Source organism: Streptomyces glaucus (assembly GCF_039533365.1).
Lineage (GTDB): Bacteria > Actinomycetota > Actinomycetes > Streptomycetales > Streptomycetaceae > Streptomyces > Streptomyces glaucus.
Genome location: NZ_BAAATK010000008.1, coordinates 1 through 56,540 on the forward strand (window position 1 = coordinate 1; position 56,540 = coordinate 56,540).

At 74.9% G+C, this 56,540-nt stretch carries 48 protein-coding genes and 1 pseudogene (1 of these 49 running past the window's edge); 24 read left to right on the forward strand and 25 right to left on the reverse strand.

Features of this window, described 5'->3' with window-relative positions; genetic code table 11:
* Positions 1 to 51 precede the first annotated feature (51 nt).
* A complete protein-coding gene (locus tag ABD363_RS08195) occupies positions 52 to 750 on the reverse strand; it encodes a glycoside hydrolase family 75 protein (RefSeq protein ID WP_344601166.1) in 699 nt (232 codons plus the stop codon).
* Positions 751 to 1,103: 353 nt separating this feature from the next.
* Here ABD363_RS08195 and ABD363_RS08200 point away from each other — a divergent pair, with 353 nt between their 5' ends.
* Together ABD363_RS08200 and ABD363_RS08205 are read left to right on the forward strand one after the other, a co-directional pair.
* A complete protein-coding gene (locus ABD363_RS08200; RefSeq protein ID WP_344601168.1) occupies positions 1,104 to 2,105 on the forward strand; it encodes a fibronectin type III domain-containing protein in 1,002 nt (333 codons plus the stop codon).
* Between the two features lie 227 nt (positions 2,106 to 2,332).
* On the forward strand, positions 2,333 to 2,878 hold the full coding sequence (locus ABD363_RS08205; RefSeq protein ID WP_344601170.1) for a hypothetical protein: 546 nt from the start codon (positions 2,333 to 2,335) through the stop codon (positions 2,876 to 2,878).
* Between the two features lie 148 nt (positions 2,879 to 3,026).
* On the opposite strand, the gene ABD363_RS08210 is transcribed toward ABD363_RS08205, so the two are convergent.
* The 4 genes from ABD363_RS08210 to ABD363_RS08225 form a co-directional block, all read right to left on the reverse strand.
* Entirely contained in the window at positions 3,027 to 3,578 is a 552-nt protein-coding gene (locus ABD363_RS08210; RefSeq protein WP_344601172.1) for a PadR family transcriptional regulator, read from the reverse strand.
* Positions 3,579 to 3,609: 31 nt separating this feature from the next.
* Positions 3,610 to 5,625, reverse strand: a complete 2,016-nt coding sequence (locus ABD363_RS08215; RefSeq protein ID WP_344601174.1) for an oxidoreductase — start codon at positions 5,623 to 5,625, stop codon at positions 3,610 to 3,612.
* A 231-nt stretch (positions 5,626 to 5,856) separates the two neighbouring features.
* Entirely contained in the window at positions 5,857 to 6,228 is a 372-nt protein-coding gene (locus ABD363_RS08220) for a hypothetical protein (RefSeq protein ID WP_344601176.1), read from the reverse strand.
* A 143-nt stretch (positions 6,229 to 6,371) separates the two neighbouring features.
* Positions 6,372 to 7,244 carry a hypothetical protein gene (locus ABD363_RS08225; protein WP_344601178.1) on the reverse strand — a complete coding sequence of 291 codons (873 nt, stop codon included), beginning with the start codon at positions 7,242 to 7,244 and terminating at the stop codon, positions 6,372 to 6,374.
* Between the two features lie 265 nt (positions 7,245 to 7,509).
* On the opposite strand from ABD363_RS08225, the gene ABD363_RS08230 reads away from it, so the two are divergent.
* On the forward strand, positions 7,510 to 9,588 hold the full coding sequence (locus ABD363_RS08230; RefSeq protein ID WP_344601179.1) for a SpoIIE family protein phosphatase: 2,079 nt from the start codon (positions 7,510 to 7,512) through the stop codon (positions 9,586 to 9,588).
* Between the two features lie 67 nt (positions 9,589 to 9,655).
* Here ABD363_RS08230 and ABD363_RS08235 read toward each other — a convergent pair whose 3' ends face one another.
* The gene (locus ABD363_RS08235) at positions 9,656 to 10,498 is read right to left on the reverse strand and encodes a putative protein N(5)-glutamine methyltransferase (protein ID WP_344601181.1); all 843 of its coding nucleotides are present in this window, start codon (positions 10,496 to 10,498) and stop codon (positions 9,656 to 9,658) included.
* Positions 10,499 to 10,837: 339 nt separating this feature from the next.
* Positions 10,838 to 11,611 carry a GNAT family N-acetyltransferase gene (locus tag ABD363_RS08240; RefSeq protein WP_344601183.1) on the reverse strand — a complete coding sequence of 258 codons (774 nt, stop codon included), beginning with the start codon at positions 11,609 to 11,611 and terminating at the stop codon, positions 10,838 to 10,840.
* A gap of 312 nt (positions 11,612 to 11,923) precedes the next feature.
* Here ABD363_RS08240 and ABD363_RS08245 point away from each other — a divergent pair, with 312 nt between their 5' ends.
* The 3 genes from ABD363_RS08245 (at position 11,924) to ABD363_RS08255 (ending at position 14,634) form a co-directional block, all read left to right on the forward strand.
* Positions 11,924 to 12,526 (forward strand): sulfite oxidase-like oxidoreductase, encoded by a 603-nt coding sequence (locus ABD363_RS08245; RefSeq protein ID WP_344601185.1) that lies wholly within the window; start codon positions 11,924 to 11,926, stop codon positions 12,524 to 12,526.
* 28 nt (positions 12,527 to 12,554) lie between these two features.
* Positions 12,555 to 13,274, forward strand: a complete 720-nt coding sequence (locus ABD363_RS08250) for a ferredoxin reductase (protein WP_425577956.1) — start codon at positions 12,555 to 12,557, stop codon at positions 13,272 to 13,274.
* Positions 13,275 to 13,665: 391 nt separating this feature from the next.
* On the forward strand, positions 13,666 to 14,634 hold the full coding sequence (locus ABD363_RS08255) for an acetylxylan esterase (RefSeq protein WP_344601188.1): 969 nt from the start codon (positions 13,666 to 13,668) through the stop codon (positions 14,632 to 14,634).
* 196 nt (positions 14,635 to 14,830) lie between these two features.
* Here the strand turns inward: ABD363_RS08255 and ABD363_RS08260 are convergent, their stop codons facing one another.
* Complete coding sequence (locus ABD363_RS08260) at positions 14,831 to 15,556, reverse strand: class I SAM-dependent methyltransferase (RefSeq protein WP_344601190.1); 726 nt, start codon at positions 15,554 to 15,556, stop codon at positions 14,831 to 14,833.
* Between the two features lie 189 nt (positions 15,557 to 15,745).
* Here ABD363_RS08260 and ABD363_RS08265 point away from each other — a divergent pair.
* Positions 15,746 to 16,585 (forward strand): annotated as a pseudogene (locus ABD363_RS08265) (D-alanyl-D-alanine carboxypeptidase family protein); the annotation flags it as partial.
* Positions 16,586 to 16,671: 86 nt separating this feature from the next.
* Here the strand turns inward: ABD363_RS08265 and ABD363_RS08270 are convergent.
* From ABD363_RS08270 to ABD363_RS08305, 8 genes are all read right to left on the reverse strand, one after another.
* Positions 16,672 to 18,042 carry a glycosyltransferase 87 family protein gene (locus ABD363_RS08270; protein ID WP_344601192.1) on the reverse strand — a complete coding sequence of 457 codons (1,371 nt, stop codon included), beginning with the start codon at positions 18,040 to 18,042 and terminating at the stop codon, positions 16,672 to 16,674.
* Positions 18,039 to 19,442, reverse strand: coding sequence for a polyprenol phosphomannose-dependent alpha 1,6 mannosyltransferase MptB (gene mptB / locus ABD363_RS08275; protein ID WP_344601194.1), 1,404 nt, complete (start codon positions 19,440 to 19,442; stop codon positions 18,039 to 18,041). Before mptB ends, ABD363_RS08270 begins: the two co-directional genes overlap by 4 nt.
* Positions 19,443 to 19,691: 249 nt before the next feature.
* Positions 19,692 to 20,714 carry an asparaginase gene (locus ABD363_RS08280; protein ID WP_344601463.1) on the reverse strand — a complete coding sequence of 341 codons (1,023 nt, stop codon included), beginning with the start codon at positions 20,712 to 20,714 and terminating at the stop codon, positions 19,692 to 19,694.
* Complete coding sequence (locus ABD363_RS08285) at positions 20,714 to 21,469, reverse strand: FadR/GntR family transcriptional regulator (RefSeq protein WP_344601196.1); 756 nt, start codon at positions 21,467 to 21,469, stop codon at positions 20,714 to 20,716. The genes ABD363_RS08280 and ABD363_RS08285 overlap by 1 nt, the downstream gene beginning before the upstream one ends.
* A 207-nt stretch (positions 21,470 to 21,676) precedes the next feature.
* The gene (crcB, locus tag ABD363_RS08290; protein WP_344601198.1) at positions 21,677 to 22,051 is read right to left on the reverse strand and encodes a fluoride efflux transporter CrcB; all 375 of its coding nucleotides are present in this window, start codon (positions 22,049 to 22,051) and stop codon (positions 21,677 to 21,679) included.
* Entirely contained in the window at positions 22,048 to 22,569 is a 522-nt protein-coding gene (locus ABD363_RS08295) for a fluoride efflux transporter FluC (RefSeq protein WP_344601200.1), read from the reverse strand. The genes crcB and ABD363_RS08295 overlap by 4 nt, the downstream gene beginning before the upstream one ends.
* Positions 22,570 to 22,799: 230 nt before the next feature.
* Positions 22,800 to 24,359: a glycoside hydrolase family 53 protein gene (locus ABD363_RS08300; RefSeq protein ID WP_344601202.1), complete on the reverse strand. Its 1,560-nt coding sequence runs from the start codon at positions 24,357 to 24,359 to the stop codon at positions 22,800 to 22,802.
* Between the two features lie 111 nt (positions 24,360 to 24,470).
* Positions 24,471 to 26,492 carry a beta-galactosidase gene (locus ABD363_RS08305; protein ID WP_344601204.1) on the reverse strand — a complete coding sequence of 674 codons (2,022 nt, stop codon included), beginning with the start codon at positions 26,490 to 26,492 and terminating at the stop codon, positions 24,471 to 24,473.
* 231 nt (positions 26,493 to 26,723) lie between these two features.
* On the opposite strand from ABD363_RS08305, the gene ABD363_RS08310 reads away from it, so the two are divergent.
* From ABD363_RS08310 to ABD363_RS08330, 5 genes are all read left to right on the forward strand, one after another.
* Positions 26,724 to 28,043, forward strand: coding sequence for an ABC transporter substrate-binding protein (locus tag ABD363_RS08310; RefSeq protein WP_344601206.1), 1,320 nt, complete (start codon positions 26,724 to 26,726; stop codon positions 28,041 to 28,043).
* On the forward strand, positions 28,040 to 29,029 hold the full coding sequence (locus tag ABD363_RS08315; protein WP_425577953.1) for a carbohydrate ABC transporter permease: 990 nt from the start codon (positions 28,040 to 28,042) through the stop codon (positions 29,027 to 29,029). Before ABD363_RS08310 ends, ABD363_RS08315 begins: the two co-directional genes overlap by 4 nt.
* The gene (locus ABD363_RS08320; protein ID WP_344601208.1) at positions 29,026 to 29,931 is read left to right on the forward strand and encodes a carbohydrate ABC transporter permease; all 906 of its coding nucleotides are present in this window, start codon (positions 29,026 to 29,028) and stop codon (positions 29,929 to 29,931) included. Before ABD363_RS08315 ends, ABD363_RS08320 begins: the two co-directional genes overlap by 4 nt.
* Entirely contained in the window at positions 29,928 to 30,959 is a 1,032-nt protein-coding gene (locus tag ABD363_RS08325; RefSeq protein WP_344601210.1) for a LacI family DNA-binding transcriptional regulator, read from the forward strand. The genes ABD363_RS08320 and ABD363_RS08325 overlap by 4 nt, the downstream gene beginning before the upstream one ends.
* 316 nt (positions 30,960 to 31,275) lie before the next feature.
* On the forward strand, positions 31,276 to 31,665 hold the full coding sequence (locus ABD363_RS08330; RefSeq protein WP_344601212.1) for a MarR family winged helix-turn-helix transcriptional regulator: 390 nt from the start codon (positions 31,276 to 31,278) through the stop codon (positions 31,663 to 31,665).
* A gap of 64 nt (positions 31,666 to 31,729) precedes the next feature.
* Here ABD363_RS08330 and ABD363_RS08335 read toward each other — a convergent pair whose 3' ends face one another.
* The 5 genes from ABD363_RS08335 to ABD363_RS08355 form a co-directional block, all read right to left on the reverse strand.
* Positions 31,730 to 32,137, reverse strand: coding sequence for an SseB family protein (locus ABD363_RS08335; protein ID WP_344601214.1), 408 nt, complete (start codon positions 32,135 to 32,137; stop codon positions 31,730 to 31,732).
* Positions 32,138 to 32,323: 186 nt separating this feature from the next.
* A complete protein-coding gene (locus tag ABD363_RS08340; protein WP_344601467.1) occupies positions 32,324 to 32,842 on the reverse strand; it encodes a cysteine hydrolase family protein in 519 nt (172 codons plus the stop codon).
* A gap of 32 nt (positions 32,843 to 32,874) precedes the next feature.
* Complete coding sequence (locus ABD363_RS08345; RefSeq protein ID WP_344601216.1) at positions 32,875 to 34,323, reverse strand: purine-cytosine permease family protein; 1,449 nt, start codon at positions 34,321 to 34,323, stop codon at positions 32,875 to 32,877.
* 335 nt (positions 34,324 to 34,658) lie between these two features.
* The gene (locus ABD363_RS08350; RefSeq protein ID WP_344601218.1) at positions 34,659 to 35,540 is read right to left on the reverse strand and encodes a universal stress protein; all 882 of its coding nucleotides are present in this window, start codon (positions 35,538 to 35,540) and stop codon (positions 34,659 to 34,661) included.
* Positions 35,541 to 35,617: 77 nt separating this feature from the next.
* Entirely contained in the window at positions 35,618 to 37,990 is a 2,373-nt protein-coding gene (locus tag ABD363_RS08355) for a glycoside hydrolase family 65 protein (RefSeq protein ID WP_344601220.1), read from the reverse strand.
* 320 nt (positions 37,991 to 38,310) lie between these two features.
* Between ABD363_RS08355 and ABD363_RS08360 the strand changes: the two genes are divergently transcribed.
* Both ABD363_RS08360 and ABD363_RS08365 read left to right on the forward strand, forming a co-directional pair.
* Positions 38,311 to 39,102: a ribonuclease BN gene (locus ABD363_RS08360; protein WP_344601222.1), complete on the forward strand. Its 792-nt coding sequence runs from the start codon at positions 38,311 to 38,313 to the stop codon at positions 39,100 to 39,102.
* A gap of 74 nt (positions 39,103 to 39,176) precedes the next feature.
* Complete coding sequence (locus ABD363_RS08365) at positions 39,177 to 39,590, forward strand: VOC family protein (RefSeq protein WP_344601224.1); 414 nt, start codon at positions 39,177 to 39,179, stop codon at positions 39,588 to 39,590.
* A 413-nt stretch (positions 39,591 to 40,003) separates the two neighbouring features.
* Here ABD363_RS08365 and ABD363_RS08370 read toward each other — a convergent pair whose 3' ends face one another.
* Entirely contained in the window at positions 40,004 to 41,239 is a 1,236-nt protein-coding gene (locus ABD363_RS08370) for a TolB family protein (protein ID WP_344601226.1), read from the reverse strand.
* Positions 41,240 to 41,586: 347 nt separating this feature from the next.
* Between ABD363_RS08370 and ABD363_RS08375 the strand changes: the two genes are divergently transcribed.
* The 9 genes from ABD363_RS08375 (at position 41,587) to ABD363_RS08415 (ending at position 48,948) form a co-directional block, all read left to right on the forward strand.
* Positions 41,587 to 42,255, forward strand: coding sequence for a HEAT repeat domain-containing protein (locus ABD363_RS08375; protein WP_344601228.1), 669 nt, complete (start codon positions 41,587 to 41,589; stop codon positions 42,253 to 42,255).
* Positions 42,256 to 42,261: 6 nt separating this feature from the next.
* Positions 42,262 to 43,266 carry a HEAT repeat domain-containing protein gene (locus ABD363_RS08380; RefSeq protein ID WP_344601230.1) on the forward strand — a complete coding sequence of 335 codons (1,005 nt, stop codon included), beginning with the start codon at positions 42,262 to 42,264 and terminating at the stop codon, positions 43,264 to 43,266.
* A 190-nt stretch (positions 43,267 to 43,456) separates the two neighbouring features.
* Positions 43,457 to 43,858: a DUF2089 domain-containing protein gene (locus ABD363_RS08385; protein WP_344601232.1), complete on the forward strand. Its 402-nt coding sequence runs from the start codon at positions 43,457 to 43,459 to the stop codon at positions 43,856 to 43,858.
* Entirely contained in the window at positions 43,855 to 44,115 is a 261-nt protein-coding gene (locus tag ABD363_RS08390; RefSeq protein WP_344601234.1) for a hypothetical protein, read from the forward strand. Before ABD363_RS08385 ends, ABD363_RS08390 begins: the two co-directional genes overlap by 4 nt.
* 23 nt (positions 44,116 to 44,138) lie before the next feature.
* Positions 44,139 to 44,567: an SHOCT-like domain-containing protein gene (locus ABD363_RS08395; protein ID WP_344601236.1), complete on the forward strand. Its 429-nt coding sequence runs from the start codon at positions 44,139 to 44,141 to the stop codon at positions 44,565 to 44,567.
* Positions 44,568 to 45,145: 578 nt separating this feature from the next.
* Positions 45,146 to 45,937, forward strand: coding sequence for a hypothetical protein (locus ABD363_RS08400; RefSeq protein ID WP_344601238.1), 792 nt, complete (start codon positions 45,146 to 45,148; stop codon positions 45,935 to 45,937).
* 186 nt (positions 45,938 to 46,123) lie between these two features.
* Entirely contained in the window at positions 46,124 to 46,702 is a 579-nt protein-coding gene (locus tag ABD363_RS08405) for a TetR/AcrR family transcriptional regulator (protein WP_344601239.1), read from the forward strand.
* A 61-nt stretch (positions 46,703 to 46,763) separates the two neighbouring features.
* Complete coding sequence (locus ABD363_RS08410) at positions 46,764 to 48,002, forward strand: Cmx/CmrA family chloramphenicol efflux MFS transporter (RefSeq protein WP_344601241.1); 1,239 nt, start codon at positions 46,764 to 46,766, stop codon at positions 48,000 to 48,002.
* 61 nt (positions 48,003 to 48,063) lie between these two features.
* Positions 48,064 to 48,948, forward strand: a complete 885-nt coding sequence (locus ABD363_RS08415) for an NAD(P)-dependent oxidoreductase (RefSeq protein ID WP_344601243.1) — start codon at positions 48,064 to 48,066, stop codon at positions 48,946 to 48,948.
* A gap of 848 nt (positions 48,949 to 49,796) precedes the next feature.
* On the opposite strand, the gene ABD363_RS08420 is transcribed toward ABD363_RS08415, so the two are convergent.
* Positions 49,797 to 50,462, reverse strand: coding sequence for a maleylpyruvate isomerase family mycothiol-dependent enzyme (locus tag ABD363_RS08420; protein ID WP_344601245.1), 666 nt, complete (start codon positions 50,460 to 50,462; stop codon positions 49,797 to 49,799).
* A gap of 298 nt (positions 50,463 to 50,760) precedes the next feature.
* On the opposite strand from ABD363_RS08420, the gene ABD363_RS08425 reads away from it, so the two are divergent.
* Positions 50,761 to 53,601, forward strand: a complete 2,841-nt coding sequence (locus ABD363_RS08425) for a M4 family metallopeptidase (protein WP_425577954.1) — start codon at positions 50,761 to 50,763, stop codon at positions 53,599 to 53,601.
* A gap of 128 nt (positions 53,602 to 53,729) precedes the next feature.
* On the opposite strand, the gene ABD363_RS08430 is transcribed toward ABD363_RS08425, so the two are convergent.
* Together ABD363_RS08430 and ABD363_RS08435 are read right to left on the reverse strand one after the other, a co-directional pair.
* Positions 53,730 to 55,862: a cellulose binding domain-containing protein gene (locus ABD363_RS08430; protein ID WP_344601247.1), complete on the reverse strand. Its 2,133-nt coding sequence runs from the start codon at positions 55,860 to 55,862 to the stop codon at positions 53,730 to 53,732.
* Between the two features lie 404 nt (positions 55,863 to 56,266).
* Positions 56,267 to 56,540 carry the final stretch of a GTP-binding protein gene (locus tag ABD363_RS08435; RefSeq protein ID WP_344601249.1) on the reverse strand. 317 nt of this gene lie beyond the right edge of the window, so only the last 274 of its 591 coding nucleotides appear in the window; its start codon lies off the right edge, out of view; it ends in the stop codon at positions 56,267 to 56,269.

The window sequence follows — 56,540 nt, forward strand, 5'->3', positions numbered from 1 at the left end:
CGCGGCGTCCCCCGCGCGCCGGCGGCCGCCGGCCCGCGGTCCGGCGGGCGCTCAGCCGCCGCGCGCGAACCACCGGGCCAGCCGCTCCCCGGTCAGCACGGCGGCGGCCCGGTCCTCGACGGGGTCGACCCGGCTGCCCTTGAAGACGATGTAGGTGACCCCGGAGGGTGTGCCGCCGGTGCGCGGGTCGGGGTCGACGCCCAGGGCCTCGGCCGTGGCGTAGGAGGCCTCGCCGATGATGTCGCGCGGGCCCACGTCGCCGACCACCGCGTACTGCACCCGGCCGGCGTGGACGACGGCCGCGACCGACCCGCCGCGCACGCCGTGGTCCCGGTGGTCCCAGATGCCGCTGGGGGCGGGGACGACGACGAAGGGCAGTTCCTCGGCGCTGAGCGGGCGGCCGTCGGACTGCGCGTAGGCGGTCGCCGCGAGGAAGGCGGGGTCGGTGTGCGGGTTGCAGCGGGGACCGGGCCGCCCGTCGCAGTCGATGTCCATGTCGGCCTCCCAGAAGACGGCCTCGCGCAGGCCGCAGACCGGGATGTCCGCGGGCGCCCCGGCGTCGCTGCGGTAGCGGCCGCGGGAGACGGGGACGCAGTCCCGCACCCGGGCGAGGAGTTCGGCCGCGCTCACGGGGCGGTCGTCGCGCCGGACCGGCGGTTCGTGGCGGGGTACGGCGGGCGCGGCGGGGACGGTCGTGGCGGCGAGCAGGGCGGCGCCGGCCGCGGCGAGGGTCAGCAACCGGACACGCACGATGCGGGAGCCTCTCGTCGGGAACGTGGACGGGCACCCGGTCCATCCTGCCCGGGATCGATCGCACGGCCACCGCAGGAGGACCGGACGGGTACGTGCCGGGAGGCCGGACAGGGGCCGGAGCCGGCACGGGCGCACGGGCCCCGGCCCCCCGCGGCGCGGGAGCAGCGACGACAGCAGTCCGCGCCGCGGGCATGAACTCCTCACCCGTGGTGGGGACTTCAGCCGTGAGGGATCTCAGCATACGTAACCCCCCGGGACGGTCGCCGACGACACCCTCTTGATGTGACCTCGCCAATGGCGTCATATTGGTCCGGACCATTTCCGGCGTGTCGTCCCGGGGAGGCAGCGTCGTGCCCAGCGTTCCCGCTCCCGTTCCCGCTCTCCTGCGCCGCTGCGCCGTGCTCTGCGGCGCTCTCGCCCTGGTCGCGGCCTGCGGCCGGGGGGCGGCGAACAGCGACAGCGGCGGGGACGGCCGGCCGCCGGCGGTGCCGACGGGCGTCACGGCCGTGGCCGCAAGCGCGACGAGCGTGCACGTGATGTGGAACGCGATCGCCGGCGCCGAGGGCTACGCGGTGTACCGCGGCGCCACGAAGGTGCGGGACGTCCCCGGTGCGGAGCACATGGTGGACGTCACCGGGCTCCGGCCGTCCACCGCGTACGTCTTCGCCGTGCGGGCGCGGGACGCCGAGGGGCGGCTCGGACCGCGCAGCCGCGAGATCCGGGCGACGACGCCCGCGGCGGCCGCGGCCGACCGCTCGGCCCCGACCCGTCCGCCGGCCACGCGCGGCAGAGCGGCCGGCGGCCGGGCGGTCCAGCTGTCCTGGTCCGCCTCGACGGACGACCGGGGCGTGGTGTCGTACGACGTCTACCAGGGCGGCGCCAAGGTCCACAGCGTGGGCGGGAACCAGCGGGCCGCCGTGGTCACGGGCCTGCGGCCGGGCACCCGCTACGCCTTCACCGTCCGGGCCCGGGACGCGGCCGGCCGCCTCTCCCCCGCCGGGGACACCGTCCGCCTCACCACCCCGGGCAGCGACGACGGCCGCGCCACCGCCCCCACCGGGCTGCGGGCGAGGAGCCACCACGCCGACGGGGCGTACTACATCGACCTCAGCTGGGTCCCGCCCCGCACGGACGGGGTGATCACGGAGTACCAGGTGCACCTCGACGGCCGTCCCGCCACGTCACTGGTGTACGGCGGGAAGGCGCCGCGCGACCGGGCGACGTACAGCTTCTACGCGGGAGCGGACGCCGGTGTCACGCACCGGGTGCGCCTGCGGGCCAGGCTGCCGGACGGCACCTGGGGCGGGTTCTCGGCGGAGCGGACGGTGACGACCGGGGCGCGCGGACGGTGAGGGCGGGGAGCGGGGCACGGCGGTGAGCATCCGGGGAATGCCCGGAGGCGCACCGGGCGCCCCTCCGGGCATTCCCCGGACGGCGCAGTGCGTCACCTGCCCGGCCGCGTCCGGCATGCGGACCGGGCCGGGACCGCATTGGCTGACCCCGAGGCAGCACGGGCGTTCCCCGATCCTCGGCGGCGCAAGGGATGTACCGCCAACCGTGCCGCCGGAGGACAGTCCACATGCGCAACTCATCGCCACACCTCCGCACCGCCCTGACCGCGGCAGCCGCCGCCGCGCTACCGCTCGCCCTGGCCGCCGGGCCGGCCACCGCCGCCACGGGGATCTCCGTGAGCACCACGGGATCCACGGTCTCGGTGACGACGAGCGCCTGCACCCAGATCAACGGGAGCTGGGGCACCGCCTCGCTGCTCAACAGCGGCCAGGCGAACTTCGCCCAGGGGCGCCAGGCGGCCCTGTCGGGGACCAGCGCGGCCCAGTCCGCCGCCTGGTCGAACGTCAGCCCGGGCACCTACACGGTCATCGTCATGTGCTCGAACGGCAACACCGCGGGCACCCAGACCGTCATCGTCTCCACGGCGACCCCCACGGCCAGGCCGACGGTCTCCGCCACGGCGTCGCCGTCGCGCGGCGTCATGGGCGGAGCGGGCGGGTCCGTCGAGGACTACGGCACCGTCACGCTCGTGGCGGGCGGCGCCCTGGTCGGGACGGGCGTCATCGCGGCGGCATGGTTCCTGCGCCGCCGGTCGAAGCCGTACCGGTGCTGAGGCCGGCGCCGCCGGTTCCGCGGCCGTACCGGTTCCGGAACCGCGCCGCGGGCCCGCCGGTTCCGGCGCCCGTGCGTTGCCGCGGCGGCCTCCGGCAGGCGCCGGCCGCCCGTCCCGGTGTCCCGGCGCCGGGGACGGGCGGCCGGTGTCAGGCCGGCTCGTGGCCGGGCAGCTCGGCGAACTCCTCGAGCGCGTGCCGCAGCCACTGTGTCCAGAAGGTCTCCAGATCGATGCCGGCCCGCAGGACCAGGTGCCTCAGCCGGTCCTGGGGGCTGTCCCTGCCGGGCGGGAAGTCGCGCCTCTCGATCTCCTCGTACTCGGCCAACTGCCGCTGGTGCAGCTCCAGATGGCGCCGCAGATCGGCTTCCAGTCCGGCGGTGCCGACCACGGCCGCGGCGCGCAGCCGCAGCAGCAGCGCGTCCCGCAGGGGCTTGGGGTCCTGGGACGCGGCGCTCCAGCGGGCCAGTTCGGCGCGGCCCGCCGGCAGGACCTCGTAGTTCTTCTTCTGCCCGCGGGCCGGCTGCTCGGCGGGCAGGGCGCGGATGTACCCCTCGGCCTCCAGTTTTCCCAGCTCGCGATAGATCTGCTGGTGCGTCGCCGACCAGAAGTAGCCGATCGACCGGTCGAACCGGCGGGTCAGCTCCAGCCCCGACGACGGCTTCTCGAGCAGGGCGGTGAGGATCGCGTGCGGGAGTGACATGGGGTCATCCTAGGGACGCGCCCGGGCCGGTCTACAGCGCCGCCGCCAGCTCCGTGCCCTGTTTGACGGCCCGCTCGGCGTCCAGTTCGGCCGCCACGTCGGCGCCGCCGATCAGGTGCGCGGCGCGTCCGGCGGCGGTCAGGTCCTCGTACAGGCCGCGGCGCGGCTCCTGCCCGGTGCACAGCACGATCGTGTCGACCTCCAGCACCGTGCTCTCCTCGCCGATCGTGAGGTGCAGCCCCGCGTCGTCGATCCGGTCGTAGCGCACGCCCGGGACCATGGTCACGCCGCGGTGCCTGAGCTCGGTGCGGTGGATCCAGCCGGTGGTCCTGCCGAGGCCGGCGCCGACCTTGGACGTCTTGCGCTGGAGCAGGTGGACGGTGCGCGGCGGGGCGGGCCGTTCGGGCGCGGTGAGGCCGCCGGGGGTGCGGTAGCGGGTGTCGACGCCCCAGCGCCGGAAGTACGTCTCGGGGTCCTCGTGCGCCTGGTCGCCGGCGTCGGTGAGGTATTCGGCGACGTCGAAGCCGATGCCGCCCGCGCCGAGGATCGCGACGCGGTCTCCGACGGGGGCGCCGTCGCGCAGGACGTCGAGGTAGCCGAGGACGCTCGGGTGGTCGACGCCGGGGATGTCGGGGACGCGCGGGGTGACGCCGGTGGCGACGACGACCTCGTCGTAGCCGTCCAGGTCCGCGGCGGTGACCGGGGTGCCCAGCCGTACGTCCACGCCCTGCTCGTCGAGCCGGGTGCGGAAGTAGCGCAGCGTCTCGTCGAACTCCTGCTTGCCGGGGACCCTGCGGGCGACGTTGAGCTGGCCGCCGATCTCGGGCGCGGCGTCGAACAGCGTGACGGCGTGGCCGCGTTCGGCCGCGGTGACCGCGCAGGCGAGCCCGGCCGGGCCCGCGCCGACGACGGCGACCCGCTTGCGGGTGCGGGCCGGGGACAGCACGAGCTCGGTCTCGTGGCAGGCGCGCGGGTTGACCAGGCAGGAGGTGATCCGCCCGCTGAAGGCGTGGTCCAGGCAGGCCTGGTTGCAGCCGATGCAGGTGTTGATGGCCTCGGGGCGCCCGGCGGCGGCCTTGGCGACGAAGTCGGGGTCGGCGAGCAGGGGCCGGGCCATGGACACCAGGTCGGCGTGGCCCTCGGCGAGCAACCGCTCGGCGAGTTCGGGGGTGTTGATGCGGTTGGTGGTGACGAGCGGCACCGTCACCTCGCCCATCAGCCGCTTCGTCACCCAGGTGTACGCGCCGCGCGGCACGGACGTGGCGATGGTGGGGATGCGGGCCTCGTGCCAGCCGATGCCGGTGTTGATGATCGTCGCGCCGGCGGCCTCGACCGCCCGGGCGAGCGTGATCACCTCGTCCAGCGAGGAGCCGCCGGGCACGAGGTCCAGCATGGACAGCCGGTAGACGACGATGAAGTCCTCGCCGACCGCCTCGCGCACTCGGCGGACGATCTCGACGGGGAAGCGCATGCGGTTCTCGTACGAGCCGCCCCAGCGGTCGGTGCGGTGGTTGGTGCGGGCGGCGGTGAACTCGTTGATCAGGTAGCCCTCGGAGCCCATGATCTCCACGCCGTCGTAGCCGGCCCGCCGGGCGAGCCGGGCGGTCCGGGCGTAGTCGTCGACGGTCCGCTCGACCTCGGCGTCGGTGAGCTCGCGGGGCGGGTGGGGGCTGATCGGCGCCTGGAGCGGGCTGGGCGCCACCAGGTCCCGGTGGGAGGCGTAGCGGCCGAAGTGCAGGATCTGCAGGGCGATCCGGCCGCCCTCGCGGTGCACGGCCTCGGTGACGGTCCGGTGCCGCTCGGCCTCCGCCTCGGTGGTGAGCTTGGCGCCGTCCTCGTGGGACCGCCCCTCCTCGTTGGGCGCGATGCCGCCGGTGACGATCAGGCCCGCTCCCCCGCGGGCCCGGGCGGCGTAGAACGCGGCCATGCGCTCGAAGCCGCGCTCCGCCTCCTCCAGGCCGACGTGCATGGAGCCCATGAGGACGCGGTTGGGCAGGGTGGTGAAGCCCAGGTCGAGCGGGCTCAGCAGGTGGGGGTAGCGGCTCATCGGGCCCTCCGTGCGCGGGGTGGTGCCCTCCGTTGTAGAGGACCCCCGACCAGTTGTGCAACTAGTTGCACAAGGAGGTGGCGGAGGGCACAGGCGTACGCGCAGGGTCCGGGCGCGGCGGGGCGCGGGCGGGGCCCGGAGGCACGGGGCGGTGCGGGCGGGCCTCGCCCGCACCGCCCGCCCGCACCGCCTGTCGGCGGGCCGTGGCCGTCCTTTCCGGCGCCGGAGAGCTCACCGGCTCTCCAGCCGTACGTGCAGGTCCCGCTCCTGGTCCCCGGACGCGGCGGACAGGTCCTGCACGGTGAACAGGTCGTCCAGCGTGGCGCGGAGCCGTTCGATCGCCCAGTAGCCGCCCTGCGCGTCGGCGGTGACGGACCCCTTCAGCCGGGCGGGGCCGCAGTCGCCCCGGTGGGCGTCGGCGACGTCGAAGGTGCCGAGCCACACGGTCGGACGCACCTCGTGGTACTCCCGGGGCACGTCGTCGGCGCACCGGTCGGACGCGAAGCACGCGCACAGGGTGTCGAACACGACCTGGGCGTCGTCCTTGTCGCATCCGCTGATCTCGACCGAGACGGATTCCGGGTGCGTTCGCTCGCCGTCCATCGTGATCGCTCCTCTCGTGGCCGCGATGCGGCACCGCGGACGAGGTCCGCGGACCGCGCCCCCCCCCCCCAAGAAAACCCCCGCCGCGGGAAAAGCACCACCCGCGCCGGAGCACGGCCGGCGCGGGTGGCGCGGTGCGGGGCTCAGCCCCGGGTGAAGCGGTAGGTCCTGCTGTCGGTCAGCAGGCAGAAGCCGGGCGACAGCACGATCACGCGCAGGGTGCCGGTGCGGCGGTCGTAGTCGACGCCCTCGGCCTCGAAGGTGCCCGAGCAGCCGCTGCGCAGCGGGAGCCGGCGCAGCGCGGTGACGTGACCGGTCACGTCCGCCGTGCCCGGTTCGGCCGACAGGTCGATCTGGAGGAGCGGCTTGGTGACGCCGAACAGGGTGCCCGCCGGGTCGTCGGAGGAGCACAGCAGCCGGGTGGGCCCGGTGAAGTCGCAGCCCTGCACGTCGCGCACGGGGTGGTCGAGGACGACCGTGGACACCTGCGGGAGGTTCGCCGCGGGCGAGGTGTCCGGGTTGACGCCGGGGGTGGGGAAGACCAGCAGCCGGCTCATGGTGCCCCACTCGCCCGCCAGCATCCACTGGCCGTCCGGCGCGATCGCGACCCAGGAGTTGTTCGGGGCCTCCCCGGCGCCGAGGGCGTGGACGTACTCCGACCAGCCGCCGCCCGGCGCCTGCACCCGGAACATCTTGGCGGCGCCGTCGTCGCGCTGGTACGGCTCGACGTAGTGGCCGTCGTAGGAGGCGTCGGGGTCACCGACGTGGTTCCAGCCGCGGCTGCTCACGCCGATGGGGATGGTGCCGATGCCGGTGTACCGGTTGGGGCTGCCGGCCGGGACCTCGACCGAGGTCAGTCCCTGGCTCTCGGTCAGCGGGTCGGCCCGGTCGGAGCCCGTCTCGGTCCAGGTGTCGGCGGCCGAGGCCGGCGGGGCGGCCGACAGGACGGCGGCGGTGGCGAGAGCGGCGAGTCCGGCCAGGACCGCGTGACGACGTCGCCGGGCGCGCAGGGGCATGGATCGGCTCCTTCGTGGGGGGGGGACACGCACTCGGCGCACAGTGTGGCGGGCCAAGGAGGTCATGTACACACCAGATTTATGGACGGTCCGGGTCCGTTCCGCCCCGCCCCGGTGAACATCCGCGAGGCGGCGGGCGTCCTGCGGACGGAGGAAGATGGAAGGAATCAGCAGGGACGTCCGGGAATCGGCCCTGTGTGCGGTGGGACAGGGAGCCGGCACCGGGAAGGGCGTGCCGCGCGAGACGGCGAAGGCAGGGCGTGGGATGAGTGCAGCCGGGTCACCCGTGGTCGGGGCCGACGAGCCGCCCCGCGGTCCGGTGCGCCCGAGCGGGCTGCTCGACGTGCTGGGCGTGGCCTCGGTGGTCCTGGACACCCGGGGACGGATCGTGCTGTGGAGCCCGCAGGCCGAGGAGCTGTTCGGCTACACCGCGCAGGAGGCGCTCGGCCAGTACGCCGCCCGGATCATGGTCCACGAACAGCACCTCGACGTGGTCGTCGAACTGTTCTCGGAGGTCATGGACACCGGCCGGAGCTGGGCCGGGGCCTTCCCGGTCCGGCGCAAGGACGGCACCACGCGGCTGGTGGAGTTCCGCAACATGCGGCTCCTGGACGACCGGGGCGACGTGTACGCGCTGGGCCTGTGCGCGGACCAGTCGACCGTGCGCCAGGTGGAGCGGGACGTGGCGCTGTCGACGCGGATCATCGCGCAGTCGCCGATCGGGCTGGCCGTCCTGGACACGGAGCTGCGGTACGTCTCGGTCAACCCGGCGCTGGAGCGGATCGACGGCCTCCCCGCCGAGGAACACCTCGGCCACACGGTCCGCGAGGTGCTGCCCCAGCTGGACACGGACATGCTGGAGTCCGCGGCGCGCCAGGTCCTGGAGACCGGCCGACCGCTCGTCGACCGGCCCACGACCGGCCGGACCCCGGCCGATCCGCGGGAGGACCACACCTGGTCGGTCTCGCTCTACCGGCTGGAGGACGCGTTCGGCCACGTGCTGGGCGTGGCCGTGTCGGTCGTGGACGTCACCGAACAGCACCGGGCCGGCGTCGAGGCGGAGACCGCCCGCCGGCGTCTGGCCCTCATCGCGGACGCCTCGACCCGCATCGGCACCACCCTGGACCTGGACCGCACCGCCCGTGAGCTGACCGACGTGGCGGTGCCGGAGCTCGCCGACGTCGCGGCGGTGGATCTGCTGGACGCGGTGGTGAAGGGCCGCCGCAGCAGTCTGGACCCGGCCGAGCCCGCGCTGATCCGCTCCCTGGCCGTCCGGGCGTACGAATCCCCGGAGGCGCTGGGAGCGGCCGATCCGCCCGGCCAGGTCGCCCGGTACGCGCCCGACCGTCTCGTCACCGAGTGCGTGCGCACCGGCCGCCCGGTGATGGTGCCGCGGGTGAAGGACGTCGACCTGCTCCGCATCGCCCGCTCCCCGCTGGCGGCCGAGCTGCTGGGCCGGGCGGGCCTGCACTCCTACCTGGCCGTACCGCTGATCGCGCGCGGCGAGGTGCTCGGCGCGCTCGACCTGAAGCGGACGCACAACCCGCTGCCGTTCGGCGAGGACGACCTGCTGCTGGCCCGGGAGCTGGCCGCCCGCGCGGCCGTGCAGATCGACAACGCCCGCTGGTACCAGAACGCCCGCAACACCGCCCTCACCCTGCAGCGCAGCCTGCTGCCCAGCCATCCGTCGGTGACGGGCGGGCTGGAGGTCGCCTCCCGCTACCAGCCGGCGGAGGCCACCAGTGAGATCGGCGGCGACTGGTTCGACGTGATCCCGCTGGAGGGCTGCAAGACGGCGCTGGTGGTGGGCGACGTGATGGGCAGCGGCATCACGGCGGCGGCGACCATGGGCCGGCTGCGCACGGCGACGAACACCCTGGCCTCCCTGGACCTGGACCCGGCCCGGGTGCTGGAGCACCTGGACCGCGGCACCACGGGCCCGGACCAGGCCATCGCCACCTGCGTCTACGCCGTCCACGACCCGCATCTGCGGCAGTGCCGGATCGCCGTCGCCGGGCACCTGCCGCCGGTCCGGGTCCGCACCGGGCACCCCCCGGAACTGCTCGACCTGCCCACGGGGGTGCCGCTGGGCGTGGGCGGCGTCTCCTTCTCCACCACCACCGTCGGCCTGGAGCCCGGTGACCGGCTGGTGTTCTACACCGACGGCCTGGTCGAGACGCGGCGGCACTCGCTGGACGAGCGGCTGGACCGGCTGCTGTCCCTGCTCGACGGTCCGGACCGCCCGCTGGAGGAGGTCTGCGACCTGCTGCTGCGCGCTCTGCACGAGCCGGACAACGCCGACGACGTGGCGCTGCTCATCGCGCGGGCGACGGCACCGGCGTAGGCGGGCCGGGCGCGCGGGGGCGGCGCCCGGCCCGTCGTACCGCCATCGGCGGGCCGGGCCGCCGGGCTTACGGCCGGACGCCGGTCACGACGTGGGCGTACAGCTCCTCGGAGACGGCCAGACGGGTCGTCAGGCCACTGCGGGCGAAGGCGTCGACGGCCGCCGGCGCCTGGCGTTCGCTCGTCTCGACCAGGACGCAGCCGCCGGGCGCGAGCCACCGGGGCGCCTCGGCGGCGACCCGGCGCAGCACGTCGAGGCCGTCCGCACCGCCGTCGAGGGCGACCAGCGGCTCGTGCTCCCGGGCCTCCGCGGGCAGCAGGCCGACCTCGCCGGTGGGGACGTACGGCACGTTGGCCACGAGGACGCCGACGCGTCCGCGCAGTTCGCCGGGCAGCGCCTCGAACAGGTCGCCCGTGTGCACCCGGCCGCCGGCGGCGGCGACGTTGCGGCGGGCGCAGCGCACCGCGGCGGGGTCGATGTCGGCGGCGTGCAGCTCGACCGGGCCGAGCGCGTCGGCCAGGGCCGCGCCGAGGGCTCCCGAGCCGCAGCACAGGTCCACGACGACGGTCGCGCCGGGCGCCTGGGCGAGGGCCTGTTCCACGAGGAACTCGGTGCGGCGGCGGGGTACGAAGACGCCGGGTTCCACGGCGATGCGCAGCCCCCGGAACTCGGCCCAGCCGAGGACGAGTTCGAGGGGCTCGCCGGTGACGCGGCGGTCCACCAGGGCGGTGAGCTCGTCCGGGGTGCGGGCGGCGGCCAGGAGCAACTCCGCCTCGTCCTCGGCGAAGACGCAGCCGGCGGCGCGGAGCGCGGCGACGACCGGGGCGCGGGACGGCGGTGGCACGGACGGCGGTGGCACGGACGGCGGTGACGCAGAGGAGGACGGGGACGGAGAGGACGCAGCAGGCATGGAGCCGGGGGCCTTTCGGGAACAAGGGCGCTCTCGCGGTCGCCTACCGGCGATCCGCGCGGTCCTGGGACGGGAGCACCCGGGCCGACACAGCGGTGATGGGTCCCACCTCCTCGCCGTACGACGGCCGGGACGGTCCGCGGCCGGACCGCAACCCTATCCGAAACGACCGGCCCCGGGCCGTCCCCGCGGACGCCTTCGCCCCGGGAGCGGCGGGCGGACCGGCCGGAGGAGGACCCGACGCGGTGCGCCGCCTGTCCGAGGCGGTACAACGCGTGGCCGGGGACAGCCGACGGCCGAGGGCGCACCGACGCGGACGGCCGCCCGCGGCGCCCGCGGTCAGTGCGCCCGGTGCGGCACCGGCGCGGCCCGTCCGTCCGCGCGCCGCTCGGGGGCGCGGACGGTGAGGAACGCCGTGGTGCGGCGCAGCCGGAAGCCGAGCGCCTCGTACAGGCGGATGGCCGGGGTGTTGTCGGCGCCGGTGTGCAGGAACGGGGTCTCGCCCCGGGCGCGGATGCCGTGGGCGACGGCGGCGATCAGCCGGGCGGCCAGGCCCCGGCCGCGGAAGGCGGGGTCGGTGCAGACCGCGCTGATCTCGGTCCACCCCGGCGGGCGCAGCCGCTCCCCCGCCATGGCGACGAGGGCGCCGCCGCGGCGTATGCCCAGGTAGGTGCCGAGCTCGATGGTGCGGGGCAGGAAGGGGCCGGGGCGGGTGCGGGCGACCAGGTCGAGCATCTCGGGCACGTCGGCGGGGCCGAGGCGGACCGCCTCCGGGTCCGGTGCGGCGGCCAGGCCCTCGTCCACCATCTGCACGCCCCCGATCCGCCAGGTGACCTGCCAGCCGGCCGGGACGTCCCCGGTGAAACCGAGCAGCGGGACCTCGGCCCCCGGGCCGGCGAGTGCCGCGAGGTCCGCCCAGTCCCCGGCGTCCGGCTCGTCGGGCAGCGCCAGCCAGGGCGTCACGTCGACGGGGTAGCGCAGCACCCGTCCGCGCCGCTCGGCGAACCGGGCGTGCGGACCGGTGAGGGCGGCGCGGGCCGGATGGTCCAGGACGTGCGGACGGGAGAGGGGCGGCCCGGCCGCCTCCGACTGGTACTGCCTGACCGTGTCCACCTGCGCGTACGCTCCTTCCCGTGACCGGCACACCCGGTGCCGCCGGGCACACCGGGCCCGGCACCGGGCGGCAAGGAGGATCGGCGAGCGGCTATTCCCGCGGCGCCGCGGAGTTCACACGGCCTTCACGGTCGGGGCCCGGTCGGCCGGGATCCCGACGGCCGACGCCGCGTCGGCGGCTGTCCCGGCGATCACGCTCCCACCCGGCGGGAGGGGGCCGCCCCGGAGCACGTACGGTTGAATGCGTAAGCATCGTCCACGCCCGACCCGCGGACCACCGCTCGCCGCGCGACCCGGAGAACGAACACCCGTATGAACATCACCCGAGGTTTCACCGGACGCCGTGCCCCCGATCCCGGGCTGCCGCCCGGCCAGTACGACGCGGGCGACGACTGGCCCGTGCTGTCCGCCGAGGTCACGCCCGATCTGGCGCCCGCCGACTGGACCTTCCGCATCGACGGCCTGGTCGAGGAGGCCCGCACCTGGACCTGGGAGCAGGCGCACGCGCTGCCGGCGACGGCGTACGAGGGCGCCATCCACTGCGTGACGGGCTGGTCGAAGTTCGGGACGCGGTTCGGGGGCGTGTCCCTGGACGCCTTCCTGGAGGCGGTCCGCCCGCACGCGTCCGCCACCCACGCCCTCGCCCGCGCGCACACCGGCTACACCACCAACCTGCCGCTCGCCGACCTGACCGGCGGGCGCGCCTGGATCGCCTGGGAGTACGACGGCGAGCCGCTCGCCCCCGAGCACGGCGGCCCGGCGCGGCTGCTGGTGCCGCACCTGTACTTCTGGAAGAGCGCCAAGTGGATCGCGGGCCTGACCCTCCTCGACCACGACGAGCCGGGTTTCTGGGAGCGGAACGGCTACCACGCCCGCGGCAACCCCTGGGAGGAGCAGCGGTACTCCGGTGACTGACATCTCCCCTCCCCCGGCGCGGTTCGCCGTGCCCGGACGCATCGCCGTGGACGGCGGGACCGCCGGGACGTGGCGGACCGCCACCCTCACCGGGATCCGCCGTGAGACCCCCCGCGCGGCCACCTTCCGGTTCGCCGTGCCCGGCTGGCCGGGGCATCTGCCCGGCCAGCACCTGCTGCTGCGGCTGACCGCCGAGGACGGGTACGTGGCCCAGCGGCACTACTCGATCGCCTCCGCGCCCGACGACTCCGGCCACCTCGAGCTGACCCTCGACCACCTCGAGGACGGCGAGGTCTCCGGCTGGTTCCACACCGTGGCCCGGCCCGGTGACCGGGTCGAGGTGCGGGGCCCGCTCAGCGGCTTCTTCGCCTGGCCGGGCGACCGGCCCGCGCTGCTGATCGGCGCCGGTTCCGGGGTCGTACCGCTGATGTCGATGGTGCGGTACCACCGGGCGCGGCGGCTCGCGGTGCCGCTGCGGCTGCTGGTGTCCGCCCGCAGTCCCGAAGAGCTCCTCTACGCGCGGGAGCTGGGCGCGGAGACGACGCCGGTGTTCACGCGGAGCGCGCCGGAGGGCGTGCCGGTGGGACGGCTGTCGGCCGCCCATGTGGCGCCGCTCATGGCCGAGGCGCCGCCCGGCGGGTGGGAGGCGTACGTGTGCGGCTCCAACTCCTTCGCCGAACACGCCGCCCGGCTGCTGGTGGCGGCCGGGCAGCCCGTGGACCGCATCCGCATCGAGCGCTTCGGCTGACCGGCGCGGCGCCCGGGCGCCCGTGCGGCGGCACGGCCGGTCGTCCGGCCCCGGCGGGGCGCCCGCCGTGCCGGTCGTGGCCCTCCTCGCACGCGGCGCCGGCTCGCCGGGCGGAGCGGGGACGGGCCCGCACCGGGCCGCGATGGGCGACGCGCCGCCGGGGACGGGGCCGCCCCGCCCGCACGGTGACCCGACCACCTCCCCGGGAACCGTCCGCCGGGCGCCTCCCGTCCGCCGTCCCCCCGCGACGCCTCCACCCCACCGACCAGCGGCTCACCGCCGGCCGCGGGGCCTTCCGCGCCACCGGACCGCCGTGCGGGCCTGGCGAGTCCTCCGACCACCCGCGTACGGTGTGATCATCGGTACTGTCCCTTCGCGAAGGCGGTTCCCCATGGCCCTGTTCGACCTTCCCCTCGACGAACTCCGCGCGTACCGCAGTTCCTCCACCGAGCCCGAGGACTTCGACGCCTTCTGGTCCAAGACCCTCCAGGAGGCCCGCGAGCACGACCTGGACGCCCGTTTCGAACCGGTCGACACGGGCCTGGCCACGGTGCGGGTGTACGACGTGACGTTCGCCGGGTTCGGCGGTCACCCCGTCAAGGGCTGGCTGACGCTGCCCGCCGGGGCCGAGGAGCCGCTGCCGCTGGTGGTCGAGTTCATCGGCTACGGCGGCGGCCGCGGCCTGCCCCACGAGCACCTGCTGTGGGCGTCCACGGGCCGGGCGCACTTCGTCATGGACACCCGCGGACAGGGCAGCGCCTGGGGCGCCGGAGGCGGGACCGCGGACCCTATGGGCGGCGCGCCCGCCTACCCCGGATTCATGACCCGCGGCATCGACGCGCCCGAGAACTACTACTACCGCCGCGTGTTCACGGACGCGGTGCGGGCCGTCGAGGCGGCCCGCTCGCACCCGCTGACCGACCCGGCCCGCACCGTCGCCGTCGGCGGCAGCCAGGGCGGCGGGATCACGATCGCGGTGGGCGGCCTGGTCCCGGACCTCGCGGCGATCGCGCCGGACGTGCCGTTCCTGTGCGACTTCCCGCGCGCGGCCACGCTGACGGACCGTCACCCCTACCGGGAGATCGGCCTCTACCTCAAGACCCACCGCGGCCGCACCGACGACGCCCTGCGCACCCTCTCCTACTTCGACGGCGTGCACTTCGCCGCCCGCGGCCGGGCCCCGGCGCTGTTCTCGGCGGCCCTGGAGGACCAGACCTGCCCGCCGTCGACCGTCTTCGCGGCGTTCAACGCCTGGGCGCACGACGACAAGACGATCGAGGTCTACGACTTCAACGACCACGAGGGCGGCGGCCCGTTCCAGGAGGCGGCCAAGCTGCGCTGGCTGCGCTCGTACGCCTGACCCCCGGCCCTTCGCACGGGCCGGGTTCCGCCCGGCCGGCCGGTCATGGCCCCCGGGCCGCGGCGGCGCGTGATGGCCTGCCGGCGGACCGCCGGCAGGCCCTGCCCGAGCGCCGTGCGGCGCCGGCTCGCGGTCGCCGCGGCCGGGCCGGTGGGCGCGGGCCGGGCCTGGTGGGCGGAGCGGGCAAGGGCGCCCGTCAGTCCGGGCGGCGGGCCACGACCAGCCGGACGCGGGGACTGCCGTCACCGCGCCGTCCGAACTCGGGCAGGGCGTACAGCTCCACCCCGAATCCCGCGCGCAGCAGCTCCCGCCGCACGTCCCCGAAGCGGAACGTGCGGTAGTACATGACGAACGGCGGCCGCCACAGCGCGTTGCGCACCCGCATCACCGTGTCGAAGCCCAGCAGCCCCCAGTACGCCGGGGATCCGGGACGGGGCGGGGCGACGACCGGGAAGGCGAAGCGGCCGCCCGGCCGCAGCACGGAGCGCACCTGGGCGAACAGCCCGGGCCGTTCGCGGGGCAGGAAGTGCCCGAACGCGCCGAAGCTCACCACGAGGTCGAAGGCGGACGCGAACGGCAGCGCGCGGGCGTCCGCGCGGACCCAGGCGACCGGTACCCCGGCGGGCCGGGTCCGCTCACGGGCGACGGCGAGCATGCCCGCGCTGAAGTCGACCCCGGTGACGCTCCGCCGGCACACCCGTGCCAGCACCCCGACGCCCGCGCCGGTGCCGCAGCACAGGTCGAGCCCGGTCTCGAAGGGCCCCGTCCGCGCCAGCGCCGAGGCGACGGCGTCCAGTACGGGACCCGGCGTCCGGAACGGGGTGTGGTCGAACTTCGGCGCGAGCAGGTCGTAGCCGCGCTCCACGGACGACAGCGCCTGGACGGCGAGTTCGCGCGGGCCGGGGCCTCGGGGGCTGAACACCCGACCAGCCTACGGGGAGGACCCCTTCGCGCGGAGCCGCTGCCGCGGCGTCACGGGCCGCGCGCACCGGAGGATCCGGCCGGCGCCCGCGCGCCGACGGCCCGGGCCGCATCCACCGTCCGGGTGCCGGCGGACGCCGTTCGGCCCGGGCAGCGCGGCGTCCCGAGGCGCTGTTCCTACGTTTGCGACATGAAGATCGGATCGACTTCCCGGGGCGTCGCGTCCGCCTGCGCGCTCGGCGTGGCGGGTCTGCTGGCGCTCACGCCCGCCGCGGTGGCGGGGGGCGGTGCGGGGGCGGAGCCCGGCGCGCCGGGCGGTCCGCGCGCGAGGGTGCCGGGACCGGCCCTGCTGTACCGCTCCGGGACGCAGGTCCGGCCGCGTCCCGGAGCGCCCGGGGTCCCGGACGTCTCCGCCCGGTCGTGGCTGGTGGCCGACGCCCGCACCGGCGAGGTGCTCGCCGCGCACGACGCGCACCGCAGGCTGCCGCCCGCCAGCACCCTGAAGACGCTGTTCGCCCTCACGGTGCTGCCGGTGCTGCCCGGCGGCCTCAGGCACCGGGTCGACGAGCGGGAGCTGCGGGGCATCGGGCCGGGCAGCAGCCTGGTCGGGGTCGCCGAGGGCCGCACCTACCGGGTGTCCGACCTGTGGCACGGAGTCTTCCTCAGCTCCGGCAACGACGCCGTGCGCGTCCTGGCCGCGCTCACCGGCGGCTGGCGGTCCGCGGCCGAGCGGATGCAGGCCAGGGCCCGGGCCCTGGGCGCCCACGACACACGGGTCCTCTCGCCCGACGGCTACGACACCCCGGGCCAGGTGTCGTCGGCGTACGACCTGGCGGTCTTCGGCCGGGCGGGGCTGCGCAGCCGGGAGTTCGCGCGGTACAGCGCCACGGTGCAGGCCGTCTTCCCGGGCCGCGGCAGCGGGCAGTCGTACCCGATCCGCAACACCAACCGGCTGCTGACCGGCGCGGACGGCGTCGAGCGGTACCCGGGGCTGGTCGGGATCAAGAACGGCTACACCAGCCGCGCGGGCCACACCCTCGTCGCCGCCGCCCGCCGGGGCGGGCGCACCCTCGTGGTGACGGTGCTGAACCCCCGGGCGGGCGGCGGCCTCGCCGTCTACGAGGAGGCCCGCTCGCTGCTCGACTGGGGATTCGGGGCGGCCGGCCGGGTCGATCCGGTGGGTTCGCTGGACGCGCTGCGTCCCCGGCCGTGGCCGGGCCCGGAGGCCGGGGGGGCCGCGGCGGCGACCGTGGCGGCGTCGGCGGGCCGGTCCGAGCGCCCCGGCCGGTCCGGCGGTGCGGGGACGATCGCGGGCGCCGTCGGGCTGGGCGTCAGCGCGGTGGCGCTGCTGCTGCTGCTCGCGCTCAGCCGCCTTCCGCGGGAGTGACCGGCCGGCAGCCACAGCAGCAGGCCGAGGGCGACCCAGGTGTAGGCGTTGCTCCCCAGGAAGCCGTCGACGCCGGACGGGTCGTCGGACCACAGCCACACCACACTGGTGCACAGCACCGCGTACAGGCCGCCCGCGACCCGCGGGCGGCCGGCCCGGACCAGGACGGCGAAGGACGGCAGCAGCCACACCAGGTGGTGCACCCAGGTGATCGGACTGACCAGGCACGCGGCGAGCCCGGTCAGGGCGAACGCGGCCGTCCAGTCCCCGGCGGCGGCCGCCCGCCGCGCCCGCCACGCCCACACGCCGAGGACCGGCAGCACGACGGCCGCCCAGACGGCGTGGTCCGTCTCGCCGAGCCGGGCCAGCACGCCCTGCAGGGACTGGTTGGAGACGTAGTCGAGACGGCCGATCCGGGTGGTGTCCCACATCGCCTCGGTCCAGTAGAAGCGCGAGGCGTCCGGGGCGATCCGGGCCGCGAGCGCGGTGGCCCCGGCGGCCACGGCCGTCGCGACGGCCGCCGCGCGCCACCGCCGGGCCACCAGCAGCAGGCCGATGAACAGCGCGGGCGTGAGCTTGACCGCCGCCGCCAGCCCGATGCCGGCGCCCGCCCACCGGGCCCGCCCGGTGGTGAGCAGCCACGCGTCGGCGAGGACCAGGGCCAGCAGCAGGACGTTCACCTGGCCGAAGCTGACGGTGTCGCGCAGCGGTTCGAACAGGGCGAGCGCGCAGGCGACGAGCGCCCAGCCGTACCAGCCGTGGCGGGGCCGGGCCGGTCCGGCCAGGACGCGCAGGACCAGCGCCAGGGCCGCCAGGTCGAGCAGCAGGGCGACGGCGATCGCGGTGCGCAGGTCGAGCAGGGCCATCGGCGCCATGGCGACGGCGGCGAACGGCGGGTAGGTGAAGCCGTACGGCGTGCCGGGCACCCGGTAGTCGTAGAGCCGGCCGCCGCGGTGGACCCAGTTGTCGAGGGCGCCGTGGTAGACGCGCAGGTCGAACCAGTCGCGCAGCAGCGGCACGGTCGCCGTGAAGACGGTCACGGCGGCCGCCAGGACGAACACCAGCAGCAGCCGGCCGCGGTCGGTGCGGGGCGCTCTCACGCGGTCCGCCCCGGGACCGGGACCGGTTCGGCCTGGTGGGCCTGGTGGGCCTGGAACAGCACGACCATCGCGAGCACACCGCCGGAGACGGCCGACACCAGCTGCCCGGCGTCCGCCGGGCCGCCGCCGGGCAGCACCGCCAGCGCGAGCACGCCGGTCACGGCCGCCGTCCGGTGCCGTACGGAGGCGCTGGGCGCGGCGGCGGCGATCAGGAACAGGCCCCACAGGGCGTACCAGGGGCGGATCGCCGGCCCGAGGGCGGCCACCGCGGCCAGGCTCAGACCGAGCGCGTAGAGGGGGCGGGGGCGCAGCCGCAGCCAGATGACGGCGGTCGCGGCCACGGCCAGGGCGATGCCGAGGGTGTGCCAGGCGGGGACGGCGAGCGGCGCCAGATCGCTGCCGAGGTGTTCCAGCAGGGACCGGGTGGCGCGGCCGAGGAGGCTGGTGAGGGCCCAGTTCTGCGGGGAGACGGGGGTGTCGAGGGCGCCGATCCAGCCGTATCCCGTGCCGGCCGCCGCCGTCGCGGCGACCGTGGTGACCGCCGCGGCGGCGGCGGTCGTCGCCGCGGCCCGTACCGGGGGGCGGCCCGCGCGCGCCTGGAGCACCACGACCGCGGCGAGCCCCAGCGCGGCGGGCGCCTTGACCAGGGCGGCGAGGGTGACGAGGACGGCGCCCGCCACCGGCCACCGGCCCAGCGCCGCGACCAGTCCGGCGCCGAGCAGGCCGAGCATGACCGCGTCGTTGTGGGCGCCCGCGACCAGGTGGAGCAGGACGAGCGGGTTGAGCGCGCCGAGCCACAGCGCGGCGGCCGGGTCGGCGCCGCTGTGCCGGGCGAGGCGGGGCAGCGCCGCCGCCATCAGCGCGACGCCGGCCAGCGCGACCAGCCGCATCCCGAACACGCCCGCCGGGATCTGGCCGTGGGTCAGCCCGGACAGGGCGGAGGCCACGGCGAGGAACACCGGCCCGTAGGGGGCGCCGGTGTGCCGCCACAGCGGGGCGACCTCGGCCGCGAGCGGGCCGCCGAGCCGGGACGGGCCGTGTGCGTACACGTCGATGTGCGCCTCCACCATGGCGCCCTGGGCGAGGTAGCTGTAGACGTCCCGGCTGAACAGCGGCGGTGCGAGCAGCAGGGGCGCCGCCCAGACGGCGAGGACGAGCAGCAGGGCGCGCGGCGCCGGCGGTTCGGGCCCGCGGACCGCCCGGCCCAGCGACACCCAGGCCGCGATCAGCAGGACGATGCCGAAGTAGACGCCGACGACGCCCAGGGCGGCGCGGCCGGAAGCCGGGTGCAGGAGTTCCCGGACCGGCAGGGCCCCGGCCGTCTCACCGCCCAGCGCGAGCACGGCGGTACCGGCCAGGCCGAGTATCTGGCAGCGGCGGAGATCGACGGGAAAAGCCATGGCCAACACTCGGCAAGGGTGTCGGTGCCGGGTGGCCGGGAACTGACACGCCGCTCGCCGGGGGGCGGCCTGCGGGTGACCGGCTCGCGATCGGCGCACGGGCACGCGGGCGACGGCACCCGCGGGCGGCGCCCCCGTCGCCCGCCGGTCCCGTCCCCGGTGTCCCGTCCCCGGTGTCGCGGCCTCGGGCGGTCGGGGCCGGGACCGGGGTCCCGGCCCCGCGCCGCGTGCGGGACCGGGACCCGGGTCTCAGGGCGCGGTGGGGGCGAGGTGGGCGAGCGGGTCGAGCGCGCGCACCGGCCGGACGGCGCCGACCGGCCGCCCGCCGCCGAGCAGCGGCTCCCCCGCGAACCCGGCGAGCGCCGCAGGATGTTCGTCGGCGAGGGCGAGAGCGGCCGCCGCGACCGGGATCCGCGCCCGGTCGGCGCCGTCCGCGATCTTCACGGCGACGGCCCGGCCGTCGGGCAGCGCGGCGACCTGGACGCCCTCGAAGCCGTCCTTGGTGAGCAGTCCGGGCACGGCCCGCATCAGCGCGGCCACGTCCCGGCCGGCGCCGGAGGCCATCTCGGCGTGCGCGCGCATCGCGTCCGCCACGCGCGCCTCGGGTGTGCCGGGCGCGGCGGTGACGATGCGGGCGGCGGCGCGGGCGAGGCCGCGCAGGGAGACGGCGAACAGGGGCGCGCCGCAGCCGTCGACGGTCACCCGGGCGATGCGCTGCCCGGTGAGGTCCTCGACGGCCTCGGCGACGGCCCGCTGGAGGGGATGGGCGGGGTCGAGGTAGTCGTCCAGGGACCAGCCGTTGAGCCTGCAGGTGTGGAGCATGGCCGCGTGCTTGCCGGAGCAGTTCTGGGCGAGCCGGGAGGGCGGGCGGCCCGCGCGCACCCAGGTGTCCCGGACGGCCGGGCCGAACGGCAGGTCCGGGACGTTGCGCAGGTCGTCCTCGGTGAGCCCGGCGAGCTCGAGGATGCGCCGGGCGCCGGCGAGGTGGCGTTCCTCGCCGGAGTGGCTGGCCGCGGCCAGCGACAGCAGCTCGCCGTCGAGCGGGAGTCCGGCCCGCACCATGGCGACGGCCTGGACGGGCTTGAGCGCCGAACGGGGGTAGAAGGCGGCCTCGACGTCGCCGAGCCGGAACCGGGTGTCCCCGTCGGGGCCGAGGACGACGACGGAGCCGTGGTGGACGCCCTCCACCACCCCGCCGCGGACGAGGTGGGCGACGGGGGCGTGGAGGGGGTCACGGACGAGGGGTGCGTCCGCGGGGGAACTGGTGCGCATCATTGCCTGGGGGTCGTGGGTCGGTGGAAGGACGTGGCTGCCGCCGGTGGGCGGGGTGCCGCCGTACGGGACAGGATGTCGGTGAGGGTCGTCTCGACGCGGTCGAGGTGGTGGGTCATGGCCTCGGTGGCGTCGCGCTCGGAGCCGTCGATCAGCGCCTCGACGATCGCCCGGTGCTCCCGGTCGGACTGCTCGCGGCGTCCGCCCAGCTCGTTGAGGAAGGCGGACTGGCGGGCCAGCGCGTCCCGGATCTCCTCGATGACCCGGCGGAAGACCGGGTTCTGGGTGGCCTCGGCCACGGCGAGGTGGAAGAGCGTGTCCATCGCGACCCACGCGGTGGTGTCCGTCTCCCGTTCCATGCGGTTCAGCAGACGGGTCAGGTGGTCGAGGTCCTCCGGGGTGCGGCGCAGCGCCGCGTATCCGGCGACCGGGATCTCGACGTGGCGGCGCACCTCCAGCAGATCGCCGGCCGCGTAGTCGCCGAAGGTGGGTTCCTCGACGGTGTCCGCGACGACGAAGGTGCCCTTGCCGGTCCTGGAGACGGTCAGGCCCATGGTCTGCAGGGCCCGCAGCGCCTCGCGCAGCACCGGCCGGGAGACCTCCAGGGTGCGGCACAGCTCCGCCTCGGAGGGGAGCTTGTCGCCGATCGCGTACTCGCCGCGCTCGATGGCGCCGCGGAGGTGGCCGAGCACCGCTTCCATGGCACTGACACGTCGCGGAGCCGGGCCACCTGTCTGGCTGTCTGACAGGTTCACGGAGGTGATCCTGCGGGTGCCGGGAGGCGCCTGTCAAGGAACGGAAGAAACGATTCCGGGCCGGGAGGCCCGCCCGGACTCCTCCCGGCCCCGGATTCGCCGCGCGGCGTCCCGTGGCCGGCGGCCCGGGCGACGGCGATCCGGCGGGGCCCGAAGACGCCGCCGAAGTGCCCGCCGGCGGCCCCCGGCGGCCGGCAGGGGCGGTGCCTACGTCCAGATCGCGCGGGCGAGCGCCACGCCGGCGTACGCCGCCCCCAGACCGGTCGCCACGCTCGCCGCCACGTTGACGGCGGCACGGCGGCCGGCGCCCGTCTCGGCCAGCCGCAGCGTCTCGTAGGAGAAGGTCGAGTACGTCGTCAGCGCCCCGCACAGCCCCGTGCCGAGCAGGAGCCGCAGGGAGGAGCCCGCGGCTCCGGCGATCGTCGCGCCGGTGAGCAGGCCGAGGACGAGGCAGCCGACGACGTTCACCGTGAAGGTGCCCCAGGGGAAGTCCGAGCCGTGGCGGGACCGCACCGCCCGGTCGGTGAGATGGCGCAGCGGAGCGCCGATCATGGCACCCACGATCACCAGCAGCCAGTTCACGCCGGCCCCCCGCCTCGCGTGTCCCCTCGCCCCGGTGCGCCCGGGGCGCCGTCGCGGGCGGCGGACCGGCGTCCCAGGACGCGGCGGGTCCCGGCGGCTGCCAGCGACACCGCCGCGAGGGCCGCGAGCGGGGTCGCGGCGAGGCAGGCCAGGCCCGTGCGGAGGTGTCCGGTGTCGATCAGCTGCTGGACGTCGACGGCGTAGGCGGAGAAGGTGGTGAACGCGCCGAGCACGCCGGTGCCGAAGAACGGGCGCACGAGGCGGTGCGCGGCCCACGCCTCGGTGACGGCCACCAGGAACACGCCGATCACGGCGCAGCCGGCGACGTTGACCCAGAAGGTCGTCCAGGGGAAGCCACCGGCCTGCGCGGGCCACCGCAGGGAGACCGCGTACCGGAGCGCGGCGCCGAGGCCGCCGCCGAGCGCGACCGCCGCGACGACGGGCCCCTGCGAGCGCGGGACGGTCCGGCGGGGGGTGCGGGTCCGGGGGCGGGGGGTCCGGGCGTCCCGGGCTGTCATGTCGTACCTCTCCTACTCGCTCAGGGGGCCCGGACATGCGGGCGCGCGCCTTCAACAAGCAGGGACCGTCGGCGGCGGCACTGCCGCGGTTCGGGGGCGGCGGGCCCCACCGCCGCGCCGCGAGCGGTGGTCGCGGCGCGGTCCAGGGTAACGCGGGCCGCCCGCCGGGTCGTGTCCGGACGAGCCGGGGCCCGGCCGCGGGTGTGCGGCCGGGCCCCGGTGCCGGGGGCTCAGCGGTGGCCGAACCAGGACATCGCCGGCAGTGCCCGGTCGTCGTAGCCGAACAGGGCCTGGTTCTCCCAGCCGTTGCCGGAGGAGGGGTCGGCCGGGTCCCAGCCGTTGCCGGGAACCGCGGTCCAGGTGGCCTCCCAGTAGAAGACGCCGAGGCCGCGGCCGTCCGGGACGGCCTCCACGATGCTCGCCACGTCGTTCATCCAGCGGGTCTGCCCGGCGGTGGACGCCGGGTAGCCGGCCACCAGCTCGTCGGCGGTGTCGATGATGTTCTCGTGCGCGTCCTTGCTGTCCAGCCGGAACGGGTAGGCCGTCTCCGCGACGAAGACCGGCTTGCCGTAGCGGGCGGCCGCGTCGTCCAGGGTCGTCTGGAAGTCGTGGAGCGTGCCGTGCCAGTAGCCGTAGTAGGACAGGCCGATCGCGTCGAACCGCACGCCGTGGGAGACGGCGTTGTCGAACCACCAGCGGGTGCCGGCCAGGTCACCGCCCTTGGCGAGGTGCAGGGCGACGGCGGTGGACGGGCTGACCGCCTTGACCGCGTCGTAGCCGGAGTTGAGCAGGCCGGCGAGCCGCGTCCAGTCGGAGGTGGATCCCTCGTCCCACAGCATGCCGCCGTTGATCTCGTTGCCGACCTGGACCATGTCGGCGGTGGTGCCCTGGGCCTTCAGGGCGTTCAGCACGTCGTACGTGTGCTGGTGGACGTCGGTCTTCAGCTGGTCGTAGGAGTGCCCCGTCCAGGCGGCCGGCTTGGCCTGGGCGCCCGGGTCGGCCCACGTGTCGGAGTAGTGGAAGTCGACCAGCAGCTTCATGCCCTGCGCCTTGATGCGCTTGGCCGTCGCCAGGACGTGGGTCTTGTCGTTGTAGCCGTCGGCCGGGTTCACCCACACCTTCAGCCGGGCGTAGTTCATGCCGGCGGACTTCAGGATGGCGAGCGCGTCGCCGGTGCGGCCCGAGGCGGTCCGGTAGACGCCGCCCCTGGCCTCGCTCTTGGCGAGGGAGGAGATGTCGGCGCCCTTGACGGACAGGCCGGAGGTGCCCGGCGCGAAGCTCAGGTCGTCGACGTTGATCCAGTTGCCGGCGTTCGCGTCGCTGGTGACGCTGATCGTGCACTGGTTGTTCGTCACCTTGACCGGCACGACGATCCGGATCCACCCGTCGGCGGAGACCGGCAGGTCGGTGCGTCGCTCGGCGCCGCCGCAGTTCCTCAGCGCCAGGTACGCCGCGTTCTGCCCGCCGCCGGAGCGGACCCACGCGGTGAGCGTGTAGGGGCCGTTGGCCAGCCCGGACAGGTGCTGGCGGGTCTCCACCTCGTACGCGGAGGACGCCCAGTGGCTCAGGCGGTGGCTTCCGCTGCGGCCGCCGGCCTCGACGTACGAGGCGCCGGTCGCGCCGGACTCCGACCAGCCGGCGGGGGTGGCCGCGCCCGCGCCGTCCGCCTCGAAGCCTCCGTTGACGAGGGTGCTCGCGGCGTGTGCGGCCTGGGCGGGCAGGGCGGTGAGGGCGAGCCCGGCCGCGAGGGGGAGCAGCAGGGCCCTGAGGGTGCGTCTGGGATGGAACATCGTCGTCCGTCGTCCCTTCGACGTGATGGGTTGGGGGATGCCCTCCTGATGGCGCCGGAGGGTTCCCCTCCGCCCGCGGCTCGCGGCTCGCACGGGCGGAGGGGAGTCGGCTCAGCCGTCGAGTCGTACGACCCGGACGGCTCCCGCGGGGACCGTCAGGCGGTCCGCGGCGCGCTCACCGGTCAGCAGCTCGGTGCCGTGCGCCGCCAGCGGCACCTCGGCGTCCGACGCGGTGTGGTTGATCGCGAAGAGGTAGGTGCCCGACTCGCCGGTGCGGCGCACCACTTCGACGTCGCGGGGCAGGCCGGCGCGCGGCGCGACCCGCGCGTCCGCCAGCGCCCGGCCGAGCAGCGCGTCGAGGCCGTCGGCGCCCAGGCGCGTGGAGACGTACCAGGCGGTGCCCTCGCCGAGGCGGTGCCGGGTGACGGCGGGACGGCCCGCGGGCAGGCCGTCGGCGTAGCTCCAGACGGTCTCGGCGCCGCGCGGCACCACGAACTCCGTCCACACGTCGCCGTCGAGCTCGCAGCCGTCCGGGCCGGTGAGGCGCACCCGCTCGCCCGGCAGCAGCGGTGAGAACTCCTCGACGGTCAGGCCGAGCACGTCCCTGAGGGGGCCCGGGTGGGCGCCCTCGTGCACGGCGTCGTGCTCGTCGACGATGCCCGAGAAGTACGACACGACGAGGGTGCCGCCCCCCTCGACGTAGGCCCTGAGGTTGCGCCCGGCCGCCTCGGTCGTCAGGTACAGGGCCGGCACGACGACCAGGGGGTAGGCCGACAGGTCGGCCTCCGGGTGGGCGAAGTCGACCGTGAGGTGGCGGTCGTAGAGGACCTCGTAGAAGGTGTCGGCGCGCTCGCGCGGGTCGTGGTCCTCGCTGGGGCGCCACTGGAGGGTCTGCGCCCACCAGGAGTGCCAGTCCCACAGCACGGCCACGTCGGCCTCGGTGCGGGTGCCGCGCACGGCGGCCAGGGCGTCGACGGCGGCGCCGAGTTCGACCACCTCGCGCCAGACGCGGGTGTCGGTGCCGCCGTGCGGGACCATCGCCGAGTGGAACTTCTCGGCGCCGCGCCGCGACTGCCGCCACTGGAAGAACATCGCGCCCTCGGAGCCGCGCGCCACGTGGGCGAGGGAGTTGCGGGCCATCTGGCCGGGGGCCTTGGCGGGGTTGCGGGGCTGCCAGTTGACGCCCGAGGTGGAGTGCTCCAGCAGCAGCCAGGGCGCGCCCCCGGCCACCGAGCGGGTGAGGTCGGCGGCCATCGCCAGGTTGACGTGGGTGCGGCGGCCGTCGGTGATCAGGTAGTGGTCGTTGGTGACGAGGTCGACCTCGCGGCCCCAGGCCCAGTAGTCGACCGAGTCGCACTGGCTGAGCGCGGTCATGAAGTTGGTGGTGACCGGGACGCCGGGGGACAGGCGGTGCAGGATGTCCCGCTCCATGCGGAAGTTCTCGCGCATGGTGGCGTCGGCGAACCGCCGGTAGTCCAGCGCCTGGGCCGGGTTGCCGACCGTCGGCGTGGTCCGCGGCGGGTTGATCTGCTCCAGGTCCGCGTAGCGCTGGCCCCAGAAGGCGGTGCCCCAGGCCTCGTTGACGGCGTCCACCGTGCCGTACGTCGCCGCGAGCCAGCGGCGGAAGTGGGCGGCGCAGGAGTCGCAGTAGCAGGCCGAGACGGGGACGCCGTACTCGTTGTGCACGTGCCACAGCGCCAGGGCGGGGTGGTCGCCGTAGCGCTCGGCGAGCCGCGTGGTGATGTCCGCGGCGGCGGCGCGGTAGTGCGCGTTGCTGTGGCAGATGGCCGCGCGGGAGCCGAACTCGTAGCGCACGCCCTCGGCGGTCACCGGCAGCGCCTCGGGGTGGGCGCGGTAGAACCAGGCCGGCGGGGCCACGGTCGGGGTGCCGAGGTCGACACGGATGCCGTTGGCGTGCAGCAGGTCCAGGATCCGGTCGAGCCAGCCGAAGTCGTACTCCCCCGGCGCGGGCTCCAGCAGCGCCCAGGAGAAGATCCCGACGCTCACCATGGTGACGCCGGCCTCCCGCATCAGCCGGACGTCCTCGTGCCAGACGCTTTCCGGCCACTGCTCGGGGTTGTAGTCCCCACCGAAGGCGAGCCTGGTCAGGCCCTTGGGGGTGGTCTCCGGCATGGATTCTCTCCCGGGTGATCGATCGATTGGGAACGTGCACACACAACCGCTGCGGCGCGAGGGCAACATAACCGCACAGCAACAACCATTGACAAGTGTCCGGGACGTTTCTCTACTGTGAACGCTCACAGAAGCGTGGCAGGGACTCGCGGCAGGCGGGGACCCGGGCCGGCTCGCATCTGCATGGCAGGTTCCCGCAGCGGGCGGGGACCCAGGTCAGGGGAGATATCCATGCCGTACACGAAGCACCGTCGCCTCGTGACTTCCGCCGTCGCCGTCGCGCTCGGCGCCACCGCACTCGTCGCCTGCGGCTCGTCCGAGGAGGAAGGCGGGGCCCGGTCGGGCCCGGTCTCGCTGACGTACTGGGCCTGGGCGCCCGGCATGGACAAGGTCGTCGACCTGTGGAACAAGGGCCCGGGCAAGAAGGAGCAGATCACCGTCACGGTGAAGAAGCAGGCGTCCGGCGACACGCTGGTCACCAAGATCCTCACCGCGCACAAGGCGGGCGAGGCGCCCGACCTGGTCCAGGCCGAGTACCAGGCGATCCCGACGCTGGTCAGCAATGACGCGCTCGCCGACATAGCGGGCGAGGTCGACGACGTGAAGGGCAGGTTCGCCGACGGGGTCTGGCAGCAGACCACGCTGGGCACGGACGCGGTCTACGCGGTCCCGCAGGACATCGGGCCGATGATGTTCTACTACCGCGAGGACCTGTTCGAGGAGTACGGCCTGAAGGTCCCCACCACCTGGGACGAGTTCGCCGAGACCGCCCGGCAGCTGAAGAAGAAGGCCCCGGACAAGGACCTCACCACCTTCTCCGCCAACGACTCCGGCCTGTTCGCGGGCCTCGCCCAGCAGGCCGGCGCCAAGTGGTGGACGGTCCAGGGCGAGAAGTGGAAGGTCGGCATCGACGACGACGCCACCCGGAAGGTCGCCGAGTTCTGGGGCGGTCTGGTCGAGGAGGGCGTCATCGACAACCAGCCGATGTACACCCCGGCGTGGAACAAGGCCCTCAACACCGGCAAGCAGATCGCCTGGGTCAGCGCCGTGTGGGCGCCGGGCACGCTGACCACGGCCGCGCCCGACACCAAGGGCAAGTGGGCCATGGCCCCGCTCCCCCAGTGGTCCAAGAGCGAGAACCGCACCGGCAGCTGGGGCGGCTCCTCCACCGGCGTCACCACCGACTCCGAGCACAAGGAGGCCGCCGCGAAGTTCGCCGCCTGGCTGAACACCGACCGCGACGCCCTCAACGCGCTGGCGAAGGAGAGCGGCATCTACCCGGCCTCCAGCTCGGCCCAGCTCAGCGGCGCCTTCACCAACCCGCCGGAGTACTTCTCCAACCAGCCCGACTTCTACACCAAGGCCGCCGAGATCGCGAAGACCACCGCGCCGGCCGCCTGGGGCCCGAACGTCAACGTCGCCTACACGTCGTTCAAGGACGCGTTCGGCGCCGCCGCCAAGAACAGGTCGGACTTCGCCGCCGCGCTGGACACGATGCAGGACGACACCGTGGCCGACCTGGAGAAGCAGGGCTTCGAGGTCGCTCGGTGACCAGCACCACGACACGCCGGAGGCCGTACGGGGCCGGGAGGGCCCCGGACACCCGCCCCTCCCCCACCGCCCGCGGCCGGGGGCGGAGCGCCCCCTACTTCTTCCTGTTCCCCGCGACCGCCCTGTTCCTGCTGTTCTTCGCCCTGCCCATCGGGTACGCCGTCTGGCTCAGCTTCCGCAAGGTGCAGGTCTCCGGGCTCGGCCTGGGCGCCGGCGCCCGCAAGGAGGTCTGGGCCGGGCTGGAGAACTACACCGACGCCCTCTCCGACAGCGAACTGCTGGACGGGGCGCTGCGCGTGCTGGGCTACGGCGGCATCGTCGTCCCGGTCATGCTGGGGCTCGCCCTGCTGTTCGCGCTGATGCTGGACTCCGAGAGGGTCCGCCTCGCCCCCTTCACCCGGCTCGCGATCTTCCTGCCGTACGCCATCCCCGGCGTGGTGGCGGCGCTGCTGTGGGGCTTCCTCTACCTGCCGGACGTCAGTCCCTTCTACTTCGTGCTCGACCGGCTGGGCCTGCCGCAGCCCGACCTGCTGGACGGCGGTCCGCTCTACCTGGCCCTGTCGAACATCGCCGTCTGGGGCGGCACCGGCTTCAACATGATCGTCATCTACACCTCGCTGCGGGCCGTCCCGGCCGAGGTGTACGAGGCGGCGAAGCTGGACGGCGCCACGCCGCTGCAGATCGCGCTCCGGATCAAGATCCCGATGGTGGCGCCCTCGCTGGTGCTGACCTTCTTCTTCTCGATCATCGCGACGCTCCAGGTGTTCAGCGAGCCGACCACCCTCAAACCGCTCACCAACTCCGTGTCCACCACCTGGAGTCCGCTGATGAAGGTCTACCAGGACGCCTTCGGCAAGGGCGACGTGCACGCGGCGGCCGCCCAGGCCACGGTCATCGCCCTGGTCACGCTGCTGCTGTCCTTCGGCTTCCTGCGGGCCGCGAACCGCCGGAACAAGCAGGACGCCGGTCGAGGAGCCGCCCGATGAGTTCTCTCGCCATCCGCAAGGCCCAGCCGGCGGCGGGCACCACGCCCGGCGCCGCCCAGGGGCCCCCGCTGCGCCGCCGGATCGCGTTCGTCCCGACGGTGACGCTGCTGCTCGGCGCGGTCTACTGCCTGCTGCCGGTCGCCTGGGTGGTCATCGCGGCCACCAAGTCCGGCCAGGAGCTGTTCTCCACCTTCACCTTCCTGCCGGGCACGGGCTTCACCCGGAACGTCTCGGACCTGAGCGCCTACCGCGACGGCGTCTACTGGCAGTGGATGGGCAACTCCGCCCTCTACGCCGGCCTGGGCGCCCTGCTGTCCACGGCCGTGTCGGCGGTCAGCGGCTACGCGCTCGCGACCTACCGCTTCCGCGGCCGGGAGACCCTGTTCAACGTGGTGCTGGCGGGCGTGCTGATGCCGCCGGTGATCCTCGCCGTCCCGCAGTACCTGCTGCTGGCCCAGGCCGACCTGACGGACTCGTACCTGTCCGTGCTGCTCCCGCAGATCCTCTCCCCGTACGGCGTCTACCTGGCGCGGATCTACGCCGCCGCGGCGGTGCCCGCGGACGTGGTGGAGGCCGGGCGGATGGACGGCGCGGGCGAGTGGCGGATCTTCACGCGTCTGGCGCTGCCGATGATGGTGCCCGGCCTGGTGACGGTGTTCCTGTTCCAGTTCGTGGCCGTGTGGAACAACTTCCTGCTGCCGTACATCATGCTCAGCGACGACGAGAAGTTCCCGATCACGCTGGGTCTGCACACCCTGCTCGAACAGGGCGCCAACACGCCCGCGCTGTACACGCTGGTGATCACCGGCGCGTTCCTCGCGGTGCTGCCGCTGGTCGCGCTGTTCCTGGTCGTCCAGCGGTTCTGGAGCCTCGACCTGCTCTCCGGGGCCGTAAAGTCATGAGCATGAGCAACACGGGGGGCCGACGCAGGGCGCCGACGATCCACGACGTGGCGCGCGAGGCGGGAGTCTCGCGCGGCACCGTCTCACGGGTGCTCAACGGCGGCCACTACGTCAGCCCGGCCGCGCAGGAGGCGGTCAACGCGGCGATCCGCAGGACGGGTTACGTCGTCAACCGGCACGCCCGCTCGCTGATCACCGGACGTTCGGACTCCGTGGGCTTCCTGCTGACCGAGCCGCAGGAGCGGTTCTTCGAGGACCCCAACTTCAACGTCCTGCTGCGCGGCTGCACCCAGGCGCTGGCCGCGCACGACATCGCGCTGCTGCTGATGCTGGCGGGCACGCCGGACGAACGGCGGCGGATCACGCGCTACATCACCGCCGGGCACGTCGACGGGGTGCTGCTGGTCTCCAGCCACTCCGGCGATCCGGTCGCCGAGGAACTGCGCGCGGCCGGGGTGCCGCTGGTGGCGTGCGGCAAGCCGATCGGGCTGGGTTCGAAGGTGAGTTACGTGGCCGCCGACGACCGGGACGGCGCCCGGGACATGGTGCGGCACCTGCTCTCGCTGGGCCGGCGGCGGATCGGCGTGGTCACCGGCCCGCTGGACACGCCGGGCGGTGTCGAACGCCTCGCCGGCTACCGGGAGGTGCTCGCCGAGGCGGGCATCGCCCTCGACGAGAAGCTGATCGTCGAGGGCGACTACAGCCGGGCCGGCGGCGAGGCGGGCGCCGAGCGGCTGCTCGCCCGGGCGCCGGACATGGACGCGGTGTTCGTCGCGTCCGACCTGATGGCGCAGGGCGTGCTGACGGCGCTGCAGCGGGCGGGGCGGCGGGTGCCGCAGGACGTCGCGGTCGGCGGCTTCGACGACTCCCCCGCCGCCGTCGCCGCCAGTCCCGAGCTGACCACCATCCGCCAGCCCTGGGACCGCATCAGCACCGAGATGGTCCGGGTCCTGCTGGCCCAGATGAGCGGCGAGGACCCGGCGGCGGTGATCCTGCCGACGGAGCTGGTGAAGCGGGGGTCGGCCTAGAAATCCCGACGACGGGGCCTGGCGGGGCGGGCCGTCCGGCCGGCGTCCCGGTCATGGGGACGGGTCCGCGACTCGACGTCCCGACGTCGGCACGGAACCGGGCGCGCGGGGCGGGACCTGGAGACCGCCGCCTCGGCGGAGCGTTTCGGCCCGGCATCGCACGTGCCCCGGCACGGGGAGCCGGCCGGGTCGCCGGTCCCGGCTCGTAACGCGGCGGGCCGGGGTCGCCCGCCCGCTCCCGCTCCTCCCCCGCTGTCCTTGCGCATGCACTAATTGCACGCTCAAAGAAGGTGCGGCGCGGTGTTACCGTGCAGGTATGGCAGCGAAAACGGCCAGCGCGCGGCTGGAGGAACGGTGGCGGAACATCCTGTCGGTGCATGCGCGCACGATGTGCGAGATCGATCGGGTGCTGCACCCGCACGGCCTGGGCGCCAGCGACTTCGAGGTTCTCGACGTCCTCGCGTCCGCCACGCCCGAGGAGGAGCGGCAGTGCCGGGTGCAGAACCTGGTCGGCCGGGTCCACCTCAGTCAGAGCGCGCTGTCCCGGCTCATCGCCCGGCTGGAGAAGGACGGCCTGGTGGAGCGGTCGGTCTGCGCGGAGGACCGGCGCGGGGTGTGGGTCGCCCTGACCCGCAAGGGCCGTGACCTGCACGCGCAGGTGCTGCCACTGCAACGGGCCGTGCTGGCGCGCATGCTGGACGAGTAGGCGCCGCGGGCGCAGCGCCTGATGGGTGCCTTCCGGCTGTACGCCTCCCGGCGGGACGGAACGGTCAGCCCTGCGGGCGGGCCAGCAGGGTGCGCACCCCCTCCGAGGTGAGGGTGAGCCGGTGGTCGGAGTTGCCGTCTATGGACAGCGAGAGGTCGTCCGCGGGCCATTGCGCGGCGAGCGCGCCCAGCGGCACCAGACGGTAGCGGGAGACGAACGGCAGCAGCTCCGTCATCTCCAGCTCCGAGGTGAACACGGGCACCACCGGTGTGCCGCCCGGCTGCTCCAGGACGGGCAGCGCCACGGCCGTGGGGTCGGCGGCTTCCGCGTCGTCGGCGTCGTCGGGCACGGGGACGAGCACGTCGCTGCTCGCGAGCGCGTCCAGCGCCGCCCGGTCCTCGGTGTTCTCGACAAGCGCGTCCAGGGCCCGCTGGGCGGGCGTGGCGGTGTTGTCGTTCGCGGGTGTGTCCATGGCAGGTTCCCTGATAGCGACGGTCGTGCGGCCCGCCCGGGACGCGCTCGCCCCGGGGCGCGGTCCAGCCCCGCGTACCCGGTCGCGTCCGGGGCAATCCTGCGCGGTCCGCGCGGGTTCGTCCGCGCCGTGCCCGCGCCGCCCGGAGCGCCGGGGCCCGCGGCGCGTACCGGGCCGTGCGGGACGTCAGCTCTCCCCACCGACCAGCCCGGCGACGGTCGTGACGCGGATCAGCGGCCGGTACAGGTCCATGACGTGCAGCGCCCGGGCGTGGGAGGTGTCGTCCGCGCCCGCGCAGGCGTCGGCGGCGACCAGCACCTCCACCCCGGCGTCGGCGGCGGCGAGGGTGGTGGACAGCACGCAGCAGTCGGTGCTGACGCCGGCCAGGACCAGGCGGCCGTCCGGGCCGACGCGTTCGGCCAGTTCCGGGGTCCACTTGCCGAAGGTCGCGGCGTCCACGACGTCCCCGGCGCGGGCGGCGAACTCGTCCGTCAGCCGCCACAGCGGGGCGTGCGGCGGCTGCCGTGCGAAGGGCCACCGCTCGTAGTAGGCGCGCCAGGCGCCCTCGGGTTCCTCCGGCGCCAGGAAGCGGGTGAAGGTCACCCGGTCGCCGAAGGCGGGCAGCAGACGCCGCACCCCGGCCGCGGCCTCGGCGAAGCGGGGCGCGGCCCACGGGCTGCCGGGGTCGGCGAAGACGCGCTGCATGTCGATGACGGCGAGCCGTCCGCCGGGGCCGGTCACGGCAGCGGCACCCCCTCGCCGGCCGGGCTCGGCGCCTGCGCCTCCTGCCGCCGTACCCGTCCGCGGCCGAACGCCAGGGTGCCGAGAAAGCCGAGGGCGAGGGCGGCCAGGACGCCCAGGTTGGCGTACGCCCAGTCGCCGGTACGGCCGCCCAGGCCGAGCGGGCCGAGCAGATAGCCCTGCCAGTCGAGCCAGTCGGCCGCCGCGTTGGTGACCAGGCCCCAGCCGAGCGCGGTGGCGGCGAGGGTGAGCACCAGCGGGGTGAGGGGTACGTCGCCGTAGCGGCCGGACGGGCGGTAGAGGTCGGGCTCGTCGTAGCCGCGGCGGCGCAGGGCCAGGTCGGCGAGCATGACGCCGCACCAGGCGGCGACGGGGACGCCCAGCGTGGTCAGGAAACCCGTGAACGGGCCGAGGAAGTCGTCGGCGAAGAACACGATGTACACCGAGCCCGCGATCATCAGGAGGCCGTCGACGAGCGCGGCCAGGTAGCGGGGGACCCGCAGGCCCGCCGCGAGCAGGGCCAGGCCGGAGGAGTAGATGTCGAGGACCGCGCCGCCGACCAGGCCCGCCACCGCGACCACGGCGAACGGGACCAGGAACCAGGTGGGCAGGAGCGTCGTCAGCGCACCGATCGGATCGGCGGCGACGGCCGTGCTCAGCTCGCTGGAGGAGCCGGCCAGCAGCAGCCCGAAGACCAGCAGGAGCAGCGGTGCCGACGACGCGCCGAAGGCGGTCCAGCCGACGACGCCCCGGCCCGGCGCGGTGCGCGGCAGGTAGCGCGCGTAGTCGGCGGCGGCGTTGACCCAGCCCAGGCCGAACCCGGTCATCATGAACACCAGCGCGCCGACGAACTCCTGCGCGGAGCCCGCCGGGACGGCGCCGACGGCGTCCCAGCGCACGTGGTCGGCGACGAGCCCGACGTAGACCAGGGTGAGCACGCCGGTGACCACGGTGATCGCCGTCTGCAGGCGCATGATCAGGTCGAAGCCCGCCACGCCGACGACCACGACCAGCGCGCCGACCACGACGAGCGCGACCGCCTTGGTCCCGGTGCCGCCGCCCCAGCCGAGCCGTCCGAGGACGGTCGCCGTGGCCAGGGCGGCGAGCGCGCACAGCACGGTCTCCCAGCCGACGGTGAGCAGCCACGAGACGGCGGACGGCAGCCGGTTGCCGCGCACCCCGTACGCGGCGCGGCTGAGCACCATCGTCGGCGCGGAGCCGCGCTTGCCGGCGACCGCGACGAAGCCGCACAGCAGGAACGAGAAGACGATGCCGAGCGCCCCGGCGGCCAGGGCCTGCCCGAAGGAGATGCCGAAGCCCAGCACGAAGGAGCCGTAGCTCAGGCCGAGGACGGAGACGTTGGCGCCGAACCAGGGCCAGAACAGGGTGCGCGGAGCGCCCTTGCGTTCGGCGTCGCCGATCACGTCCAGGCCGTGCGTCTCCACCGGGAGCCGCCGGGCCGCCGCGCCCGTCCCGGGGGGACCGGGGGAGCCGGAAGCGCCCCGGGAACCGGGGAAACGGGAGGAACCCGGGGAACCGGGGGAATCCGAGGAGCCCGCCATCGTCGACCTGTCTGTTCGGACGTGTTCCGCGCAGGCTAGGCGGGCCGGCCGTGAGGATCAAGGGCGCGCCCGCGGCCGACGCGCACGGGTGCGGTCGCCCGGCCCGCAGGTGCCCGCCGCGGCGACGGGGTTGCCCGGGAGGCCCGGGGGGTGTCGAGCCGCGGACCGGAGAAGCGCTCATGGCCCCGCGCGGGCCCGCCGGTACGGCTGCCGCCCCCTCACGCCGGGCGGGACCGGACGACCGCGACCGGGCACTGCGCGTGGTGCAGGACGGCCTGGCTGACCGACCCCAGCAGCAGCCCGGTGAAACCGCCCCGGCCGCGCGCGCCGACCACGACGAGCTGGGCCCGGGCGCTGGCGTCGATCAGCGTGGGCCTCACCCGGCCCCGCACCAGCCGGCGGTGCACGGCGACGTCCGGATGCGCCCGCGCGGGGCCGGACAGCGCCCCGGCGAGCACGCGCTCCTCCTCGTCGCGCAGGTGGTCCTCGTCGTACGTGACGAAGGGCGGGTCGGCCGGGCCGTCGTAGGCGCGTCCGGTGCGGGTGGTCCACACGTGCAGGGCGACCAGGTCCGCGCCGCGCAGGGACGCCTCGGCGAAGGCGAACTCGACGGCTCCCCGGGCCGCCGGCGAGCCGTCCGTCGCCAGCAGGACGGGGCCCGTCGGATCGGGCCGTCCGCGCACCACCAGGACCGGGCAGCGGGCGTGGGCCGCCAGGTGCACGGCCGTCGAGCCGAGCAGCAGGCTGCCGAAGGCGCTCAGCCCCCGGCTGCCGATCACCACCAGCGAGGCGGTGCGCGACTCGATCTCCAGAACCGTCACCGGCTCGCCCACGACGACCTCCCGCGCGACCTCCACCCGCGGAGCGGCCGCGCGGGCCCGCCGTTCCGCCCCGGCCAGGGTGCCGTCCACCATCTCCCGCAGCCCCGGCGGGCCGTGGCGCCACGGCGGCACCCCCGGCGGCACGTGCACCGACGGCCAGCCGAAGGCGTGCACCAGCCGCAGCCCCGTCCCGCGCAGACCGGCCTCACGCGCCGCGACCTCCACCGCCTCCAGGCTGGAGGGCGACCCGTCCACCCCGGCCACCACCGGATCCACCATGCCGGCACCTCCTCGTCCCCACGGCCCCGGGTTCCCCCTTTCCAGCCTCCACCGGCACGCGGCCGAGCGCGCGGGGGTCAGTCGGGCAGGACCAGGCGGCAGATCTCGCCCGGCTGGACGCGGAACGCGCGGTCGGGCAGGTGGACGTCGACCGGGAGGCCGTCGGAGGAGGAGACGGCGATGTCCAGGTGCCGGTGCTCCAGCCGCAGCCGTACGCCCCAGTTGCCGTGGTAGCGGAGGGGGAAGCCGTACGAGGACAGCTCCGGCAGGGGGACGGGGTCCAGCCGGAGGGCGCCCGCGCGGGTCTCCAGGCCGGTCAGGCCGCGCTGGACGAGGTCGAGCGTGCCGGCCATGGCGCCGAGGTGGATGCCCTCGCCGGTGGTGCCGCCCTGGAGGTCGGCGACGTCGCCCTTGAGGGCCTCCTGGCAGAACGCCCACGCCTCGGCGCGCCGGCACCGGGCCAGGATCCAGCCGTGGACCAGGCCGCTGAGGGTGGAGCCGTGGCTGGTGCGGCCCAGGTAGTAGTCGACGGTGCGCCGCCAGGTCTCCTCGTCCAGCCGGTGTCCCAGCCGGGCGAACAGGCCCTGGAGCTCGGTCGGCGAGAAGAGGTAGCCGAGCATCAGGGCGTCGGCCTGCTTGGACGCCTGGTAGCGGTTGACGGTGTCGCCCTCCGCCTCCAGGATCCGGTCCAGGCGGCGGATGTCGCCGTACCGCCCGCGGTAGCCGTCCCAGTCGAGCTCGGCCAGGTCGCCGTACCCCTCGAACTGGCTGATGACCCCGTCGTGGAAGGGCACGTGCAGCGTGCGCGAGACCTCCTCCCACCGCTCCAGCTCGCCGCCGTCCAGCCCGGTGCGTTCGACGAGTTCGCGGCGGCGGGGCTCGGGCAGCGTCCGCAGCACCTGGAGCGTGCGGGCCAGCACCCAGGCGGCGGTGACGTTGGTGTACGCGTTGTCGTCCAGGCCGGGCAGGACCGCCCCGGGGTAGGCGTCGTGGTACTCGTCGGGGCCGACCACGCCCCGGATCCGGTGCCGCCCCAGAAAGCCGTCCCAGACGGCCGAGTCCGCCCAGAAGCGCGCGATCTGCAGCAGCATCTCGGCGCCCTTGGTGTGCAGGAACTCGGCGTCGCCGCCGGCCTCGCAGTACTGCCACACGTTGTACGCGATCGCCGACCCGACGTGGTGCTGGAGGTGGGAGTGGTCCGGCAGCCAGCGTCCCGAGCGGGGGTTGAGGTGCAGTTGCTGCGTCTCCTCGCGTCCGTCGCTGCCGCTCTGCCACGGATACAGCGCGCCCCGCCGGCCGATCGCCCGGGCCGCGGCGCAGGCCCGCTCCAGACGCCGGTGCCGGTAGTGCAGCAGGGCGCGGGACACCTCGGGGAAGTGCAGGTTGAGGTAGGGCAGGACGAACAGCTCGTCCCAGAAGACGTGGCCGCGGTAGGCCTCGCCGTGCAGCCCCCGGGCCGGTACGCCCACGTCCAGGTCGGCGGTGTGCGGGGAGAGCGTCTGCAGCACGTGGAACAGGTGCAGGCGCAGGATGTGGCCCGCCTCGCCGGGGACCTCCAGCTCGGCCCGGCGCCACAGCTGGGCCCAGGCCGTCAGGTGCGGTCCCAGCAGCTCGTCGAAGCCGGGGGCGGCGCCCACCCGGTCGAGGGCGGCCTGCAGCGGGCTGCTGATGGCCGGGTCGCGCGAGGTGTGCAGGGCCACGGTCTTGTCGACGGTGACGGTGGTGCCGGGCTCCAGGCGCAGCCGGGTCCGCTGGACGGCGCGCGGGGGTTCGTGCGCGTCCAGGACGGGCGCGCCGGCCGTCACGCGCGACGCCATGCCGATGCGGATGTCCGAGGTGCGGGTGCGGCAGCGCAGCCACACCGTGCCGGGTGCGGCGGTGCCGGAGTGCACGTGGGTGAGGTGGCGGCCCTCCAGGTCGCGGTAGCGGGGCACCCCGGCGTTGGTGACGCCCCCGTCGAGCGCGGCCGTCACGACCAGCTCCGCCGGGCCGGGGCCGTGCAGCGTGAACTCGGTGCGCAGGGCGGCCAGGTGCGGGTCGGCCATGTGGACCAGGCGCTGCTGCCGCACGGACAGCTCCCGGTCCCCGCCGAGCCCGTACCGGGTGGCGCGTTCCAGCAGGCCGCTGTCCAGGTGCAGGACCTGGCGGTGGTGGAGGACCGGCGCCGTCTCCGGCGTGAGCCACTGGCCGTCCGCGAGGCGGAAGGCCAGCGGCAGCCAGTTGGGCAGGTTGACCAGGTCCTCGTTCTCCACCCGGCGGCCCGCGACGAGCGAGGTCAGCCGGTTGTAGCAGCCGGCCGCGTAGGTGGCCGGGTAGTGCACGTCGTCCGCGGCGCACTCGGGCAGCGCCCCGCGGGTGGCGAAGTAGCCGTTGCCGAGGGTGCACAGCGATTCCCTCAGGCGCTCGTCCGAGGCGTCGTACCCCTCGTACTCCCAGGTCCGGTCCGTCACCGCGGTGGTCCCCCTTCGAGCGGTCTCCGTCCGCCGGGTACCCCGGATCCCGGTGCCGTGCCGCACCGGTCCCGCCCGGCTCCCGCGGCGGCCGGGTCCGCCCGGGCCGGCGTCCCGGCCGGCCGGGGCGCCTGCCCCGGCCGGCCGCCGGGCGGCCCGGGTGTTTGTCCGGCCGGCGGGACGGTCACCCGGGGCCCCATCCGTGAGCGAGCGACGGGCCCTGCGGGAGTCGGACGGAAGATGGTCGTCAGCGGATCACCGTGGCCGCCCGCCCACGCGGGCCGGCGGCGCCCGCCCGCCCGGCGGACGGGGCGCCGGCCGTGAACCGGCTGGCCGGCCTGGTCCACCGGGGCTGGAACCGGCTGGGCGCCTACGACCTGGTCCGGCGCGGCCGTGATCTGGAGCTGATGCACCGGGCCCTGGGCTTCGCCACGCTGGCCCTGGTCACCCTGGCCCCGCTGCTGATCGTGGTCGCCGCCGCCGATCCCCTGGGACGTGGCGGCTTCGCGTCCTGGCTGGTCGACGGCATGGGGCTGTCCGGCCGTTCGGCGCAGGTCCTGACGGACGTCATCAGCCCGCCGCGCACGGTGATCGGCACCACGAGCGTGCTGGGCGGGGTCGCGCTCGTCGTGTTCGGGGTGACGTTCGCGGGCAGCGTGCAGAACGGCTACGAACGGATCTGGGACCTGCCCGCCGGTCCGTGGCACCGCGTCTGGCGGCAGGCGGTGTGGCTGCTCGCGCTGACCGCGTACCTCTACCAGGAGGTGCAGACCCGGGCCCTGCTGCCCGGGCCGCTGCGGATCGCGCTGACCTCGACGACCGGCGTCCTGTTCTTCTGGTGGGGCCAGTCCTTCCTGCTGGGCGGCCAGGTCCGCCCGCGGGACCTGTTGCCGGGCGCGCTCGCCACCATGGCGGGGCTGATCGGACTGCGGGGTTTCTCCTACTTCGTCTTCACCCCGCTGATCGTCACCAACGCGATCAGCTACGGCGCCGTCGGCATCGTCCTCGTGGTGGAGTCCTGGCTGATCGGCGTCGGGTTCGTCGTGCACGGCGGCGCCCTCCTCGGCCGCTGGCTGCTGGACCACCACGGGTGGCCGCGCACCGGCGGCTGACCGTCGCCGGGCCGCCGCCGATGCCGCGCGCTACTCTGCGCCCATCGAACCATTTGCCCGTTATGGGAGGTTTCATGGCCGTGCGTCTCAATCCCTATCTCAGTTTCGCCGGTGACGCCCGGCAGGCTCTGGAGTTCTACCAGGAGGTCTTCGGCGGCACGCTCAGGTTCAGCACCTATGCCGAGTTCGGCCCGCCGGACGCCCCGGGCGCCGACAGGATCATGCACGGCATGCTGGAGACCCCGGACGGCCTGGTCCTGATGGGCGCCGACGCCCCGCCCGGCACGGACCACATCCCGGGCAACAACTTCGCCGTGAGCCTGAGCGGCGACGACGACGCCGGACTGCGCGGCTGCTGGCAGCGGCTGTCCGCCGGCGGCGAGGTGGTGATACCGCTGGAGAAGCAGGTGTGGGGCGACGTGTTCGGCATGTGCACGGACCGTTTCGGCGTCCCCTGGATGGTGGCCATCGGCCGGCCGAGGAGCTGACCCCGGCCGCCCCGCCGGCCCCGGCGGCTTCCGTCGGCGGGACCAGGGTGCGGGCCGCGTCGGCCGGCGGCGCACGCACGGGGCGTCCCTCCTCCTCGTCCGCTCGCCGCGGGCGGGTGGACGCCGCGCGAAGGCCGCGCGGATGTCCCCTCGGGGATGGTCCGCGCGGCCTTCGCCTGCGGTGGTGTCATGCCCGCCGTCGTACGGTGACCACCGTGACCAGGCCTCCCAGGAGCGCACCGGCGACGAGCGCGGGTGCCGGGATGGCGCGTGAGGCGGTCGGCGCAGGCGGCCGGGCCCGCTCCCTCGGCGGTGGCCGAAGCGAGGATCAGGTAGTGGCCGTAGGCCCGGGTGAACCGCCTGCGGTGAGCCCGGTGCGTCGTGGCGAGCAGCGCGTGCGCGGGCGGTGGCCGTCAGCGCGGACGCGTGACGAGGACCTGCCGGTCGCCGGCGGCGGACGGCTCCCCCAGCAGATCGCGCGGCACCGCGTCGTACGCCACCGTGCGGCCGTGCGCGTCGAGGGTCGGGGCGGACGCCGGCCTCTGGTTGGCGGTGCCGTCGGGCCGGGCGGTGATCCTGTCCGTGCGGCCGGTGCGCAGGTCCATCAGGTAGATCACCTGGAGCGGGCCGCGCGGCTCCCGCTCCTCGGCCGCCACGAAGACGAGGTGCCGGCCGTGCGCGCTCAGGCGGCCGGTGTGCGTGGCGGACTGCGGCTGCGGGCCCAGGACGTGGCGCAGCGCTCCGCTCCTCAGGTCCCTGAGGAAGACGTCACCGGTGTCGCTGGTGCCTGCGGGCCGCAAGGTGCGGCACTTGAAACGGAACACGACGTGGCGGCCGTCCGGACCCATCACCGGGTCGTCGACGCCGTACTCGGCCGGGTCGTCCTCGCACTCGGGGTCGATCCGGGTCCGCTCGCCCGTGCGGCGGTCGAGTGCGTAGACGTGGGTCCCGCCGTCCTCGGGGTCGTCCGCCCCGGGGTCCGACGCCAGGTAGGCGATGCGCCGGCCGTCATGGCTCAGGGACACCATCGCGACCTGCTGCTCGTCGCCGGCCGCCGGGTCGTCGAGCCACTCGCCGGTGCCCCGCCCGAGGTCGCGCAGGCGGATGCGGGAGCGTCCCGCCGGGTCCTCCGCCGACCGGGCCGTGAAGGTCACGTACCGTCCGTTTCCGCTGATGGCGGGCGCGTTCGCACCGCTGAACCGGGCGTGGGTGCCGTCACTGACCAGTTCGGTGCGGCCGGTGCGCACGTCGTACACGTAGGCCCGCGTCCCGTCCAGGGTGGGGAAGGCCACCCGCATGCCGTCGGCGCTGATGGCCGGGGCGGTGTACGGCGCTCCTGCGGCCATGCCGTCGGTCAGGTCGCTGGCCCAGTGCACCCGCCCGGTCCGCAGGTCCTTCACATAGACGTCGTGGGCGTCGTCGGTGTCGCCGGGCGCCAGGTTCGAGGCCTGTGACCAGAAGGCCACGAAGCGGCCGCCGGCGCTGATCGCGGCGTACCGGCTCGGTCCGTTCCCCATCACGTCGTCGGACGTGACGTTCGCGTAAGCGGTGCCCGGCTTCAGTTCCAACGCCCCTGCGGGCGTCGTCTGCACGGCCGCGCACACCGTCGCCACGGCGGCGACGGCGGCCGCTCTCCCCCGAAGACGCATTCTTCCCCCCGGTCGACACGTCTCCCCGGCTTCGCGGCCAGGGCTCATGTTCATGCAACCGGCTCGCACCTGCCCGGTCAATGCGCTCATCGCCGTACAACCCGGATGTCCGGTCGGCTGTCCGCGCCCGCGCGTCCGTGGGGGCCGGCCCTCTCGGGGCCGCCGCAGGACCGGGCGAGCGGACCGGGGGCTTCCCGGTGGACGGGCGGCCGCTGCGCCCGGGAGGCCGGCGGCTCTCCGGGAGGAACGGGTCGCGGCGGCGGGGCGCGGACAGCCGGAGACGTGCCGGTCCCGCTTGACCTTGACACGGTGGCAAGGCCTTCACTGCGACCGAGGAGGTGGTCCGGATGACCATGCCGGAACAGGACACGAACAGGACGCGGGTTCTCCGGGGGCTGGAGAACGGCGACTCGTCGGTGCGGCTGCGGGCGGCGCTGCTGGCCGGCACGGCCCCGGACCCCGGGTTCGTCGACGGGCTCGTCGAACGGTGCGCGGTCGAGCCCGAGTTCCATGTGCGTGACATGCTCACATGGGCGCTCACCCGCCACTCGCCGTCGGTGACGGTCCCCAGGCTCGTCGCCGAGCTCCGCTCGGAGCGTGCGCAGGCACGAAGCCAGGCGCTGCACACGTTGTCCAAGGTCGGGGACCGGCGGGCATGGCCCGCGATCACCCGGGCGCTGCTGACCGATGCCGACGACGAGGTGGCGCGGAGCGCCTGGCGGGCGGCGGTCGTCCTGGTACCCGAGGGTGAGGAGGCGGAATTGGCCGAAGTACTGGCGACACAGCTCGGGCGCGGCGAGCGGGAGACCCGGCTGAGCCTCAGCCGGGCGCTGGTCGCGCTCGGCGAGGTGATCGTGCCGGCCCTGCGCGCCGCGGCGGCCGGTCCCGGCCCCGATGTGCGCCGGCACGCGGCCGCGGCGGAACGGATGCTGCGCGCCCCGGACGCCGGCCTCGGGTTCGCGGTCGAGGAGGCGAAGCGCATCGTGGCTCTCGGCACGAACGGACCGGGGAGGTGACAAGCGGTGCTGATCGGTGAGGTGGCGCGGTGGTCCGGGGTCAGCGCCCGCATGCTCAGGCATTACGAATCGCTCGGCCTGGTGCGGCCGACGGGCCGTACCGGGGCCGGCTACCGGGAGTACTCCGGCGAGGACATCCGGCGGATCTTCCACATCGAGAGCCTGCGGTCCCTGGGGCTGTCACTGCGTGAGGTCGGGCGCGCGCTGGACGATCCCGGCTTCACGCCCGCGGAACTCGTCGGCGACCTGATCCGCCGGACGCGGGAGCGCATCGCGGACGAGACGGAGCTGCTCGGGCGGCTCCGCCGGATCGGTGCCGCGGAACCCGACGGCTGGGAGGACGTCCTCCGGATCGTCGCGCTCCTGCAGGACCTGGGATCGGAGAGCGCCAGGAAGCGCCAGCGCGCGGCCCTGTCCCCGGCCGAGAGGGTTCCGGTGCCGGTGGAGGCTCTGGTCGAGGCGGTGCTGGGCGAGACGGACCCGAACGTCGCCGGAGCGCTCCGATGGGCTCTGGCGCGATCGGGCGGTGACGGACTGGCGCTGCTGGCGGAGGGCCTCGGCTCACCCGTGGCCGAGGTGCGCGAACGTGCCGTCCGGTCCATCGCCGAGATTCCGGACGGTGCGGCGACCGCCCTGCTGCGGGACGCCCTGACGCACTCCGACATCGCGGTCCGCAGGTGCGCGGCCCTGGCGCTCGGGGCACGGGGAGGGGCCGACGCGGTCCCGACGCTCATCGACATGATCGTCGAGGGTACGAACGACGTCGACGCGGCCGACGCGCTGAGCGCACTGGCGAGCGACTCCGCGTCGGCGGACCGGATCGCCACCGGGCTCGTCGGCCGCCTCGCCCACGGCACCGTCGAGCCGTCCGCGCGCCGACGGCTGACCCAGGCGCTCGCCGGGGTCCCGGGGACCACGACGTCACGGGCGCTCGCGGATCTGTCCCACGACGAGGACCGTGCCGTCGCGCTCACCGCGGCGTACGTTCTCGGGCTGCGCACCGCGCGGTGAGGGACCTCTCCGGGGTCACCGGACGCCCGGGCCGCCCGCCGGCGGACGAGCGTGCGCCGACGCCCGCGCGGCGGGTGCGGGCGGGCTTCGCGGAGGGCGGCGGAGCCGGCCCCGGCACCGGCACACCAAAGCCCCGCATTGAAAAAATCAAAAGCACCCACGTTGACTCCTCAATAATCTCAAGGTAGACATGAATTATGAAGAGGTCGCCCAGAGCAGGGAGTCGACGGTGGACTGGCAGGACCTGACGGACCTGACGCGCGGCCGGCCGTTCGTGGTCGAGCGGGTCCGCCTCGCCGACAACGGCGTCGCGATCGAGGGGCGGTTCGAGCCGCCGCAACTGGCCCGGCTCAGCACCGACGACCAGGTGTTCGTCGCCGCGTTCGTCCGGGCGCACGGCTCCATCAAGGAGATGGAGCGGGTCTTCGGGGTGAGCTACCCGACGGTCAAGTCCCGCCTGAAGCGGATCGCCGAGCAGCTCGACTTCGTCGACGCCGACCCGGCGCCCACCGGCGCCGCGGACGTCGTCGACCGCCTGCGCCGAGGAGAGATCAGCACCGAGGACGCCCTGGCCGAGCTGGACGGGCGATGATCCCGCAGCTGGTCACGGTGCGCGTGCACCGGTCCGACGGCCGCCGGGTGCGGCTGCACCTCCCCGTCGTGCCGGTGGCACTGGTGCTGTCGCCGCTGCTGCTGCTCGCCGTGCTGGGGGGATGCGTCGCCTGCCGCGTCTTCCGCGTCAGCCCGGCGGGGGCGCTGCGCGGGGCCGCACGGGTGCTGTGGGCGTTGCCCGGCACCCGGTTCGAGATGGCGCAGGGCCGGACGGCCCTGCTGGTCAGCGTCAGATGACTCGGGAGAAGCAGGAGCACACCATGAAGGAACAGCGCCGCCAGGTCCTGGAGATGCTGGCCGATGGCAAACTCACCGCGGACGAGGCCGAGCGGCTGATCGAGGCTCTTGAGCGGGAGCGGCCCGAGGCGCCGGGAGCGCCGTCCCGCCCGAAGGCCCGCCCCAAGTACCTGCGCGTGGTGATGGACGCCGAGGACGGCACGGGCGGCGACGGCGCCAGCCGGATGAACATCCGCATCCCGCTGCAGCTGCTGCGCGCCGGCGTCCGGCTCACCGCCCTCCTCCCGCCGGCGGCCGTCACCAAGGTCAACGCGGAGCTGGACAAGGCCGGCGTGCCCATCGACCTGGCCGAACTCAAGCCGCAGCACCTGGAGGACCTCATCGAGCACCTCGACGACATGGTCATCGACCTCGACGAGCCCGGCTCCCAGATGCGGGTCTACTGCGAGTGACACGTCCCGCCGGGGCCCGGCCCACCGGAACCGGCCCCGGCTCCCCCCATGACCCGAGCCTCCGAGGAGGAGGCCCCGCGCCGTCGTCTGCCGTGCCGCATCCGGCCGGACCGTGGTCACGGACCGCCGGGACCACCGGACGGTCGTCGATCGGGGCACGCGTCCCGGCGGCTTCCCGATCCGCGGGGTCGTCCGCCGGCCGTGTCGCTCCTCGGGGATGCCGTCCCGGCGGGGTTCCGGGAGTCGTCGACATCTGTTTTCGGATCGATTCCGGCGAGAACCGGTGTCGCCCGGTCGCCGCGACAGGCTGCCGGGGCCGCCGCGGCGTGCGGGACGGCGCGGCGAGGACGCTCCTCGCATCCGGCTCTGCCCGGAGTTCCATGAACGATCTTGAATTTGGTGTAATGCCGGGGTGGTACCGGATGCCGGGTGCCGGAACCGGCACAGGACTCGGCGTGCGGCAGCAGAGGACGGGTGGGTGGATGGCGGCAGCGGAGCCTCGGGGTGCCGTGAAGAGGCCGGCGCGGCCGGACTGGGAGCTGATGCCCTTGGAAGGCGTCGGGCCGCTGTGTTTCGGCATGCGCACCACCGACGTCGCCGCAGCGCTGCCGGGCATGGCCGAGCTGCGCCGGTTCCCGGCCGACCCCTCGTTTCCGGACATCCTCGGCGTGGAGTTCGGCACGAGCCGTGCGGAGCCCGCCGTGTACGCCTACTTCATCGACGGCCGGTTGTTCTGCGTCGCGGTCGACGCGGCCCATGGACCGCAGGTGACGCTCTGGGGGCGGGAATTGACCGCCTGCGTCCCGGCCGATCTGGAACGGTTCCTCCTGCACGCGCACGGATGCGAAGTGCTCGATGTGTCCTACGGTCCACGGGGAAACCCCGGAGTCGACGGGCTCGGTCTGGTGCTGCGGGTGCAGGAGGTCGCCGGCGGCGTGGTGACCCGGCCGGTCATGGTGGCCCGGGCCTGGGCCGACCGGTGCACCGACGACTGGGAGGGCGCGATCCCGGAATGTGAATGGGCGGGCCGCCAGTGGCCCCGTCCAGGTGGCACGGAATCCTGGCCCCCGCCCGGCCACAAGCCGTACCGGGGCGGCTGGGAGCCTCCCTTCCAGGGCTCCGAGCCGGTCGGTCCCGACCCGCCGAGCCGGCCCGCATCGCCGGCTCCCGCTGGGCCATCGAGGAGTGCTGCCGGGCCGCGAGGAACGAGCACGGCCCGGGCCGGTAGGGGACCCGCCGCTCCGCCGGCTGGTACCGGCACATCACCCTGGCCATGCCCGCCCACGCCGTCCTCACCGCCCCGGCCGCCCGGGCAGGCCGCCGGAAAACAGCAGAAACGAACCCAGCAGCCCCCTCCCCCCTCACCGTGACGGAGACCGGACGCCTGCCGGCCACCCTCCTGCCCCGCCCCCCCACCCCATCAGGACAGACCCCCGCACGTCCTGAACCGGTCCCGCTGGCCGCAGACGCTGGTGCGGATGTCCCCGGCCCGGCCGGGCCGGGGGGAACGCCGACAGTATTTGACTGATCATTCCACAACATGTCACGCTCGAACCATGGCCCGTCCGAAGCAGTTCGATCCCGACCGCGCACTCGACGCCGCGATGGACGCCTTCTGGCGCAAGGGGTACGCGGCGACGTCCGCCCAGGACCTGGTGGACAGCACCGGGCTGGGGCGCGGCAGCCTGTACAACGCCTTCACCAGCAAGCACCGCCTCTTCCAGGAGGTGCTGCGGCGGTACGAGGACCGGTGGACGACCCGCCAGGAAGCCGTCCTGGAAGGGCCGGAGGGGATCCGGGAGCGGATCCGCGCGGTGATGATGACCGTCGTCGAGGAGGAGGTCGCCGCACAGGACGGCCGCCGGGGCTGCCTCGCGGTCAACGCCGCGGTGGAGCTGGCCGGCCTCGACCCGGACGTCACCGCCCGGGTCCGGCACATCTTCGGCCGCGTGGAGGAGGCGCTGTACGGCGCGCTCGCCCGGGCGCAGCGGGACGGCGAGATCGGCGCGGACAAGGACCCGCGCGCCCTCGCGCAGTTCGTCCTCAACGCCCTGTACGGCCTGCGGGTCCTGGGCAAGACAGCCGACCGCCGCACCCTGACCGGCATCGTCGACACGACGCTGGCGGCCCTCTGAGCCGCCGGCGTCGCGCGGCGGCCGCCTCGGGCTGCCCGAATTCTTTAATGAACATTCCAAAATGATCGTCCCCGACCGTTCCCTGCAAGGAGTGGCGATGCCCGTCGCGGTCTACATCCTCGGCCTGACCGTGTTCTGCATCGGAACGACCGAGTTCATGATCTCCGGACTGCTCCCGGACCTGGCCGGCGACCTGTCGGTGTCCATCCCGGCCGTGGGCTGGCTGATCTCCGGCTACGCCCTCGGCGTGGTGATCGGCGGCCCCGCCCTGACCGTGGCCACCCTGCGGATCAACCGCAAGACCTCACTGCTCGCCCTGCTGGCCCTGTTCGTCGCCGGCCAGACGGTCTGCGCGCTGGCCCCCGGCTACGGCGTGCTCATGGCCGGCCGGGTGATCGCCGCCCTCGCCCAGGGCGCCTTCTTCGGCATCGGCTCCGTCGTCGCCGTCGACCTCGCCGGTCCCGAACGCCGCGGCCGTGCCCTGGCCATCATGTTCGCCGGGCTCACCGTCGCCAACGTGGTCGGCGTCCCGGCCGGCACCTTCCTCAGCCAGCACGCCGGGTGGCGGCTCAGCTTCTGGGTCGTCGACGCCCTCGCCGTCGTCGCGCTGCTCGGCGTCGCCGTCCTCGTCCCGCGCCGGCCGACCGCGCCCTACACCGGACTGGGCGCGGAGTTCACCGCCTTCCGCAACCCGCGCGTCTGGGTCGCGCTCAGCACGTCCCTGCTCACCCAGGCCGCCGTCTTCTGCTGCTTCAGCTACCTGTCGCCGCTGCTGACCGACGTCACCGGGTTCTCCGAGGCCGCGGTGCCGCCGCTGCTCGCCCTGTTCGGCGCGGGCTGCTTCCTCGGCAGCCTGATCGGCGGGCGCTTCGCCGACCGGCACCTGCTGCCCAACCTGTACGCCGGCACCGCCGCGATGGGCACGGTGCTCGCCCTGTTCCCGCTCGCCGCACACGACCGGGTCGCGTGCACCGTCGCCGTCGTGGCCTTCGGCGTGGCCGCCTTCTCCATCAACCCGGCGCTCCAGGCCCAGGTGATGCGGGAGGCGGGTGACGCCCCGACGCTGGCCACCACGACCAACACCTCGGCGTTCAACGTCGGCAACACCCTCGGTCCCTGGGTCGGCGGCAGCGTCATCGACGCCGGGTGGGGCTTCACCGCGCCGCCCCGCGCCGCCGCCCTGCTCGCCGTCGCCGGCCTGCTCGCGGCCCTGACCTCGGGTGTCCTGCGCCGCCGGGCCGATGCCGACGACGGAACGCCCCACCGCGAGACCGCCCCCGAACCGTCCGCGGTCTCCTGACCCGACCCCGCCGGCCCCGGTCCGCCCCGGACCGCCGACCCCTTTCGGAGGAACACACCCCATGTCGGACACCACCGCGCCGCAGCCCACCGTCGCCGTCCTCGGCACCGGCGTCATCGGCTTCCCCGTCGCCCGCAACCTGGCCCGGGCCGGCTTCCCGGTACGGGCCTGGAACCGCACCCGCGGCAAGGCCGAGCCGCTGACCGCCCACGGTGTGCACGTCGCGGACACCGCCGCCGAGGCCGTCGACGGCGCCTCGATCGTGCTCACCGTCGTCAAGGACGGCCCCGCCGCCCTGGAGGCCGTCACCGCGGCCGCCCCCTCCCTCGCCGAGGGCACCGTCTGGGTGCAGCTGAGCACCGTGGGCGACGCCGTCGACACGCTGGCGGGCTTCGCCCGCGAGCACGGCCTGGTCTTCGTCGACGCGCCCGTGCAGGGCACCCGCCAGCCCGCCGAGCAGGGCCGCCTGATCGTCATGGCGGCCGGTGCGCCCAGCGTGCGCGACACGCTGACGCCGGTCTTCGACGCCATCGGCAAGCGGACGCTGTGGGTGGCCGACGACGGCGACAGCGGCGCCGCCAGCCGCCTGAAACTCGTCCTCAACACCTGGGTCATCGCCCTCACCCACGGGGTGGGAGAGGCCCTCGCCCTCGCCGAGGGCCTCGGCGTCGACCCCGGGCACTTCATCGAGGTCGTCAGCGGCGGCCCGATGGACAACGGCTACTTCCAGGGCAAGTCCGCCGCCGTCATCTCCGGCGACTACACCACCAGCTTCTCCGTCGACAACGCGGCGAAGGACGCCCGCCTCGTCCTCGAGGCCGCCCGGCGCGCCGGGGTCCGCATGGACACGGTGGAGGCGGGCCACGCCCGTTTCGTCCGGGCCTCCGAACTGGGCCACGGCGACAAGGACATGGCGGCGGGATACTTCGCCAGCTTCGACAAGTAACCGCAGCCGTAAGCGGGGCGGGGTCGGCAGCCACGCACGTAGTCCCGGATCCGCCGCTGCGGATCGGCCCGGGCGAACCGGCCCGCCACCCGGGCGAACACCGCCTCCCACTCGGCCTGCCCCCGTACGACTCCAGCCGTCGCCGCCGTACCCGGGCAACGACGACCACCGGCTCAGGACATGGGATCCAACCGGAACACCGACAGACAGCCGACCGCACGGGCTTCTCCGGCCTTGCGCGTGCGGAGGCGACGGTCCCAGGCGGGTCGGGCCCCGCCGAAGCTCTGGGCTTGCTCAAAGGGCGCTTCGGCTCACCGGAGCGCGGGGCATCCTGCGAGCAGTCGGTGCGCGGGCCCGGCGGAAGGGGGAACGTCATGGTGATCACGTTCGTGCTGGTGGGCGGGTGCGTACTGGCGCTCGTCACGGCGGTCACCTGGATGGTGCGCCGGGCGTGGCGCCGCGCCTGGGACGATCTGGGAATGCGGGCGACCGCGCGCGGCTGGAGTGCCGGGCCCGGCCTTGGAGCGTGGCCGATCGGAGCCGGCGCGCACGGCGGGACATCGACGCATGACGCCGACGGCTCCCTCGGCCACTCGTCCTGGTGGGAGGCGGGCGCGGACGGAGGCTCGTCGAGCGGCTGCTCCGGCGGCGGATCGTCGTCCTGCGGGAGCGGTTCGTCCTCCTGCGGCAGCTCGTCGTCGTGCGGGAGCTCGTCGTCGTGCGGGAGCAGCTCGTCGTCCTGCGGCAGTTCCTGCTGACCCTGAGGCGGGTCATCCGCTGCACCGCCCACCGGCCCGGGCTCCGCGCCGGCCACGGGTCCGGGCCGGGCTCGATGCCGGGAGAGCGTGTCACGCCGTCCCGCAGCGGCTGCGCAGGAGTTCCACACCGTCGCCTTCGAGGTCGTTGCAGTAGGTCGCGCGTCCGGTCATGGCCATCACCAGGGCCAGGGTGGGGCCGGACACGAGCTTCCCGGAACCCGTCGTGAAAGGGCCGTCGTCGGCGACGAGTCCCAGGCCGCCGACGCGTCCCTTGGCGACGACCACGAGGTCCGACCCCCGGTAGTACTCGGCCACCTGGGTGACGACCTCGATCGGGTAGTCGTGACGCATGCCCAGGGGGCGCCGGATGTCCTCCGCGTGCACGATCGTCTCGCCCAGCAGGGCGATGGCGGGCAGAGGGGGCTTGGTGGTGCTCGGGACGACGTGCCGGAATCGCTGAAGGGTCTCGGCCGGGGTCGTGCCCAGCTGCTCGGCCAGCCGCATGGCCACCTGCTTGTCGAAGTCGAACCTGCAGCGGACCACCCCCGCCAGCCAGCGCACGGCGCCGAGGCTCGCGCCCGCGGTGAGGTGCGCCAGCACCTCACGCACCGTCAGCCCGGCGCACAACGACGGCGTCGCCCACTGCTCGTCGGTCAGGTCCGCGAGATCGGCCGCCAGCGCCGCCCGCTGAGCGCGGATCAAGGGCCAGACCCCGGTCCCGCGGCCGCGGTCCGCTGTCCGTTCCGGATCGGTCATGTCGGAGGTTCTCCTGTCACTGGTCGAGCTCTGCGGTCTCTCGGGGCCGGACCGGGTGGGCGTCCGGCAAGGGCTCTCACGAGGGGGACTGCTGTTCCGGAGCGAAGTCATCGCCCGTGAGCGATCTTTCCTCGCGCCCCTCACCCCGCGGGGAGACCGGCCCGCCCACACCACCCCGACGGGGCCGGAAACGGCCTGTGGAAACCCGTGCCCCATTGAGGCCCCGGCACCTCGTGGGTTTCATGGCCCTGCCCGGCGGCGTCCGCCGCCGGTTCGATTCCAGTGGGATGGGGGGACCGTGAGTCGGTCCAGAGCGAGTTCCGGCAGACGGACGAGATCGTCCACAGCACGAAGAAGCGGCATATCCGGTGCGGCGGCGCTGATCGGCGTCGCCGCACTCGTCGTCTCGGTGGTGCCCGCCGAGGCGACGGCGGCCGAGGCGGCACCGCCGCCGCCGAGCCCGGGTCAGGTCGTGCCCGGGCAGACGACACGGACACCCGCCTTGGTGGAGGGCATCCGGGAGCCGGCTCCGGCAGCGCGGAACGCGGCGGGCGCGGCACGCGCGTACCTCGCCGCGCAGCGCGACCGCTACGGCATCACGCACGCCGAGCGCGACCTGACGCCCGCGGGGACCGTCACCGCGGACGGCGGCCAGGAGGTCGTACGGCTGCGGCAGAAGCACCGCGGTGTGCCGGTCCTGGGGGGCGAGTACATCGTGCGCATGGAGCGGGGGCGGGACGGCGGACGGGTGGTCACCGGCACCTCGGGCAAGTACTTCACCGGGCTGCGGACGGACACCGCCGCCGAGGTCGACGACGCGCTCGCCGTCGAGCGGGCGGTCGACGCCGTGGCGAGCGAACTCGGCAGGGAGGACTTCGACGCGTTCGAGGCCGCGGAGGAGGACGGGACGCCGCTCACCGGGACCTCCCACGGCCTGGTCGTCCTGCCCTCCGGTACGGGCGTGCTCACCCGGCACGTCACCGTGCGCGGCACCGATCCGGCGCTCGGCGAGCCGGTGCTGCGCGAGGTGTACGTCGACGCGCGGGCCGGGTACCCGGTGCTCCGGTACAGCGGTATCAAGACGTTCGGCGCGCCGCGGGCGGCCACCGGGGAGCGGGCGGCGAGCCGCCTCGCCGAGGAACCCGTCCCCGCCGAGGCCGGTTCCGGGGTCAAGCTGGACGGCACGGCGGTCGGCCTCCAGGTCACCCACGACGAGTCGCGCGGCGCCTATGTGCTGCGCGACCGCTCCCGCATCCCGGGCGACACGGGCGGCGCCATCGCCACCTGGGACGCGCGCGGCAAGTGGGCCGGCGACTGGACCGGCGCCTGGCCCGAGACCCTCCAGGAGTTCGCCTCGCCGACGCCCGCCTTCGGCGCCGAGGCGACCGAGGCGGGCGCGGTGGACGCGCACTGGGCCGCCGGGCAGGTCTACGACTACTACAGGAACCGGCACGGCCGGAACAGCCTCGACGGGCGGGGCATGACGATCGACTCCCTCGTCGGGGTCACCGACTACGGGCAGCCGTACGTCAACGCCTTCTGGGACGGCCGGAAGATGGTGTACGGCTCCGGCGACGACGAGTACCGTCCGCTCTCGGCCGCGCTGGACGTCACCGGCCACGAGATGACCCACGGGGTCGTCGAGCACTCCGCCGGCCTCGTCTACGCGGGCCAGTCCGGCGCGTTGAGCGAGGCGATCGCGGACTACTTCGGCAACGCCGTCGAGACGGACGTCCTCGGCATCCCCATGGACGACCCGGACTCCGGGCTCGTGGGGGAGGCGCTGTGCCGCACCAGGACCCCGCGCGCGTGCGCGCTCCGCGACCTGAACGACGGGCGGACCACCAGCGGGTCCTTCCTCGGTGTCGGATTCGGCACCGACAACGGCGGCGTCCACCTGAACTCCACCCTCTTCTCCGGTGCCCTGTGGGACGTCCGGGAGGAGCTCGGTCCCGAACTCGCCGACGCCGTCGTGTACAAGGCGCTCACCGAGTACCTCACCCCGCTCGACGGCTTCACCGAGGGGCGGGCCGCGGTGCTCGCCGCGGCCAAGGACCTGAAGGTCGGCGGGCGGGGGCTCACGGCCGTGCAGCGGGCGTTCAATGCCCACGGCATCGTCCCGAACTGGGAGCTGGCCCTGGGCGTCGACTCCGATGTGGTGCTCGAACGCGTCAACACCTACGACTCGCGGCTGGGCGCGGGCGGCGGCTGGTGGGCGGCGTCGCGCTCCGACGAGGAGGGCTCCGAGCCGTACTCGGTGTGGGCCGGGCGCACGGACGGCAAGGGCCAGATGAAGCTCATGAGCCCCAACGACGGCCGCTACCACGTGAATCCGGCCACCGACGGCAGGACGGTGGTGTGGGTGGCGTACGGGTCCGGCTCCGTGGAGGTGCTGGCGCGGCCGCTGGCCGGCGGCCCGGTCGAGCAGCTGTGGTCCGGCCGGGGCACGGGTCCCTCCGTGGCCGTCGAGGGCGACGTCGTGACCTTCGAGCACCACAACCACGGCGGACGGCGGGGGGTGACGTATCTGAGTCTGAAGGATCCGGCGAACAAGGTCTCGCTCGGCGGGGGCACCTACAGCCAGGCGTTCCTCCCGTCGCTGAGCGACGGCAGGATCGCCTACCAGACACGGCAGCGGGTGGCCCGGAGCACCTACGAGTACACGACCCGGCTGCTGGACGTGGCGACCGGTGAGAGCACGGTGGTCCAGCAGGCCGCCCCGGGGGCCGGTCTCGGCCCGACCGCCCTCACCGGCCGGCACGTCTACTGGCTGCTCGACGAGGTCGACCAGAACGGGACGACGGCCCTGCGCCGTGCCGCACTCGACGGATCGGGCGTCACGGACCTCAGTCCGGAGACCGGCCCGGCGGCGCTGAACGTCCGTGAGGTGACGGCCTCCGAGGAGGCGGTGACGATGGAGGCCCGCCTTCCGCTCCCGGAGGTCCGCAACGAGCACCTGGCCAAGCTCTGGCAGTTCTCGGCGGCGTCCGACGGCGAGGATCCGCGCCGGGTGTCCTGCAACCGGGGCGAGCAGCTGTCGGCCGCGGCGGCCGCCGGCACCCAGGTGCTGTGGCTCGACGCCACCACCGGCGTCAGCAACGTGGTGACCCGGGCCCGGCCGGCCGGCCGGTGCGGCTGAGGCCGGCCGGGAGCTGACGCGGGGGCGCCCGCGGTTCGCGCGGCGCTCGGGGCGGCCGGCGGAGGCCGGCCGCCCCGCCCGGGGTCCGGGGGCAGGCCGTCCTGCCGCCGGACCCGGGCGGGACGGGGTCAGCCGCCCGAGCAGACGGCGCCGTTGAGGCGGAAGACCGTCGGCTCCGGGTTGGGCCCGTCGTTGGCGCCGACGAAACCGAACGAGGCCGTCGACCCGCCGCCCGGGGCCAGCGGTCCCGCGCCCTCGGGGGCGGTTGCCCGTACGTGCCGGCCGGTCTGGTGGAACGTGGCGTTCCAGCCGGAGGACACCGACTGGCGGTCGGTCGGCCAGTCCCAGTCCACGGTCCAGCCGGTGACCGGGGTGTCCGAGAGGTTCCGGACGGTGACCGTGGCCACGAAGCCGTTGCCCCAGCTCGTGTCGCGGTGGTAGGTCACCGCGCAGACGGCGTCCGGCGGGGTGCCGGTGGTGAAGGTCAGCGGCGTGGACGGGGCGGAGAGCCGCCCCGAGGCGTCGGCCGCCAGCACGTTGACCGTGTGGGTGCTGCCCGGGGGCAGGTTCCGCAGGGTCACGGAGGTGCCGGTGGTCTCGCCGACCAGCCGGGTGTGGGCGCCGTCGCGCTCCTGGACCAGGTAGCGGACGGCGCCCCGCGCGCCCTCCCAGGACAGGCGCACGGTGGTGTCGGTCACCGCCTCCAGCCGCGGGGCCCCGGGGGCCTCGGCGTCGGAGGCACCGGGTCCGGTGCCCGCTCGCGGGGTGAGGGTGACGGCGAGCATCCCGTACGGCGGCACGGTGACCCGGGAGGCGGACGCCGCGCCGCCGGTGACGTCGGTGATGTCGCTGTCGCCGCGCGCGTAGCGGCTGGCCTCGGGCACGGCGGCGGACGGGGTGAAGCCCGCGTACTCGAGGTCCACGGTCCGGGCGGCGTCCGGGTCCTTGTTGACGAGCAGGACGCTCAGCCGCCCGTCGCGGCGGTGCACGGCGTGCGCGGAGACGTCCTGCGCGGAGGACGCGGCGGCGACCAGGGTGTCGCCCGCGGTGCCCAGTTCGCTGGTCATCTTCATGCCGTAGTAGGGGTGGAACGGCGTGTTCGGCGGTGGTTCGCAGACGTCGCCGGTGCAGCCGCCGCTGGACAGCATCCCCATGTCGCCGTAGTCGGTCTCGCCGTCGACGGTGGTGATCCGGCCCGGGCCGTTGTGGGTGTTCCACCAGTCGACGGTGAAGACGCCGTTCTCCAGAGCCGTCAGGAAGGCGTCGGCGGCGAACAGGCCGTTGGGGCGGGCGGTGAGCAGGGCGCCCCCGGTGTTGGTGTTGATCTCGGTGAGGGCGATGCCGATGCGCGACGAGTCGGCGCCCGCGTACCGGTCGATCTGGTTGCGCACCTCCCGCAGTTCGCCGGGCAGCCTGGTCAGCCTGGTCATGGCGTCCTCGGCGGTGGTGTCGGAGCCGCCCGCGTACCAGTGGACGCTCACGAAGTCGATGACGTCGGTGACCTCGGAGAGCACGGTGTGGTTCCAGTCGCCCGGGTCGCCCTCGCCGACGACGCCGTCCGGCCAGTGGCCCGGAGTGGTGAGGACCGCGCCGATCCTGACGGCGGGGTCGACGGCCTTCATGGCCGCGGCGTAGGCGCGGACCTGACGGGCGTACTCCCGGGGGCTCTTGTCCTCGTGCTCGTCGTGCTCCCAGCCGTTGCCGTAGTGGCCGTTGCCGTAGATCTCGTTGCCGATCTCCCAGTACCGCACGCCGTAGTCCTTGGTGACGTTCGCGTACCGGACCCAGCCGGCCGCCTCCTCGGGCGTGCCGGAGCCGTAGTTGGCGATCAGGATCGGCTGGGCGCCGGCGGCGCGGACGGTGCCCATGAAGGAGTCGAAGCCGGTGCCGGGGGCGACGTACCCGCCGGGCGCCGTGTGCGTCTCCCAGTGGTAGATGTCCGCGTACGAACCGCCGGGGTAGCGCATCGCCCCGACGTCGGCCGCCCGCATCAGGTCCGCGACCTCGGGATCGTTCATGTGCGCGTCCCAGACGGCGGCGTTGACGCCGCGCGCGGTGTCGGGCATGCGGCCCAGCGACGCCTGCGCGTTGACCCGGACGACGGCGTCCGCGGCGGGGGCCTCCTCCGGCGCGGCGGACGCGGCGCCGGCGGCGATCGGCGGGGACAGCAGGGCGAGCGCGGCGGCCAGGACGGCGGCGGCGCGGGTGCGGCGGCGGGGGCCGGTACCGGCCGGACGGCCGGGTCTGTGCGGTAAGGGCATGGGATCCTCCCTCGGGGTCCGGCGGCACGGGCGGGGCGGCGGGTGCCGGACCGTGCGGCCGGACGGGCGGGGTGCCGATGCGGCAGCAGGACGTTCCGCGCCGGCGGCACGGGGGGCGGTGCGGTCGTGCGCGGGCGGGGCGGCGGTCGGACCCGCCGGTGGGAGCGCTCCCATGATGGGAGCGGGGTGACGTCCTGTCAACGGACGGGACGGGGGGAACGCGAGGTGGGTTCCCCGACGGCTCCCCGCACGGCGTCCCGGGCCGCCGCCGCAGCGCGCGGCTGGACGTCGAGGGGATCCGGGACGTCCTGCTCCGTACGGGGAGGACGGCCGCCGCGCCGCCGCCGGTCACGACGGGGAACCGGGCCGTGCCGCGCTCCGGGAGGAGGCGGCACGGGCGGGGGTCACACGGCCGGCCGGGGTGCGGAGTGGCGGGCCATGAGGTGTTCGATCAGGGTGAGCAGGACGTTCCGGCCTTCGGCCCGTTCGCGCGCGTCGCACATCACCAGGGGGACCTGCGGGTCCAGGTCCAGGGCACTGCGGACTTCCTGGAGCGTGCGGTCGCGGACGTTGTGGAAGCAGTTGACCGCGACGACGAACGGCACACCGCGGCTCTCGAAGAAGTCGATGGAGGCGAAGCTGACCTCCAGGCGGCGGGTGTCGGCCAGCACCACCGCT

Coding starts and splice junctions, on each gene's coding strand:
- ABD363_RS08330 (WP_344601212.1), top strand. CDS start 31,276: ATGGCAGCGAAAACGGCCAGCGCGCGGCTGGAGGAACGGTGGCGGAAC.
- ABD363_RS08220 (WP_344601176.1), bottom strand. CDS start 6,228: ATGGACGGCGAGCGAACGCACCCGGAATCCGTCTCGGTCGAGATCAGC.
- ABD363_RS08210 (WP_344601172.1), bottom strand. CDS start 3,578: ATGTCACTCCCGCACGCGATCCTCACCGCCCTGCTCGAGAAGCCGTCG.
- ABD363_RS08420 (WP_344601245.1), bottom strand. CDS start 50,462: ATGACCGATCCGGAACGGACAGCGGACCGCGGCCGCGGGACCGGGGTC.
- ABD363_RS08370 (WP_344601226.1), bottom strand. CDS start 41,239: ATGCGTCTTCGGGGGAGAGCGGCCGCCGTCGCCGCCGTGGCGACGGTG.
- ABD363_RS08215 (WP_344601174.1), bottom strand. CDS start 5,625: ATGAGCCGCTACCCCCACCTGCTGAGCCCGCTCGACCTGGGCTTCACC.
- ABD363_RS08295 (WP_344601200.1), bottom strand. CDS start 22,569: ATGACAGCCCGGGACGCCCGGACCCCCCGCCCCCGGACCCGCACCCCC.
- ABD363_RS08390 (WP_344601234.1), top strand. CDS start 43,855: ATGATCCCGCAGCTGGTCACGGTGCGCGTGCACCGGTCCGACGGCCGC.
- ABD363_RS08255 (WP_344601188.1), top strand. CDS start 13,666: ATGGCCCTGTTCGACCTTCCCCTCGACGAACTCCGCGCGTACCGCAGT.
- mptB (WP_344601194.1), bottom strand. CDS start 19,442: ATGGCTTTTCCCGTCGATCTCCGCCGCTGCCAGATACTCGGCCTGGCC.
- ABD363_RS08230 (WP_344601179.1), top strand. CDS start 7,510: ATGAGTGCAGCCGGGTCACCCGTGGTCGGGGCCGACGAGCCGCCCCGC.
- ABD363_RS08325 (WP_344601210.1), top strand. CDS start 29,928: ATGAGCATGAGCAACACGGGGGGCCGACGCAGGGCGCCGACGATCCAC.
- ABD363_RS08365 (WP_344601224.1), top strand. CDS start 39,177: ATGGCCGTGCGTCTCAATCCCTATCTCAGTTTCGCCGGTGACGCCCGG.
- ABD363_RS08375 (WP_344601228.1), top strand. CDS start 41,587: ATGACCATGCCGGAACAGGACACGAACAGGACGCGGGTTCTCCGGGGG.
- ABD363_RS08395 (WP_344601236.1), top strand. CDS start 44,139: ATGAAGGAACAGCGCCGCCAGGTCCTGGAGATGCTGGCCGATGGCAAA.
- ABD363_RS08225 (WP_344601178.1), bottom strand. CDS start 7,244: ATGCCCCTGCGCGCCCGGCGACGTCGTCACGCGGTCCTGGCCGGACTC.
- ABD363_RS08310 (WP_344601206.1), top strand. CDS start 26,724: ATGCCGTACACGAAGCACCGTCGCCTCGTGACTTCCGCCGTCGCCGTC.
- ABD363_RS08385 (WP_344601232.1), top strand. CDS start 43,457: ATGAATTATGAAGAGGTCGCCCAGAGCAGGGAGTCGACGGTGGACTGG.
- ABD363_RS08415 (WP_344601243.1), top strand. CDS start 48,064: ATGTCGGACACCACCGCGCCGCAGCCCACCGTCGCCGTCCTCGGCACC.
- ABD363_RS08205 (WP_344601170.1), top strand. CDS start 2,333: ATGCGCAACTCATCGCCACACCTCCGCACCGCCCTGACCGCGGCAGCC.
- ABD363_RS08430 (WP_344601247.1), bottom strand. CDS start 55,862: ATGCCCTTACCGCACAGACCCGGCCGTCCGGCCGGTACCGGCCCCCGC.
- ABD363_RS08400 (WP_344601238.1), top strand. CDS start 45,146: ATGCGCACCACCGACGTCGCCGCAGCGCTGCCGGGCATGGCCGAGCTG.
- ABD363_RS08350 (WP_344601218.1), bottom strand. CDS start 35,540: ATGGTGGATCCGGTGGTGGCCGGGGTGGACGGGTCGCCCTCCAGCCTG.
- ABD363_RS08340 (WP_344601467.1), bottom strand. CDS start 32,842: ATGCAGCGCGTCTTCGCCGACCCCGGCAGCCCGTGGGCCGCGCCCCGC.
- ABD363_RS08405 (WP_344601239.1), top strand. CDS start 46,124: ATGGCCCGTCCGAAGCAGTTCGATCCCGACCGCGCACTCGACGCCGCG.
- ABD363_RS08245 (WP_344601185.1), top strand. CDS start 11,924: ATGAACATCACCCGAGGTTTCACCGGACGCCGTGCCCCCGATCCCGGG.
- ABD363_RS08300 (WP_344601202.1), bottom strand. CDS start 24,359: ATGTTCCATCCCAGACGCACCCTCAGGGCCCTGCTGCTCCCCCTCGCG.
- ABD363_RS08235 (WP_344601181.1), bottom strand. CDS start 10,498: ATGCCTGCTGCGTCCTCTCCGTCCCCGTCCTCCTCTGCGTCACCGCCG.
- ABD363_RS08410 (WP_344601241.1), top strand. CDS start 46,764: ATGATCGTCCCCGACCGTTCCCTGCAAGGAGTGGCGATGCCCGTCGCG.
- ABD363_RS08280 (WP_344601463.1), bottom strand. CDS start 20,714: ATGCGCACCAGTTCCCCCGCGGACGCACCCCTCGTCCGTGACCCCCTC.
- ABD363_RS08335 (WP_344601214.1), bottom strand. CDS start 32,137: ATGGACACACCCGCGAACGACAACACCGCCACGCCCGCCCAGCGGGCC.
- ABD363_RS08320 (WP_344601208.1), top strand. CDS start 29,026: ATGAGTTCTCTCGCCATCCGCAAGGCCCAGCCGGCGGCGGGCACCACG.
- ABD363_RS08305 (WP_344601204.1), bottom strand. CDS start 26,492: ATGCCGGAGACCACCCCCAAGGGCCTGACCAGGCTCGCCTTCGGTGGG.